This window comes from Candidatus Marithrix sp. Canyon 246, assembly GCF_001723685.1.
In the GTDB taxonomy this organism is placed as follows: Bacteria; Pseudomonadota; Gammaproteobacteria; order Beggiatoales; family Beggiatoaceae; genus Marithrix.
This window is the reverse complement of record NZ_MCBX01000040.1, coordinates 1-54,390: the sequence shown is the minus strand read 5'-3', so window position 1 is coordinate 54,390 and position 54,390 is coordinate 1. Positions and strand designations below refer to the sequence as shown.

Genomic DNA, 54,390 nt, shown 5'->3' with positions numbered 1-54,390 from the left:
TTGCTCTCGCTAGTTTACGTTTAGCCGCTCTTTCATTAGCAGCTTTTGCTCTTGCTACTTTACGTTTAGCAGCCCTTCTTTCATTAGCAGCCTTTGCTCTCGCTAGTTTACGTTTAGCCGCTCTTTCTTGAGCAGCCTTTGCTCTTGCTACTTTACGTTTAGCAGCCTTTCTTTCATTAGCAGCCTTTGCTCTCGCTAGTTTACGTTTAGCCGCTCTTTCATTAGCAGCTTTTGCTCTTGCTACTTTACGTTTAGCAGCCCTTCTTTCATTAGCAGCCTTTGCTCTCGCTAGTTTACGTTTAGCCGCTCTTTCATTAGCAGCTTTTGCTCTTGCTACTTTACGTTTAGCAGCCTTTCTTTCATTAGCAGCCTTTGCTCTCGCTAGTTTACGTTTAGCTGCTCTTTCTTGAACAGCCTTTGCTCTCGCTACTTTACGTTTAGCAGCTCGTTCTTTAGCAGCCTTTGCATTAGCAGTTTTACGTTTAGCAGCTCGTTCTTTAGCAACCTTTGCTTTAGCAACTTTATATCTAGCAGATCTACGTTTAGCCGCTCTTTCTTTATCAGCCTTCAATCGAGCTTCTCTTTCTTTAACCGCTTTTTCTTTAGAAACTTTTAGTCTTGCTAATTTTGCCGCTTCCTTAACTTTTGTAGCTTGATTAGCTTCTGCCACTGTTTGCCGCTGTGCCGCATTTAATTTTTCTTTTAAACCAGTTAAACGCGAAGAATTAGAATTAAACTTTTGTAAAGCCTGTATATAAAACTTAACACGACCAAATTTGTTTTTCCTTAAATTACTATCTGCCCATACATAATATTTATTTTCTATATTATTAAGACCATCTAAAGCTTGATTATTATTTGGTTCTATTTTTAGAACTTTCCTATAACAAGATAAGGCAGTGTTTTTACCACGAGTTAAATAATTCTTATTATAAAGTTGTTGACATTCAGTTAATAAAGTATCAGTTTTATTATTAGTTTTTACTTCTTCAGTTGCTGTTGTTTGAATTGGAATTGGAATAGCTATTGGTGTATTTGCAACAATTGTTTTATCTTCGTCTTCAACTTCTTCAGGAATTTCTAAAATTTCTCTTAATTTACTTTCATTATTTGGAGACATCTCTCCATAATTACTAGCAATTATGGTTAATAAATCATTGAATTGATATTTCAATATATTATTTTTAACCTTGGCTATTTCAAGGATTTGCTGTTGCAAAACAGGATCAGCACTGAGTTGATGCAGTCTTTTTGCAACTTGCATTTTGTCATTACCAGACAAATCTACAACAATATTTTCACGTTCACGCCTTAAATATAAAAGATCTTTTAAAACATCGCGTTGCCCTGAATTAGCTGGTAATAATTTTTCCCAATCTAACAATATATCATCAGCATGATCATAGTTTTGATCTTTTAAAGCCAGTCTAACTTCCTTAGCATACATTGCAGGTAAATTGGCATCAATTGGTAAATCATGTTCAATCCCAACAGTTTTAATTGTATCTCGCGCATCCACCATGCAATGAGTTCTTTCTAATAAAGGCACCCAAGTTTTATATAGACAATCCATATATTTTTGAGTCATAGCGGCTAAACGTTGTTGTTTTTTTTCCTGAATTTGTTGATACTTATGAAATAATTCTGATTTTTTAGGATAGGCTTTTTTTATTTCACCCAATAAAGGCATTGCTTTTTTAAACTTATCTTCTTTAATTTCATTATCAATTTGATGATAATAATGATCCCTTAAACGACGATAAACTTGATCATCTTTTAATATGTTTGTTCTAATTGAATTATGATAAGAATCTAATTTCTTCCATAAAGGAGGATTTTTCAGATAAAAATCAATTAAGGCAACTTTAACACCAGTGCCTGAAATGACTTTTTTAGCAAAATTAATATTAGCATTTTCTAAACTGTGAATTGCTTCTGAATTATGATTTAAAATACCAGTTTGTATTTCTTGAGTATTGAATGAATTTTGATAAAAAAAGCTTATAATAGCAACTAAAGAAGTTATTCCAACAATTGCTGCTGCAATTATGGGTAATTTTGATCTTTTCTTATTAACTGGTTTTTTATTTCTGAGTGCTGTATAAGCCTCATTAATGTCTTGAAATTTTTGTTCTGCATTGGGTTCAGTGCTAGTATCAGGATGATATTTATGAGCTAGCTTATGAAAGGCTTGCTTAATTTCATCTTGATTAGCATTTGACTGAACTCCCAATACTTGATAAAAATATTTATTGGAAGCCATAATATTAATTAAAGTGACGCGCAATTAATGATGTTAAGTTCAACGCGACGATCAAGGATATCCATCATATTATTAGTGCCAATCCCTAGAATATTTGCCTTGTCTCCTTGAGCAATTAGGGTTGATCTTTCTATAACCATTGGAAAATTAACCTTCATCATCAGTTGAATTTTTTTAGCTCGTTGTAAAGATAATTGCTTAGGATTATCTGTTTCTTCTTTACCGGTATGACCAATTATTTGAAAACAACGTTTATTATTTTGAAAATATTTAACAATTTCATGTAACCAAAATGAATATTCTTTCCTTAAATCCTTATCATCAGTAAATACGCTTGTTTGAGGGGTAAATAAAAATTTAAATGTCAATTTTTTAGTTTCGAGAAGGTTCTGAGCTAATAATCGTTGAAAAGCATCAGAAGCCGCTACTTGATGATTTAAATTACGAGCATTTTGATATAGCTCCAAATAAGTGACTTTTAATGGGCTATCTTTTCGTTCAGATGCTAAATAAAATAACAATAAAGACTGTTCATAATCTTTATTTGCAGACAATTTTTCTGCTTCTTCAATTAAACTTTTAGTATCCAAAGACTCATAATATTTTTTATTGGCTAATGTATCAATTAAATTTGCCGCTAAAATTACTAAGCCATCAAAGTGCTTCTCCTTTAAATACATTGGGCTAGTTTGATAATTGTGTGTTATTACCTTTTTTGGTTTTGGTTTTGGTTTCGGTTTTGGTTTTGGTTGTGGTTTTTTCACAACTTCAAGCATAGCATCAGCTTTCTTGTTCAAAGCTTCGGTTTCAATTTTAAGCTTTTCAGCAATTGGCTCTTCTGGCTCTATAATTAAATTCGGTGGTTTAGGAATTTCAGGCGGTTTAGTAATACGAACCGTCTGTTCTTCTGTTGTACATGAACTCAGTATAGTCACTACCAATATTAATTTAGTATAAAACATTTAACTTTTCCTTTAACGACATCTGGTTTGGAAATAAGATTGTTGCCCGGGAGTTAGAGGTTTAACACCCATAGATAATTGTGTCAGAATTTCAGAACAAGAATTAGCTCTTAAATTAGTCGCTTGTTCCACTTTAGCTTTTTCTCTAGCTTCTCTAGCTGCTTTCAATCTAGCCGCTTTTTCTCTAATTGCCCTCAATCTAGCCGCTTTTTCTCTAGCTTCTCTAGCTGCCCTCAATCTAGCTTCTCTAGCCGCTTTTTCTCTAGCAGCTCTTTCTTCCCTATAAGCTTTCAATCTAGCTTCTCTATCCGCCTTCAATATAGCTGCTTGAGCCGCTTTTTCTCTGGCAATTGCATCTTCAGCAGCTTTAAATCTTTCAGTCTTACGTCTAGCAATTTCGGCTGCTTTAGCTTCTTCAATAGCCAATTGATGGTTTTCCTGTGCTGTTTTCAAATTCCTTTTTAACTTAGTCAACCGCCATGAATTAGGATTCACTTTTTGCAAAGCAACTATATAAGATTTAACACGACTAAATTGTTTTCTTCTTAAAGAACTATCAGCCCATAAAAAATATTTATTCTCAATATTTTTTATACCATGTAAAGCTTGAGTGTTATTTGGCTCAATTTGCAAAACATTTTGATAACAAGAGAATGCAGTTTCTCTGCCAGTAGTTAAAGAGTTTTTGTTAAATAAATTTTTACATTCATCCAATAAGTTAGTTATTTGACTAGTCTCATTGATAGATGTATCTTCAGGTTGACTAGGAGTTGGTATTGGTACAATTGGTGTCGGTACAATTGGTATTTGTGCTATTGGTGGAAGTGGAGGTGGTATAACAGGTTCTGGTTTTGGAAGAGTTAAAATTCCCTTTAATTTATTTTCATAATCTGAAGCCAGCGCACCATGATTACTAGCAATTATGGTAACTATTTCATTAAAATTATACTTCAATAAATTCCTTTTAACTTTTGGTATTTCAAATATCTCTTGTTGTACAATTGGATCAACACTCAATTGATGAAGTCGTTTTGCAATTTGCATTTGATCACCACCTGATAAATCAGCAACAATGGTATCACGCTCTTGTCTAACAAATAAAATTTGTTTAAAAGCATCACGTTGTTCAGACTTAGCTGGTAATAACTTTTCCCAATCTAATAACAATTCTTCAGCATGATCATACTTTTTATCTTTTAAAGCCAGTCTAACTTCCTTAGAATACATTCTGGGTAAATTAGAATCAGTAGGCAATTCATGTTCAATTCCTACCAATTCAATTTTATTTCTAGCCGCAGCCATACAATGTGTTCTTTCTAACAAAGGTACCCAAGTTTTATATAGACAATCCATATATTTTTGAGTCAGAGCGGCTAAACGTTGTTGTTTTTTCTCCTGAATTTCTTGATTTTTATGAGATAATTCTGATGCTTTAGGATATTCGTGTTTTAATATACCCAAAAAAGTCAGAGCTTCTTTATATTTATTTTGGCTAACTGCATCATTAATTTTCTGATAATAATAATCTCTTAAACGACGATAAACTGTCTCATCTTTTAATATCGCGCTTCTTATTGAATCATTATAAGAATTTAACTTACTCCAAACATCTGGATTTTTAAGATAAAAATCAATCAATGCTGGCTTGACATCAGTGCCATCAATAATTTTTTTAGCGATCTTAATATCCGCTTGTTCTAAGCTTTGTATGGCATTTGAATCACCTTTTAAAATACCAGTTTGTATGTCTCGATAATTTGAAGAAAATTGATTAAATCCAATAGCCGCAGCTATTGCCAGCAACATCATTCCCATAACAATGGGTAATCTGGAACTTTTCTTATTCGAGTTAGCTTTATTTTTGAGTGCTTTATAAGCCTCATTAATTTGCTGAAATTTTTGTTCTGAATTAGCTTCAGTGCTTACATCAGGATGATATTTATAAGCTAATTTATGATAAGCCTTTTTAATTTCATCTTGGCTAGCATTGGATTTGACACCTAAGATTTTATAATATTTATATAATGACATTGGTTTTTAAAGTTTGTTAATAGGTATAGGTAATGATAAAAAAATATCATTTACTACTTGTTCTTCTGCGTTTAAAATAGCCTTTAATTCTTCTTTAATATTTGCTGGGATTTTAATATTATTATCTTTAGCAGATAATAATACTAATGCTTGATTCAAATGAAATGCTAACAAATTATTTTGAATTTGAGACATTGCCAGTATTTCTTGTTGTAAAATTGGAGCAGTATTTAATTGACTTAATCTTTTTACAATTTTGGTTTTATCATTACCAATTAAATCAACAATAATACTTTTTAATTGCCTATGAAGAATTAAAATGGCTTTCTGTGCATCGCGTTGTTCAGAGACATCAGGTAATAATTTTTGCCAATCTAACAATAATCTTTCAGCTTGATAATAATTTTTCTTAGTTAAAGCATGTCTAATCTCCTCAGCATACATAGCTGGTAAATTAGCATCTATCGGCAAACTATGTTCAATACCAACTTTTTCAATTTCTGTTCTAGCTTCTGCCATACAATGAGTTCTTTCAAGTAAAGGAGCCAAACTTTGATCTAAACATTCAATATATTGTTGAGTCAGAACAGCTAAACGTTGCTGTTTCTTGGTTTGAATTTGCTGATATTTTTCTAATAATTCATCAGAAACAGGATAAATTTTTTTTAAACTGCCTAATAATAACATGGCATTTTGAAATTGATCAAGTTCGATACTATCATCAATTTTTTTATAAAAAAAATTCCTTATCAGCTTATAAACATTAACATCGGTTAAAATGTCAGCCTTAATTGATTCATAATGAAAATCTAAGTAAGTTAAAAATGGATATTTTTGTTTTTCAAGATAAAACTTCACTAATGCCAGTTTAACTCTTTGATCTTTAATAATTTGCTTAGCAGTGTTAATATTAACATTTTCTAAGTTTTTAATCGCTTTTTCATCACCAGCTAAAATAGCAGCTGTGGGTTGATCAACTTGACTTATACTAGCATTTATAATTACTGCTGATAATATCAAAAGTAAAATACCAATAAAAATCAACAGTAATTTATTAGAAAGATTATTATTTTTTAATATCATATTATTAATATATAGCAAGAAACATACAAAAGGATATAAACATGAAAACACGTATAAAACATATAGAAAATGTATGTTTAATGGCGGAATCGGAAAGTGGTCATAGCCTTATAATAGACGGTTCAGCAGAAATTGGTGGGCGTAATTTAGGTGTTCGTCCAATGGAAATGATTTTAATGGGTTTAGGTGGTTGTACCACCATGGATGTTCTAACAATTCTTAGAAAAAAGCGACAAAATATTACAGATTGTGTAATCGAAATTGATAGTCAGCGTCGAGATAGCATCCCTAAAATTTTTAGCAAAATTCATCTGCATTTTATCATCACAGGTGATAATTTAAATGAAAAACATGTACAACAAGCAGTGCAGTTATCGGTTGAAAAATACTGTTCAGTTGCTGAAATGTTAAAACATAGTGTCGAAATTAGCTATGATTATGAAATTAATGCTTGACTTATTTTTTTTAGATTGTTATAATGGGGAGATATTTTATTGGCTATGTAGCTCAGCTGGTTAGAGCGCAGCACTCATAATGCTGAGGTCAGTGGTTCAAGTCCACTCATAGCTACCATTCAAATTTGAAGACCTGACAGGTTTTAAAAACCTGTCAGGTCTTTTGCTTTACATTTCCCTAGTTTTTACATCTAAAAAGTCTCGCAGTTTATCCCCTAAAATATTTACTGACAATACCACCAACAATAAAGTCAAACCCGGTGCCAGTACCATATGTGGAGCAACTAACATATAAGCAGACCCATCACGAATCATACTACCCCATGATGCAGTAGGTGGTTGTACTCCTAAACCTAAAAATGACAAACCGGCTTCAGCTATAACAATACCAGCAATACCAAAGGTAGCTTCAACTATTAAAGGAGCCATTAATAATGGCATAATATGATAGCGTACAATACGCGGCGTTTTAGCACCTAAAGCCACTGCTGCTCGAACATGTTCGCGATTTTTCACTGATAAAGTTTGCGCTCTTGCTAAGCGGGCAAAACCTACCCAACCAACAATAGATAAAGCAAATACCACGTTTTCAACCCCCGGTCCTAAAATACCTGACAAAGCAATGGCTAATAAAATTCCCGGAAATGCTAAAAACACATCCATTATCCGCACAATCACCAAATCCAGATAACCACCTAACCAAGCACTTAAAGTACCAACCAAAGTACCAACAGTAACAGAAACAATAATCACCCAAAAGGCAACAAAAAACGAAGTTTGCGCTCCCATAATCAGCCGATCTAAAATTGGACGACCCAAATCATCATAACCCAACCATTCAACAGCAGAGGGTGACTCTAAAATATTAGGCAATATAATATGATTAGGTGATAAAGGCAACCAAGGCCCCAAGATTGCGCACATTACCCATAATAATAATATGAATGACGGAATAACTATTTGATATTTAAACACTATAACGTACTCGTGGATCTAACCAAGCATATAAAATATCGGTTAAAGTATTAACCAATACATAACTTAAACTAATTAACAAAATACAAGCTTGCACTACCGGATAATCGCGCCGCTGAATAGATTCTATAGTCAACTGCCCAATTCCCGGCCAAGAAAAAATAATCTCAGTAATCACTGCACCACCCAATAAAGTACCTAATTGTAAACCTAGCACCGTAATTATAGGCAATGAAGCATTACGCAGTGCATGGTGTAATATAACTCCTGATTCACCTAAACCCTTAGCGCGAGCAGTGCGAATATAATCCTCATTCAACACTTCTAACAAAGTAGATCTAACCATACGCGCTAAAATTGCCGACAAGGCGGTGCCTAAAGTAATAGCCGGCAAAATAAGTGATAACCAATTTTCTCTACCACTAACTGGCAACCAGCCTAATGTTAAAGAAAACAATAAGATCAACATAGGACCCAACCAAAAATTAGGAATAGACACTCCTAACAAGGAAAATACCATAGCACCATGATCATAAACAGTATCTTTACGCAGTGCTGCGATACTTCCCAAAGGTAAAGCTAATAACACAGCAACCAATAAACCAAAAAAAGCCAATTCTAAGGTTGCTGGAAAACGTTCTAACAACATATCACTAATAGGTTCTCTAGTATATAAAGACTGACCTAAATTACCATGTGCTAAATTAGTAATATATTGCCACCATTGCGTAAATAGTGGCTGATCTAAACCTAAAGAATGCCGTAAAGCCTCTAAATCAGTAGGAGTAGCAGATTCACCTAGCATAGCCTCTACAGGATCACCCGGCACTAAATGAATCAACAAAAATACTAAAGTAATAACGCCAAATACCACCACAAGTGTGCTAATAAGGCGAGAAAAAAAAGTAAATAACATATTAATAATATTAATTATTATAATAATGGAAAAATCAACTTTTGAGCTTTATCCTGAGACATTTCTCCAAGATAACGTGAAACTATATAACCATTATGATTAATTATAACCGTAAAAGGTATAGCACCAGAAGAATTACCAAATTTTTCACTAACGGCAATTGCATCTTCGCCTCCCAATATTGGATAATTAATCTTATGTGTTTTAACAAACTCTAATACTTGTTGACGCGAATTATCAATAGTAATACCAATAAATTGTAAACCGCGATCAGCATATTTAGTTTGTAATTTCATAAACATAGGTATTTCCTTAATACAAGGAGGACACCATGTTGCCCAAAAATTGATAACTAATACCTTACCATCCCATTCAGAAATATCACGACTATTTCCATCTAAATCTAACAGACTAAAATCGAAACGCCGCTCAGGTAAAATATCATCAGGGGCATTATACGCAACAAAACCGCTAATACCAACAATAATAATAATTGTTAGCAAAATAATAGTTCTGATCATAGTTGAATAATTTTTTTCAAATGTTGACGAAATTTCTCAGCTGACATAAAACCAACCACTCGAAACGCCACTTGTTCTTGCCCATTTTGATCAAAAAATAAAATCGCCGGTGGTCCAAAAATACCAAATTTGTTATATAAAGCCTTGTCTTTTATATCATTTGCAGTTACATCAGCTTTTAATAATACAAAATTAACCAACAGTTTTTGCACACCTGAATCACTAAAAGTAAAATCATCCATTTCTTGACAAGAAACACACCATTCAGCCGAAAAATCCAACATTACCAACTTATTTTTAGCAGCGGCTAATTCAGCATTTAAACCATTAACACCCTTTATAGGAATAAAATTATCAGATTTTTTTATCTGAGCATTATTACTGGTAGCACCAATAATCAATAACACACCATAAACTAAAAAAATAATTCCAAAGCCTTTCCATAACTTACTCCAACCAGAAGTTGCTGCATCTAAAGCACCCATATAAACCGCTGACACAATCAACAAACTAGCCCATAATAACATTATGACTTGTTCGGGCAATACCCTATCCAACATCCAAATTGCCACTGCTAACAGTATAACCCCAAAAATGGCTTTGACGCTATCCATCCACGCACCAACCTTTGGCAACCAATGACCTGCTGAAATACCTATAATAATCAATGGAATACCCATACCTAAACTCATAACAAACAGAGCTAAACCACCAAATAAAGCATCATTAGTTTGACTAATATAAAGCAATGCACCTGCTAAAGGTGGGGCAATGCAAGGTCCAACAATCACAGCCGACAAAACCCCCATAATCGCCACACCTATTAAAGTACCACCTTGTTGACTATTACTCCAACTAGTCAATTTAGTTTGTAAACCTTGAGGCAATTGCAATTCATAAAAACCAAACATAGACAAAGATAAAATTACAAACAGCAAGGCAAAACTAACTAATACTAATGGATCTTGAAAAGCCACTTGTAAATTTTCACCCAACAAACCAGTTACAACACCAAGCACAGCATAAGTAACAGCCATAGCCAATACATAAACCAATGACATGACAAAAGCCTTATAAGTAGTTACATCCTTAGCTTGCCCAACAATAATACTCGACAAAATTGGAATCATTGGAAACACACAAGGCGTTAAAGACAACAACAAACCCAAACCAAAAAACACCAATAAGGCATACCAAATATTAGAATTTGTAAGTAACTTAGCTAAACGATCCTGCTCAGACACTTCACCCAAGCTCAAATGAACCAGTTTAGTGATTGGCGGATAACAATAACCAGCAACAGCACAACCTTGATATTCAACTTTTAAATCAAGCTGCTCTAAACCCTGACTCTTAATAGGTACAATAATTTCAAGTTCAGGCTGTTGATAAATTTCTTTATCAAATTTAACAATAGTTGTAGGCAATTTAGCAACACCTAACTGCCCTTTACTCTCTAAAGAAAAATTAAACTTATCCTTATATAAATAATAACCATCAGCAATATGCCATGTAAGAACCAAATAAGAAGGCGAAGCAAACTTAGCTGAAAATATAAAAGCCTCACTAGCTTTAATAAAATGATTTTTTGTATTACTTACATTGACAACACTCACCTTTTCAATAGGTGGATAACACAACCTACCATCAGCACAACCTTGATAATTAACAACTAACTCCAAACGATTTTCAACATCATTAACAGGCAACCTAATCTCTAATAAATTTTCATAAACCTCAACGCGCCCATATTTAGCATCATCCTTAAATTTACCAACTGGAAATTGAATATCACCAAGCACACCACCAATCTCAAGCGCGAATTTGAATTGATCGCGATATAAATAATAACCATCAGCAATTTCCCACCGAACAATTAAGACATTAGAATCATCATCCATATAAGTGGAAAAAACAAAAGCCTGATCAGGCGGAAGAATCTGAGAATTAAATATATTTGATTGCAAAGGAGAAATATTAAGACTATTATCTAACAACAATCTATCCTCATGCTTAATCGCGTAACAAGACAATGTAAAAAACCATGATATTAAAATCAAAAATAACCTGATTTTTATCATATAACCCCCATATAATTTTAAATTAAAAATATTTTATAATATCATGTTTCAACGTTTACTCTTATTATTCATTATAGTTCCAATTTTAGAAATTTATCTATTGATCACAGTTGGTGGTTTTATTGGAGCATTACCAACCATCCTAATAATTATTTCAACAGCAATTATTGGCAGCTACCTACTACGCGCTCAAGGAATAGCAACCATACAAAAAGCCCAATCAAACTTATTACAAGGGCAACTACCAGCATTTGAATTATTAGAAGGGATATTAATATTGACAGGAGGGGTATTACTACTTACGCCGGGATTTTTTACCGATACTATTGGCTTGATATTTCTAATACCGATATTACGTAAATATATAATACTGTGGTGGATAAAGAAAAAAGCTTCAGCAATGACACCACCACGCCCACATCAGTCTTCAACTCTTGAAGGCACATATCGGCGTGAGGATGATTGAAATGTCAACATTAGTTGCAGAACTAAAAACCACACAAGCCCAATTAGCTGAATCACATGCTCGTATTCATCTTCTGACTTATAAGCTTCAAAATGAAAATCAACGCTGGGTTGAAAATATATATCAAGTGATGAAGCCCACTTTGTTACAACTAGCATTTGGGCTACCAGATGAGATCATTGATTTATCTAGTTATGGATTCACTGTACCATCACAATTGTTTTCAGCACTATCTGGTGAAGTCTATGATGTAGTTTCATCTTTTGATAATTTAGAATTTCCTATTCCTGTTACTCGGGGAAAAATCCTACAATGGTCATTTACTTGGGATGGTGCTTTAGCAGGAGAGACACTATTATTGAAAGTAGGTACTTATTGTCGAGTCAATCATTGTCATCTTAATTTATCAATTATGCCTGATGATGAAGAAGATAATGAGTTGATAGAAGCTCAATTATATGGACAATATCTTAAAGACAATACTTATGCTGTTTTCCCATTAAGTAAACCTTTGAAACCGGGATCTTATAGATGTCGGTTGACATCACCAGATACTGATAATAGTGATAATTTACTGGCAGTTTGGTTGAGTATTAATGAGAAAAAAGTAAGTAATTGTTTAACGCTTCCAGATTCAAATCACTATCAAAAATGGTATGAACAGAATCGTTGTAATCAAGATCAACTTGAAACCCAGCGAAGTGAATCAAAATTATGGCAAAATAGTCCTCTTATTTCAGTGGTTATTTCAAGCTTAAATAATGAATTATTTTTAAGCTTGCATGAACAGAGTTACATCAACTGGGAATGTATTATTGTTGAGGATCAAGCCAATTTGGATATTGCTAAGCAATGGTGTGAACAAGATACACGGTTTCATTTGGTGCAAGATTTTGCCGCTGAAGGTGAGTATCTCTGTGTTGTTGATCCTGATGTTCGTTTAGAACCACAGGCATTATTTGAAATAGCTAAGATAATTATAAAAGAACAGCCGGCTGTTATTTATTCTGATGAAATGCTGGTTGATGAAAACCAAGAAATGATTCGTTGTGAATTTAGAGACGATTTTAATTATCATTTCCTTCTTAGCCATCTCTATATTAATCATTTTACAGTATTCAGTAGTGAAATCATTTCTAAAGTAGGTGGTTTTGCAACAGATTTACAATTGCGAGTAGCGGCAATCACACAAGACTTTTATCATATTCCTAAAGCACTTTACCGATGGCGCACTACTGAACAAACTAATTCATTGGCAGCTATTAATCAACATCTACAAACGATTGGTTTGAATGAAACTGAGGCTTGGGCTGAGGAAGGCTTGGCTACTAATTTCTTTAGAGTACGTAGAAAAATAACAGCTACTAAAGTTTCTATTATTATTCCAACCAAGGATAGAGTTGATTTATTAAGAACTTGTATTGATTCTTTCCAAAAAATAACTCATATTCCAGAAGGAGTCGAATTAGAATTTGTGATAGTAGATAATGGTTCTACTTGTCAAAATACTTTAAATTATTTAAATCAATTAGAACAACAAGGCGTTTTAGTAGTTAAAATACCCGGAGCATTCAATTATTCATTATTAAATAATGAAGCAGTGGCAAAAGCTAGTGGCTCAATGTTGTTATTTATGAATAATGATATTGAAATAGTAGAATCAGGATGGCTTGAAGCCATGTTGGAATTGATGGCATGGAATGATGTAGGAGTGGTTGGCAGTAAATTAATTTATCCTAATATCAATATGATTCAACATGCTGGTGTTATTACTGGTTTTCATGATATAGCTGGGCATGATCATCAATATTATCCAGAATATGATGAATTCAATAACTTAAATGCTGGGCATAATAATGCCTTATTAGTTATTCGTGAATCTATGGCGGTTACAGCGGCATGTATGTTAGTACGTCGTTCCGTTTTTGAAAAAGTTACTGGATTTGATGAACAATTAGTTGTTGGATTTGGAGATACTGATTTATGTTTAAAAATTCGCGAACAAGGCTACCGTTGTTTATTTACCCCTTATGCACGTCTGATACATCATGAATCTGCAACTCGTATGCGTCAACAAGGTGATCCCCATCCAGTTGATAGTGCCGTATTTAGGCAAAAATGGCAAGATTTATTGGAACAGGAAAATCCTTTTTATAATAGCAATTTAAATAAACATGGGAAAATGTTTGGATTACGGTTTGTTTAAGCCTTGTTGTTGTAAATATTCCAAAATATATTTAGCTACTAATTGGTTTGATAGCGGTGAATAATGTCCCTTAAATAATTGTCTTATTCCATAATTATTACCATATTTATCAAAGGCATCCATTATGTCAATATAAGGATAATTTTTTTCCTTAAAATGCTGCAAAAGTGGAGTATATATTTTGGTTTTATTGTCACGATAGCGCATAATATCTGCTTCAGATGGGAATAAAATAATTATCGGTAAGGATTTATGTTTGATCGCGCTTTTTCTAAATTCTTCAAAAATTTTTACTGTTACTTGAAAGGCTTCTGATTCTTGGTTGTATTCATCATGTTTTATAATATTATTTTTATTCATCAATTTGTAATGAAAGCTTTTAAAAAGGCGAATTGATGGTAAAAAACTTGAAAAAGAATCAATAAAATGTTGTTTTGATTGAGTTTGAAAATAATGATCATGAACACCTAGTTTTGGCAAAACTAGTTCTGGTTGCGCTATCAGTTGCTTATATTGAGATAATTTTTGTATAGGGTTTTTTATTAAAACTAATTCGTCATTTTTTATGATAAAACGGGGTTTTGCTAGTGAAAGCCCATCCTGTGGCAGATAAAATGGGCGAAATACATTAACATTACGAAAAATATTTTCCGCCATAAAGCCTATGAAAATAATATCTGAATTATAATGTACTCCGTCTTGTTTGTAGCGTAAAAAAGCCTGATCTAATCCAAAAGCACCTACTCCAAAATTAATTACTTCTAAATTAGAATTAGCGCGATTTAATTGTTGTTGCCAAGTTTCTTCATTTTTTACATCGTCACAATGAGTGAATGAATCTCCAAAGGATGAAATACGAATTTGGTTTTTAGCTGCTAATAAGGAATACTCTTTATTGGCTCTGATTCCTTTTGAATTAGCCAAATATCGATCAGAAGCAAAACCATTGGGTTTTATTGTCCATCCCAAAGTAGAACTATAGACAATATAATTGGTTTTTCCGCTTGTCAAATGCTCTAAGCTCTGTTTCTGTTTTTCAGAAACAGCAGTGGTTGATAGGCTACCTACTCCATAGTTATAGTCAGCCATTCTCCCTTCCTTAAAGAACAATATTGTTAAAAAGGATGCTGCTTCAAGGAAAAGATAGGGGATTAAGAGTATTACAAGCCAAAAAATTGCCTTTTTCATTAAAACCATTCAATAACTGTTGGTTTATTTAGTAAATGTAGCAGAACACTTTTTATTATCATCCATTTTTAGAATAACATAACTTTCAGTTTTTTCAGAACTGCAATCTCCGCCCCAATTTACCAAAGTAAAGCCCATATCAGGCACAGCAACTAAAATTGCTTGACTATTTAGTGAATATGTTGCGCTACATAATTGTTTCAAGTCTTCTGTACGATTACTACAAATAAGTTTTAAATCTTCTTTATTATTACCACAAGTAATATCATTAGTAAAGTAAGTAATTACTATTCCATTATCTGGAGCTGGATCAACTATTAATGTTACTGGCTTTAATTCAAACAGTGCAGAGCAGGTTTTTGATGTATCCATTTTTATAGTAATGTTATCACCTGCCTGATCTTTACAATCATCACCCCAAGCTTGAAAAGCATAACCATCATTAGCTACTGCTTGTAATGTAACCACAGTATCTGCTGGATAATCAGTTGGTGTACAGTCATCTGGACAAACTTTTGAATCAGTATTTAGATTATTTGTTATGGTAACTTTACCATTTTCAGAATTAACGGTAAGCTTATTATTGCCAGCAGCCCATTGTTCATAAACTGATAGATCAGATATGGTATATGTAAATGAAACAGTTTGAAGTTGGACACCGTTTTGATTAAGATTATTCGCGTTAAAAAATCCAAAGAACAAACATGAACTGGTATTGATAAATTCTTTATCTCGTTCATGAGCAGCAGTCCTTGAGTCCCCTAAAGCCAGCCATCCTGTTGGTAAAGTTACATGTAATTCGCTTTTATTATTTAAAAATTCTGATAACTGAGGACTGGCAGGTTCTGTAATATTATTACAAGACATTTCACCAAAATCCTTAAACATGACCAATTGGCTAGCTGCTAATGCTTGACCATTGACCCCCATATTCAACTTTTCTACACCGGGGGGGAGATAAATCAAAAGATATGCACTTTCTCCCTTTTGTATTTTCCAAGATATTGGGTTTGTAGAGGTAGCTGCTACATAAGTCAATCTATTGTTCGCTATAGTAATTGGGTTAAAAATATCTGACTGACCATTCCATTTACTCTGTTCGGGTAATTCTACACCAGATTTCCATTCTGCTTGCGCAGAATTCAATAAGATTAAACCAAATATGAAGCTAGTCAGTTGAATTCCACTGAGATTCAAACTATATGAATTTATCATAATTAATACTAAATTTAAAATTGCAAAAAAATAGCCCATCTAAAAAGATGAGCTAAGTCAAACTCGTTATATTAATCAATAATATTTTATCGAGGTGAATTTTGGATAAACTCGCTAGAATTATTTCTTAATGTCATGGTATAAACAATAGCCGGCGCACCAGAGTAAGGACATCCTGTTCTCGCTTTCATATCTAAAGAATACCATCCAGATGCAAATTTCCATGCTGGTAAAAACCATTCTACTTCAGGTGTAATTGCAGTTCCAGCACTTGGTGTTGCTGCTAAATCACCTGATACAGAAGTAGGCGGTTCAACAGTATTTCCAACACCATGTTCCTGATTATCAAATTGACTAATTGTATAGCCCATACTACCTGTTGCATTAAATGGCGGAGTCCAAGGACCTTCGATTTTACCGATTTGACATACATCTGACCTTAAATGTCTGTATTTGGTTGGGAAAGTTACAAATACAATACTTGCTGCACCATCGGCATTCTCGTAAGTAGCTCCATAAGATTTGGCTGCCAAAGCAGTCTCAATATCTAATATATTATCCAAGCCTGCTCCCGGAAAATCACTACCAATATTAGTACCAAATTTAACTTCTACATCATAAAATGGATTTGAGATAACATTCCCTTTATCATCTGCATCTAGAGCAGTCATTCTATAGGAATAACGTTCTCCAAGGAGAACCATAGACACTTCACCACGCAACTGAACACTGCTTGCTTCATCTGTACGAATCATGCAAGTACCAGTAGCACCAGCAGGGCAGTCAGCATTATTAAGAGCTAGTAGTGAATCTGGTACTGCTGCACTACCTAATGGTGTATCAAAGATCTTTGCCAAATCAAACTTACTCATTCCCTGCTGGATGGTTACGGAACCTTTTGGTGTTTTTACTGTATCTTTTACACTGTAAGCACCAATAATTTCAAAGTGACCCATTTCATTATTATCATCAGCAGAAAGTGCTACATCAAACATCATAACATTTGCAGGTGTTCCTTCTATAGAAGCAAATGAATCAGCGTTTGGCAAATTACGTACTGAATCATCAGTAGATTTCACATAGGCTTGACCATTAACATTGACAACCATACCACGCCAAACATCTCGTGGACTTAAATAGAGAATAAAATCCAATACTTCAGTAGAATTAACCTGAGAACGGAAACCAATACGAGCCTTAACTGCATGATCTGGGCTTGTGTTTATCACCCTTATATAACTAGGACCTTGGGGACTTCCCTTTACATTCACTATATAAACTGGGGCCAAAAGCACTTGACCAGTTCCGTCTGCCGCTACTTCAAGCGCACTTGCACTACCACTAAAGGCAACACCAGATGCTAAACTAGCTGCCATTAAAGACGGCAGTAGTTTCTTCTTCAAGGAAAATTTAGTCATAAATTTTCACTCCTTCATTAAAGAATTATTAATTAAAATTACAAATTATATCTAAATGAGTTAATAACTACATTAGAATAATTAGTTTATCAAAGACAAGTCTTAACTGTTATATAAATAATCAAACTGAATATTGTTTCTATCAATCAGAGATTACTATACAACAGATTAAGATATAATTGCAACAGTTGTTGTTTAAAAAACAACACTTGAGCTAATATTATATATCATAATGCTTAGCATATCAAAAAATGAACTAAAATCAAGTCTAAAATAATCTTTTTAAGATATTATAAGCTGGTTTTTCTGGATAAAAAGCCGCCATATCTTGGCTAGCCTGCGTCATTAATGATAAACGACGTTTTTTATTACTAACTAAATTGCTTAAAGCAACATAACATCTATGGTCAGATGTTGTATCTATAACAATACAATTGTTTTGATCACTTGCAAAACTATTAACACCTCCAAATTTCGGAACAATTACCGCTACTCCACACGCCATCGCTTCCATTGCGGTTAAACCCATTGCTTGAAAATTTGAAAAATCAACAAATATATCAACCTTATTAAATAATCGTGCCAATTCTTTTGGTAAACATATACCAAGATTTTTATATTTAAAATCGCGTTTCAAAGCTAGAAATTGTGGGTCATTATCAGCAGCTCCAAATAAAATTATTTCAATTTTATCAGCATAATTCTTTTGAAGTTTACTTAAAACCCGCATCGTTCGTGCTGCGCCACGCCTACTACTAGAAGGACGAATCATTGCGCATATTCGTACTGTTGTAATATTGCTACGTTCTGAACGCGGTATAAATAAGTCAATATTGCAACTTGATCCTATAACAGTACAAGGTTTTTGAATTTGTGTCTCAATTTCAGTCTTATTCCATAAGGTTTTGGTAAAAAGTACCAGATCTGGAATACGTAAATAAGAAATCCAAGCGTCGCGAAATTCCGCATGAATCCGAAAATAATAGGATGCAAAACGACGACGTAACCAACTATGTTGCCAAAATAACCGATAATGAGTTGGTTTGTCAATATAAAAATAAGGTTCAAAATCTTGAATATAATAGCCTATTATAGGTGGATTAGGCTGTTCTGCTAATGGTGCAATCCATTCTACTGAATTATTAGCTGTTGCGATAACCGCATCAAATTCATTGCAAATATCAGGTATTTCAAAATATGCCCCTACATATTTTACTGGTACATCTAAATCGGGATAAGATTTTTCAAATTCTACTTGATGATGTAAAAAGTTTAAAATACAAACATCAATACCCATCCGCAACATAGCTCGCGCTTCATCAAGAACAACATTACCCCCACCACCTATAAGCCAAATTGGTAATACAAAAATTACTCGTTTACCATGCCAATTATACTGTGCTTCAGTGATTAAATTCCAACGTGCTATTGAATGTTTAGCGCGAGTACGTATAGTCTTTAATAAGATACTTTGTTGACATTGTTTTACCCCTGCGTCAATAATGGATTGTCCATGTTTCTTTGCTAAAGCAATTCCCGCTTGTTCTGCTAGTTTTTTACGACGCTCATGTGAATAACTTTTAGATTGAGCATGATAAATATAAGCATCATCTGCAACTACTAATTTCCAATTGGCTTGACGAGCGCGAATACAATAATCATTTTCTTCTCCATAACCTTGTCCAAAATGTTTTTCGTCAAAATAACCTATATCTTCAATTAGTTGACGCTTTATTAATAGACAAAAACCATTTAAGAAAGCTAAACGTGGATATAAACGAGCTGAAAATGTGGCAATTCTTGTTGCCATTTGACTAATAGTTATGTCAGTTGGCAATGGATTTGTTGCCCAATCACCTTTATCTTCAATTTTGGGAATTGATTGCCATGATGCTGTATTACTCAATGGACCAACCATGCCAATATTAGTGTTTGATTCTGCACAGATTATTAAGTTATCTAGCCAATTAGGAGTAACAATAGTGTCACTATTCAAAAGGACAATATATGAAGCTTTTGCAGCTCGCATACCTTGATTGGCTGCTATGGTATAACCCCGTGCGGTCTCATTTCTTAATAAGCTGATGAAATTTTCATTTGCATAGTAGCGTAAATAATCACGAGTTTCTGTATTACTACCATCATCAACTAGAATTAGTTTATAAGGTGATGTGGTATATTTACCAATTGAATTTAAACAAGCCTTGACATCAGTAAGTGCATTATGCACACATATAATAATATTAACTAATTGCATTATTTTTTCTTATAATAAAATAGACTATGTACTAATTCTCACACCTATTCTCCAGCTTGTTTTAGTGCTTTATTCATAATTTTATTACTTATTCTGAAATTTTTTTCTTGTAAAATTTCAATATAAGCTTTGATATTTTTTATTAGCCCCATTTGTTTAGCAATGATTAGAATACCAATCAATCCAATAACTTTAAATCCTGCCAATACAGCACTTTTTCTGGCTTTTTCTTCATCTAATAAAATTATGTTTGCTTCCATTTCTTTTGCTAACACTAATGTTTCTGCTTCACCTACTTCCAATGAAACCATTAAAAAATTAACTTGAGTGTAATCGGAAACTTTCTTTTTTATAATCCATAAGGATTCTCTAACATCTTTTGCTCCCGCTTTTTCTCTACCTTTTTCGACAATTTCATGATATACCGCTTCAGGTATATAAACTTTTTGAAAAATACTGCTAAGCAAGCTTAGTTTGTCTATTTTTGCTAATCCAATAAAAACTGTAGAATCACCGATCACAATCATAATTTTAATTTATTAATTATTTCTTCTGCTATTTCCAATTCTCTATCTATCTCGTCATCATCATAATTTATTATTGGTACATTATTTTGACTGAGGTATTCTATAAAATTCCATTTAGATAAACCTGAAAGTTCTGTTGCCTTTCCTAAAGATAAGATGTTTTTCTTAAAATACATTAATGCTAAAAGTTTTCTTGATTCACTAACAATTTTGTCTTTAGTTAGACCAATACTTGCTAGTGATAAATACAAATCTTCTGATAAATTTATAATTGCAGGAACAGTTTTCATTTGTCACTTTCTCTTAATTGACTCTTATTAAATAAGCCGCAACTTGCCCAGCATTTTTCTGACGAATTATGTGCCATGATTCTGGTAAGTTGGGTTTGGCAAGACTGGTATCGGTTTCTAAATAGATTAGTGCTTGTGGGTTGAGCCATCCATTTTGTTGTAATAATGTACAACAGGAATCTAGTAAATTACTTGCATAAGGTGGATCTAAAAAAACAATATCAAAACTATCAGTTTTTTTCTTCAGGAATTTTATTGCATCATTAGATAGGATTGTGACATTGTCAGCAGCAAAGCTAGTGACTTGTTGTCTTAAACTTTGCACAATATCGCGTTGTTTTTCTATTAATAATACTTGTTTAGCTCCCCGTGATGCTGCTTCTATACCTAATGCTCCAGAGCCGGCAAATAAGTCTAAACAGCGGCTCCCGGGTAAATCCATTGCTAACCAATTAAATAGGGTTTCACGTATTCTATTAGGTGTTGGACGTAGTCCAATTTGATTAGGAACTTTTAATTTACGTCCACGCCATTGCCCAGCAATAATTCTTACTGTTCCCGTCAAGTGATTTTTTTAACTCCTTGATCAGAACCTAATAATAGTACATCCGCAGGGCGAGCTGCAAATAAACCGTTAGTAACAACACCTACAATTTGATTTAGTTCTGCTTCTAATTGAACAGGTTGCATAATCTGTAAATTATGCACATCCAATATGACATTTCCATTATCAGTAGTAAAACCGTCTCGCCAAATTGGATTACCACCCATTTTTACTATTTGACGCGCTACATAACTACGTGCCATCGGAATAACTTCCACTGGCAATGGAAATTTACCCATTACATCTACTAATTTACTGTCATCTGCAATACAAACAAATTTTTTGCTAACAGCGGCTACAATTTTTTCACGAGTAAGGGCACCACCACCACCTTTTATAAGGTGTAAATGTCGATTAGATTCATCAGCACCATCAATATAGACTGAAATTTCATCAACACTATTAAGTTCTAATACTGGAATACCATGAGATTTTAGTCTTTCTGCGGTGGCGTTAGAACTTGCAACTGTGCCTTCGATAGTATGTTTGATACTAGCAAGTGCATCTACAAAGTGATTCGCAGTACTTCCGGTGCCAATACCAATAATTGTATCAGGGACAACATATTCTAAAGCTGCTTTGGCAACTTGTTGTTTTTTTTCATCTGGTGTCAAATTATTCTCCTTTAAGTTTTGTAGCAAAATGGTGGGTTTCGCTGACGCTCTACCCACCCTACATAATATAAATTGTTGCTTAAGTTTTGTAGGGTGGGTAGAGCGTCAGCGAAACCCACCATTTAAATCCTGCTTCAATAATTAAGTTTTGTAGGGTGGGTAGAGCGTCAGCGAAACCCACCATTTAAATCCTGCTTCAATAATTAAGTAATATTATATCCACAATCAACATAAGTTATTTCGCCTGTTATTCCTGACGCTAAGTCAGAACATAAAAATGCAGCGGCATTACCAACTTCTTCAATAGTAACATTACGTCTTAATGGTGCTTTTTCTTTAAAAGAATCTAACATGTTACGAAAGTTGCCAATTCCTGAAGCTGCTAAGGTGCGGATTGGTCCAGCGGAAACTGCATTGACACGAGTTCCTTCTGGTCCTAAGCTGTAAGCTAGATAACGGACATTAGCTTCTAAACTAGCTTTTGCTACTCCCATAACATTGTAGTTTGGCATAGCGCGTTCAGCTCCTAGATAGCTTAAACTTAATAATGCACCATTACGCCCTTTCATCATATCACGCCCAGCTTTAGCTAAAGCTCCAAAACTATATGAACTGATGTCATGAGCAGTTTTAAATCCTTCACGAGTTGCATTTTCTAAATATGCCCCTTCTAATTCTTCGCGAGGCGCAAAAGCTACAGAGTGAATTATAATATCTAAGCCATCCCAAGATTTTTTTAATTCCTCAAAAACTGCTGCTATTTGTTCATCGCTACTGACATCACAAGGCATAGTGATATTAGAATTAAATTCTTTTGCTATTTTGACAACGCGATTTTGAAGTTTCTCATTTTGATAAGTGAAAGCTAATTCTGCACCTTCACGTTGCATAGCTTTTGCTATGCCATAAGCAATTGAACGATTACTTACTAATCCTACAATTAGCGCACGTTTTCCTGCTAAAAATCCCATTTTTTCTCCTTGTTTAAGGCTTGATAGGTTTTAATTTTTTATGTCTATGTGCCTGAATCATGGCAATTATTTCTATCGAATCTGCTGTATCGTCTTCACTTTCTAAACTGATTCTTACTGCATAAGGTAATGATTGTAATAGTTTCGCTGACCATTCTTTTAACCATTTAGTATCATCTTTGAGTTTTTCATCAATATATAAATATTCAAATGAAACACTATAAGCCTCTAAAACTGTGGTGACAGTTGCATATTCTTCTAAACGTTCAGTAGGATCACTGGCAAAGGCTGGTACAATACGAATTTCTAATCCATCTTTTTCTTCACTGGGTAATAATTGCCATGCTGTTAATCCCGGTTTACGCCCCGGCGATACGGTAGATACCCAAGAAATCTGTTCTTCATCACCTTCAAAAAATATATAATCTTTATTTTCTTCCACATCCCTATATAAATGTGGATAAGCACCTTGCAATGCGCGTTCAATTTGCAATAAAACTAATACCTTATCAATACTAGTTTCTAATCTATTAGAAGAACGTGTCCATTCCTTTAATACGAAACTCATACCCATTGACAACATTAACATTACCATTGTTGACAATGTCAGTGCAATTAATAATTCTAATAAAGAAAAACCTTTTGCTTTCGCTTTCACAATTTACTCAGCTTTATCTTGTATAACAAGGCGTACTGTACTAATAACTTTTTCTGTCTCTTTATCATATATCAGTACTGGTTCTAATGCTAATCGCATTGGTTTAGTTTGACGCTCTGGTATTTCTATTGCTTCATCGCTAGTTTCAATTTCTAAATTACTACTATAACGTTCAGGTAATTCAGGATATTCAGGATCTTCCAGCAATTGAGCGGCATTTATGGCTGAACGTAAAAATACTGTTCGTTCAATACCATCTACGCCTTTAAAAGCTAGACGCTTACTTGCACCTAATAAACTAAAAAGATTTCCTAAAACCATACCAACAATAGCCATTGCTATTAGTACTTCTAATAGACTAAATCCTGCCGCTGTCTTCTTCATGATCTAAGATCTCTGACTCAATTTTACCTGTAATTGGACTGACAGTTATTTTAGCTTTATGGTATTTATAAGTTAAAACTATTGCACCGCCACTACTTCCGCCTTCAGGATAAAAGATTATTTCAAATGTTTTTGATTCTTCCTCTTCATCCTCACTCAAGTAATTACCACCCCATTGTATAGTAGCACCACGGCTAGTCCACTTTCCCGGTTCGGATTTGCTAGTTTTAGAACCGGTATTTTCTTTACCTTCGTGAAAACTGGCAACTTTTTGTTTGCCTTCTACAATGGCAGAGCGGCGAGCATAATTTAATACTGCCACCGCTTCACGTACTTGGGCTTTAAGAATGGTTACTTCACTGTTACTTAGACGTGGAACTACTACCGCGACAGCCATACCAATGATGACCATCACTAGAATTAATTCTAATAAACTAAATCCGGCATGATACCGATTAGACATTATTTCCAATTAACAATATCAGCATTTTCTTTGTCACCACCTTCTTGACCATCGGCGCCATAAGAATAAAGATCAAAATCGCGCCCTTCACGACCGGGTTTGCGGTATTGATATTCATTACCCCAAGGATCTTTAGGTAAACCTTTTCTTAAATAAGATCCTTGCCATGTTGAACTGCTAGAAGTATTTGTAACTAAATCTTCTAAGGTAGATGGATATTTAAACATATCTAAACGATATGAATCCAATGCAACTTCAATATTAGAAATTTGCGTTTTAGCGGTATCACGTTGTGCGCCTGCTAATTTACCCCAAAGAGTTGGACCAACAACTGCTGCTAACATGCCAAGAATAACCATGACAATTAGTAGCTCCATCAAGCTAAAACCTTGTTGTGGTTTTAATTTTTGATTATACATATTTTTTCCAATAATTAATGTTAGTGTAGTAGTTTATCATAGTAAACTAAAGACAGTTTTTCAAATTTAGTTTAAAATATTTATCTTCTATTTTATATCATCAGGAAAGTTCTAATGACAACAAATGTAGGTGGAATTGATAAACTAATTCGTATTATACTTGGTTTAGCAATAATTGGTGCAGGTGTTTATTATCAAAGTTGGTGGGGTGCAGTTGGTGCTATACCATTATTAACAGGTTTTATAGGTTATTGCCCTGCTTATCCATTGTTTGGTATTTCAAGTTGTAATAATGACAAAAAAGAATAACTAATTCAAAGACCTGACAGGTTTTAAAAACCTGTCAGGTCTCAAGACTATCTTAAACGTAAAGGTCCTAAAAACCGTGCTTCTTCAGTAATAGTCAACTCAGAATTGTCTTTTGCGGTTAATGTAAAATGAATTGTGGTGGTGCGTTTCTGTACTTTATTTTGTGCAACTGTTAAACGTAGCGGTACAGTACTAATCTCACCAGATTTAGTTTTAATATCAATTTTTTGCACTAAAGCTAAACCTTCAATACCTGTAATAGTTAGATTATAAGCATGATCTTTATTATCTAAATTCATAACTCTTAATGAATAAATATTTTCAATCATACCCGCGTCTGTTTTTAAATATAAACTTTGACGATCACGAATTACATCTAATTCAACTAGTGAGCGGATACTAATACTGTAAATGGTTCCTATAAATAAGGCTATTAAAATACCAGCATATACAAAAAGACGTGGTCTTAAAATACTCGTATTTTTGCCTTTTAATTTATTTTCTGTAGTGTAACGAATTAAGCCTCTGGGATAAGCCATTTTATCCATCACTTCATCACAGGCATCAATACAAGCAGAACAACTAATACATTGGTATTGTAAGCCATCACGAATATCAATTCCCGTTGGGCATACTTGTACACATATTGAACAATCAATACAATCACCTAAACCTTGGTCTTTATAATTATCCTGATTTTTTTTACGTGAACCGCGTGATTCGCCGCGTTTTTCATCGTAAGCAATAATCATTGTATTGTTATCAAACATCGCGCTTTGAAAACGCGCATAAGGGCACATATAAGTACAAACCTGTTCACGCAATCTTCCAGCGAAAGCATAAGTGGCTAAACTATAAAATAATACCCAGAAAGTTTCCCAACCGCTAAGTTGCCAATTCAAAATTGAATCAGTTAATTCATGAATTGGGCTGAAATAACCAACAAAAGTATAACCAGTAAATAAAGCAAATATTATCCATAATGCATGTTTAGTTGTTTTAATCCGAAATTTTCTAAAAGACTTTGGTTCATTATCCAGTTTAATTTGTTTTGGTCTATCACCTTCAATTAAACGTTCCATCCATAAAAACGCATCTGTCCAAATTGTTTGGGGGCAAGCAAAGCCACACCATAATCTACCTGCTAAAGCTGTAAAGAAAAACAGAATCATAGCAGCTAAAATCAATAAAAAAGTCAGATAGATAAAATCTTGAGGCCAAAAAGTCATGCCAAAAATATAAAATTTACGAGCTGGTAGATCAAATAATACAGCTTGGTGTCCATTCCATTGCAACCAAGGAATACCATAATACATACCTAATAATATTAAGCCGCTTAAAACTTTAAGTCGGCTAAAATAACCTAATATTATACGTGGATAAATTTTTTTACGCTTAGCATAAAGACCTTGTTGAACTTCTTCAAGTGGTATTTTTGTAGTATTTTTTTTCATAATAAAAAATGCCCCCTAAACCAGACTGACAAGGGGTTTAGAGGGCGTTAGAGAATGGAAGTTATTATTTATTCAATGAGAAGCTATAAATATAGCTAGCTAATAAATGAATTTTATCTTCACCTAAAAATTCACCATGAGCTGGCATAATATTTTGACGACCCTTGGTAATAGTTTCAGTAATAGTAGCTTTTGAACTACCATAAAGCCAAATATCATCAGTTAAATTAGGCGCACCTAACATTTGATTACCTTTACCATCCGTGCCATGACAAGCAAAACAAACTTTGTTAAAAGCTTCTTTTCCTTTGACAGCAGCGGCTTCTTCATGTTTTTTGCCGCTTAAGCTTAAAACATATTCCACTACATTATCTATATCAGCATCACTATTAAGATTATTGGTCTCAGCATCAGGCATATTACCTTTACGACCATGTGTAATACTAGTTTTTATAGCTTCTGGAGTACCACCCCATAGCCAATCATTATCGCGTAAATTAGGATAACCGGGTACACCACCGGCATCTGAACCATGACAGACAGTACAATAAGTCATAAATAGACTTTTACCTAATCGAACTGCATCTGGCCTTTTCGCTAATTCAGCAATTGGTTCTTTAGCATATTTCGCATAAATAAGTCCATAGCGGTTATCAGCATCTTCCATTTCTTGTTCATACTGCTTAAGTTCAGTCCAACCTAAAAGACCAGCATAAGAACCTAAGCCCGGATAAAGTATTAAATAGATACTAGCAATTACTAAGGTGATATAAAACATGTTTAACCACCAACGAGGCAAGGGGTTATTATATTCAGCAAGATCTTCATCCCAAACATGCCCCATAGTTTTCACTTCTTTATCATCAGATTTAGAAGAAGAATCACTTCCTAACCAAATTATCAAAGCAAAACAGCCTAAAATACCACCTACAGTTGGAATGATAATAAACCATTCCCAAAATTGACTTGTAAAAATGCTATTTTCAAACATTATTGTTGTTTCTCCTTAACTATTTTTTCAACCGAATCATCGTCATCTATTGGTAGGTGAGCGGCATCATCAAACTCAGATTTACGTTTGCGACTAAACGCCCACACTACAACACCAAAAAAGATAACCATGACGATAATAGTCCAAATGGACTGAATCAGTGCCATGATATCCACCATTTACCTCACATTTTTGATTGTTTTACCTAAGCCTTGTAGATAAGCAATGATAGCCTCTATCTCAGTTTTACCTTCTACGGCTTTAGCAGCATTAGCAATTTCTTGATCAGTGTAAGGATGATCAAACCAATCTTTCAAAGTTTGCATTTTATATTGAACTTCCTTACCATCAATAAAATTCTTTGCAAGAGAAGGATAACCGGGCATTACTGATTCCGGTACTACATCGCGTGGATTGATTAAATGAGCATAATGCCATTCATCACTATAACGTCCACCTACACGATGTAAATCTGGACCAGTGCGTTTAGATCCCCATTGGAATGGACGATCATAAACAAATTCTCCTGCAACAGAATAATGTCCATATCTCTCTGTTTCTGCTCTAAAAGGACGAATCATTTGGGAATGACAAACCATACAAGATTCACGAACATAAATATCGCGCCCTGCTAATTGTAATGCCGGATATGGTTTTAAACCTTCTACTGGTTCTGTCATTGATTTCATAAAAAATAGCGGTACAATTTGTACTAAACCACCAACACTAACTACAAGTGTAGTTAGAATAATCATTAAACCAATATTAGTTTCAACTTTTTTATGTGCGTCAGCCATTATTCAAATATCTCCTTAATGCGCCACCAAGGCTGGGGTTGGAATCGTATCATTAACTTCGAATGTTTTTGGACTTCTAACTGTTTTGAAAACATTATAAGCCATTACCAACATACCAAATAAGAAGAACGTACCACCTAACCAACGAGTTAAATAATAAGGGTGCATAGCTTGTACTGATTCAACAAAACTATAAGTTAAAGTTCCATCAGGATTGACAGCACGCCACATTAAACCTTGCATAATTCCTGATACCCACATTGCAGTAATATAAAGAACCACACCAATTGTAGCAGTCCAAAAATGTAGTTCAACCAGTTTTAAACTATATAATTCACGTCCAAATAAACGCGGTATTAAATAATACATACTACCCATAGAAATCATTGCCACCCAACCAAGAGCACCAGAATGAACATGTCCAATAGTCCAATCAGTATAATGTGATAAGGCATTAACAGTTTTTATTGCCATCATCGGGCCTTCAAAAGTTGACATACCATAGAAAGAAACTGCTACGATCAAGAAACGTAAAATAGGATCACTACGTAATTTTTCCCATGCTCCTGATAAGGTCATAATTCCATTAATCATACCACCCCAAGAAGGTGCTAATAGAATCAAAGACATAGCCATACCTAAAGTTTGAGTCCAATCAGGTAAAGCTGTATAGTGTAGATGATGGGGACCAGCCCAAATATAAGTGAAAATCAATGCCCAAAAATGAACAATTGATAAACGATAAGAATATACGGGTCGTTGTACTTGTTTAGGTATAAAATAATACATCATACCTAAAAATCCAGCAGTTAAGAAAAATCCAACCGCATTATGGCCATACCACCATTGTACCATTGCATCTTGAACTCCAGCATAAGCTGAGTAAGATTTCCACATGGAAACTGGTACTGCTAAATTATTAAATATATGTAATAAAGCAATTGTTATGATAAAAGAACCATAAAACCAATTAGCAACATAAATATGTGGAACTTTACGCTTAACAATGGTGCCAAAAAATACTATTGCATAAGAAATCCAAACGACTGCTAGCAGTATATCTATAGGCCATTCTAATTCAGCATATTCTTTAGTGGTAGTATAACCTAATGGTAAAGTAATCGCGGCTAGAACAATAACTAATTGCCAACCCCAAAATGTAAAAGCGGCTAATTTATCAGAAATTAACCGCACATGACAGGTACGTTGTACTACATAATAAGAAGTAGCAAATAAAGCTGAACCACCAAAGGCGAAAATTACAGCATTAGTATGTAATGGTCTTAAACGACTAAAAGTAAAATAAGGTACATCTAAAACATTATTAAGCCAAGGCCAAGTTAGTTCAGCGGCAATATATACGCCTACCGTCATACCAACTACACCCCAAACAATCGTCATTATGGCAAATTGCCTAATGACTTTATAATTATAGGTATCTTGGTTTTCTGCCATATTTTTTCCTATTTAAGATAAAAAAACATACCAAAATACAGGATACAAGCTTTATCTGCAACTATTATTTCTGGTTTTTAATTTTCAAATCATTACCATAAATATAAATTATATTAATATAGAATAATATAATTATCTATTCTAATATCAGAATATTAGAATAGATAATTATATTGGATAAAAGTCCAACTATTTTAATCAGTTATTAGGATAATAATATTATGTATATTGCTAAATTAATAAGGCAAGCTAAAAAGCCTGTCTTGCTATTCTTTATATTTATGGGCTTAGGGAGTACGGCTTCCTTCGCTTATGAAAATAATGGTCTTACCAAAAAAGCCTTAAAACCTTTTAAACATCTTAGTAAAGAAAGTGCTACTTGTGCATCTTGTCACCGTAATGAACATAGAAGTATTTATCAACAATGGGGACGTTCTAAACATTTTGGTGCCAATGTAGGTTGTTATGAATGCCATAAGGCTGATGCTTCTGATCCTGATGCTATTCGTCATAAAGGCTTTCAGATTGCTGTCATAGTTTCACCTAAAGATTGCGCTCAATGTCATAGCACAGAAGTTGAACAATTTTCTAAAAGTCATCATGCTAAAGCCGCAGAAATCCTCGGTTCACTTGATAATGTATTAGCAGAAGTTGTTGAAGGTGCTATGGTTTTTCATGGTCAATCACCTGTTGCTGTTAATGGTTGTTGGCAATGTCACGGTTCTAAAGTAAAAGTATTACCAAATGGTGATCTTGATCCAACTACTTGGCCTAATACTGGTATTGGTCGTATAAATCCAGATGGTTCTAAAGGGGCTTGCACAGCTTGTCATCAACGTCATGAGTTTTCTATGAAACAGGCTCGTCGTCCAGAAAGTTGTGGTAAATGTCATTTAGGTCCTGATCATCCACAAAAAGAAATTTATGAAGAATCTAAGCATGGTATTAATTTCTATGCCAATGTTGATAGAATGAATCTTGAATCAGCCAAATGGGTAGCCGGTGAAGATTATGACGCTGCACCTACTTGTGCTACTTGCCATATGTCTGCAACTATTGAACTACCTATTACCCATGATGTTGGTGATCGTATTAGTTGGACTTTACGCCCAGCAATTTCACAAAAAATTGATGCTAAAGCCATTAAAATGGGTAAAGAAGTTAAACCTTGGTTATCACGACGTAATGACATGAAAACTGTTTGTAGTTCTTGCCATAGCTCAAAAATGATTGAAAATTTCTATGAGCAATTTGATTCTTTAGTAAACTTGTATAATAATAAATTTGCAAAACCCGGTGCTAGTATAATGGCTGCACTGAAAGAAGAAAAGATGATAACAAAAGTTCCTTTTGATGAAGCTATAGAATGGACATGGTTTTTCTTATGGCATCATGAAGGAAGACGTGCGCGTCATGGTGCAGCTATGCAAGCTCCTGATTATGTCCAATGGCATGGTATGTATGAAGTAGCTCATCGTTTCTATATTGAAATGGTTCCTGAAATTAAAGAAATTATTGAAAAAGCCGAGAAAAAAGGCAATCATAAAGGAGCTGAAAGAGTTCGTAAATTACTTGATGAAATTCTGAATCGAGATGAACATAAATGGTTCCTTGGTAAAATGGATAAGAAAACTGCCGCTAAACGTAAAGCAGCGCGAACAAACTTCAATAAACGTTATATTCAGGAATAGTAAGTAAATGAAAAATTCCTATTTGGGAATTTTGCTACTGTTAGGATGGCTGTGCTTTAATAGCACAGTCGTTCATGCAATTGAACCTGAGTTAGTCACTTCAGACACAGCAAATTCTGATTGTTTAGATTGTCATGGAGTTGAAGGTTTTTCTACTCCTAAAGGCAAATTTGGTGAAAGCCCTAAACGCTCATTGCATGTTAAACCTGAAGTATTTGCTCATAGCGTACATGCTAAACAAGCTTGTACAGATTGCCATACAGATATTAAGCAAATTCCCCATAAAACTGAACAAGATCGTTCTGTTGATTGCGTAAGTTGTCATAAAGAGCAATCTATAGATAAGGCAATGCAAAATGCCGATCATTATTTGGGATCAATTCATGCTCAGCCACGAAAAAATGATCCAAGTAAGCCGAATGCTAGTTGCTCGGATTGTCATGGTAAACATAACATATTTCCAGTCAAAGATACTGAAGCTCAAACTTATCGTCTAAATACACCAGAAACTTGTGGTCGTTGTCACGAGAAGCAATTAAAGGATTATACTCAATCAATCCACGGTGCAAAGGTAAAACGAGAAGGTAATCTTGATGCCGCTGTTTGTAGTGATTGTCATACTGCTCATGATATTAATTCACCTAAAGACAGCAAAACTAAATTAACAATTACTAAAAATTGTGGTAGTTGCCATGACAAAGAATATGAAAGCTATCGTCATACATATCACGGTCAAGTTGCTACTCTAGGTTATACTCATACAGCTAAGTGTTTTGATTGCCATAGACATCATAATACTCAAGCAGTTGATAATGCTAAATCTAAGATTCACATAAATAATCGACTAGAAACTTGTCAAGAGTGTCATGAAAATGCTACTAAGGGTTACTTAACCTTCCAACCGCATGGAAATGCTCATGATTTTGAAAAATATCCAGAAATATGGATTACTTCAAAGTTTATGATTTTCTTAGTGATATGGGTATTTACATTTTTCTGGATTCATAGTGCCTTTTGGTTCTATAGAGAATATAAAGAGCGTAAAACTGGTAAAGCGAAAATACGTTTAGACGAAAAAGGTGATCCAGCAAAACGTCAATATATTAGACGATTTACATGGCCTTGGCGTTTAGCACATTTAATTCTAGCTATCGCAGTTATGGTATTAGTATTAACTGGAACCGCAGTATTATATGCAGATAGTTTCTGGGCACCAACAGTAATAAGCTTACTTGGTGGAGCTAAAATATCAGCAATAATCCATCGTGTAGCAGCCACTACTTTTGGCATCATATTCTTTGGACATATTATCGTTGTTTTATACTATCTATTAGTTACTAAACGTCATAGCTTTAAATGGTTTGGACCAACATCGCTATTACCTCGTTGGCAAGATATGTATGATCTTTTGGCTATGTCTAAATGGTTTGTTGGCAAAGGACCAAGACCAGTATTTGATCATTGGAGTTACTGGGAAAAATTCGATTATTGGGCACCTTTCTGGGGTATGTTTATTATCGGAGTATCAGGATTAATGATGTGGTTCCCTGCATTCTTTGGAAGCTTCTTACCCGGTTGGGTATTTAATGTAGCGACCATTGTTCATGGTGAAGAGGCATTTTTAGCTGGTATATTCTTGTTTACTGTTCATTACTTTAATAGTCATTTCAGACCGGACAAATTCCCTCAAGATACCATTATGTTTACTGGTAGTATGACATTAGAGGAATTTAAAGAAGAAAGAACACTGGAATATGAACGACTAGTTAAAGAAGGTAAACTGGAAGAATACATAGTTGGCGCACCTTCTCCAAGAATGGCACGCTATTCTAAAGTACTCGGCTTTGTTCTGATCATTGCTGGATTGATCTTACTATTTTTAGTATTAGCAGGATTTTTACAAGGTTTTTAATTCGTGAATAAAGACCTGACAGGTTTTAAAAACCTGTCAGGTCTAATAATGTCTCTAAAGCAGATTTTACTGTCTGTTCACGAATTTCAGTTCTATTTCCTTGAAAATAATAACGTTTAGCAAAAACTTGTTTCGGAAAAGCATAAGCAATGTAAACAGTACCTACTGGTTTATCAGGGCTTCCCCCTGTGGGTCCAGCAATACCTGTTACTGCCACTCCTACCTGAGCATGACTATTATTTAATGCTCCTATAACCATTTCTAATGCAATTTCTTCACTTACTGCACCATATTTCATTAAAGTTTCAGCTTTAACATTTAATAATTCTTGTTTTGAAGCATTAGAATAAGTAACAAATCCGCGTTCAAACCAAGCAGAACTGCCAGCAATTGCTGTAACAGCCTCTGCTATCCAACCGCCTGTACATGATTCTGCTGTTACTAAATAATAATTATTTTTTAGTAATGCTTCGCCTAATTTTGTAGTCTTCATTAAAATTATTAATCGTTCTTGTTTGGTAATTTGCGGTGTTTATTTTTCCTGTGTTGTTGTCGATTTGGTTTAGGATTATCATGCTTTTTTTGAGATTGAAAAAATTACCTTGTTCCAGTTTTTTGTGCTTCGGGTTTTAAACGTAGATCGTTTGGTTCAAAGTAGATTTCTGCTTGGTTTGCCATTGTTAGGTTGGCATGAGTAAACAGTAGGATTAAAAGTGTTAAAAATCCTCAAGCTCATTCAAATGGGCATCAAACTTCCCATCAGCTTCAACACAAAACTTCTAAATTCACATTTAATGTTTAAGATCTAATTAAATTTTCAATTTATAATATATTTTAATTAATTAATCATGTCAACTAGATTTTTGAATAACTAATTACCACATCATCAAATAAAGATGATTTTTTGATAGTATCTGTAGGGTCGGTGATAACCGACCAACGGCGTTGACTGGATATGAAATCACGGAAATGGTCGGTTATCACCGACCCTACAAGGCTTGGTTCTCCATTAGATATTAAAGGTATAAATCTTAGTATTACTACTGATGAGATCATTGATATTGTCAGAGAAAGTAGAGTAATGCTTCGCCTAATTTTGTAGCTTTATTGATCATCAATCAAATTTTTTATTTTATCTACTATTTGTTTCAAAACTTCGGACTTCAATTGACCAACTCGCCTTCTAATCAAAGTAGAATGTGCCGTGAAAAGTTTGCCTGGACGTAGTTTTGAGTTTGACAAATCAGAAAACGGAAAGGGTATGAGGACAACACTGCCTACTGTAAATGTGACCATGCTTCGTCTTCCTCTGGTTTGTTCCAATTTTTCCCTAATGCTTTTTCACTCAAAAGCGCATTTTCAAGAGCTTGTTTTCGTAAAATTTCTGATTCTTCAACTAGCACTTTTTCACGTAAAGTGACATAAACCGAAATCGAGCACTGAGGTTCATACACCTGCTTTGGTATCTCATTAACCCATTCCAACTGATTACCTTTTAATCTGGCTTCAAAAGTCTGTAACATAATATGTGTACCTCAAAATTCCAAATTCCATGAACGAATGTCATTATTCCAATAATAGCATATAATATATTATTTAAACTAGTAATTAATAATGAAACCAAAACTCAGAAAAACCGCTTTTACCAAAGGTTTTAAGCAATCAATAAACGCTCTAACTAAGCAAATCAAAAAAAATTATTCCGAAGATGATATTCCTTGGGTCATCGGATATAGCGGCGGTAAAGATTCAACCGCTACTTTACAATTAATTTGGAATGTTCTTTCTGAGCCTAGGAATAAATTCCAAGGCTCATAGCTGAAGTCTGCTAAAGCAGATAAGATTAGTCACCTTTAGGTTTCGAGGCAAATGTTTTTGAAAAAAACATTTGCCTCGAATTTAGCTTTGAGCCTTGGAATTTATTCCTAGGCTTTTGAAGAATTAGAAGAAATTCGCCGTCTTTGGGTGATGAAGAAAACGTTCAATTTGAATTAATTAGATAATTATTGCATGTAGAACTTTAAGACGTGAAGCTGCAATTGCAGAATCAAAAGGCAAAGACAAATCTTCAAATACTAAAACTGATAATAGTTTACCATTATTTTGTTAATTCATATATAATTAGTTTTGATACTAAAGTCTTAGATGCTTCTCATTAATTGTCCGCACAATTAATATCTATCCAGTTAGTTTAATAATGAAACCAAAACTCAAAAAAATTTATTACATCCATGTGTCAATGATAATAAATAGGTTGTTTGTTAAGTTGCGGTGAGGAGAGCGTATTAAAATATAAACATCCTTGTTACCCCCTTCTGGGCTATAATTTATAATTAACTATCACAAAAAATCCCTTGCTCTAATACTACTAATGTAGTAACATACCTACATTAGTTATATAAACGAGCTTGGGTATGAATATTACAACTATTTCTAGCAGAGAATTTAATCAAGATGTAAGCCGTGCTAAGCGGATTGCCTTTAATGGTCCAGTTTTTATTACTGATCGAGGTCGTCCAGCACATGTATTATTAACTGTTGAAACCTATCAGGAAATTACTGGCAACAAACAAAGTATTGTTGACTTACTCGCCATGCCAGAGCTTGCAGAAATTGATTTTGATCCACCACATTTAACTAAATCACTTTATCGACCAGCAGAGCTATCATAATGTATTTACTTGACACCAATGTAATTTCTGAATTAAGAAAAGTCAAGTCAGCTAAGGCGAATAAAAATGTTGAAGCATGGGCGAATAGTGTCGATGTAAGTAACTTGTTTTTATCAGTGATTACTGTTTTAGAGCTAGAAACAGGTGTACTTTTAATTGAACGAAAAGATACTGTACAAGGTGCAATACTTCGTTCATGGCTCAATGCACATGTATTGCCAGCATTTTCTGGTCGTATTCTGGTTGTGGATACTGCTGTGGCACAATGTTGTGCCAAACTTCATGTTCCAGATCCTCAATCTGATCGAGATGCTATTATAGCAGCTACCGCTATAGTTCACGGAATGACAGTGGTTACTAGAAATGTTAGCGATTTTGAAGCTAGCGGTGTTAAAATATTGAATCCGTTCTAGAAGACATGGGCAACCATAAAAGATTGCCCCTACTTTTGTCATCCCGAACGAAGCGCACACCCTTATACACAATTAGCTTAATAATGAAACCAAAACTCAGAAAAACCGCTTTTACCAAAGGTTTTAAGCAATCAATAAACGCTCTAACTAAGCAAATCAAAAAAATTTATTCAGAAGATGATATTCCTTGGGTTATCGGATATAGCGGCGGTAAAGATTCAACCGCTACTTTACAATTAATTTGGAATGCTATTTCTGAGTTACCGCCTGAAAAACGTTTTAAGGAAATTTATGTCATTAGTACAGATACTTTAGTTGAAAATCCTATAGTATCAAAATGGGTAGAATACTCCTTAGAAGCTATGATAGAAGCAGCTAAACAGCAAGATTTGCCCATTCTGCCTCATCGTTTAACCCCAAAAGTGCAAGATAGATTTTGGGTTAATTTAATTGGACGTGGCTATCCAGCACCACGACCAAAATTTCGTTGGTGTACCAGTCGTCTCAAAATTCATCCCTCTAATAATTTTATCAATAAGATGATACGCCAAAATGGCGAAGTTATCTTAGTGCTTGGAACTCGTAAAGCCGAAAGTTCAGCTCGTTCCGCTAATATGACTAAATATGAAAAAACTAGCACAAGGGAACATTTGGTAAAAAATGCCAGTTTACCCAATAGCTCAATTTATACCCCTATTGCCAATTGGAGTAACGATGATGTTTGGATGTATATCAATCAAGTTGAAAATCCTTGGAATTATAGTAATAAATTACTACTCAGCATGTATCAAGGCGCAACCGCTGACGGTGAATGTCCTTTAGTAGTTGACACTACTACACCTAGTTGTGGAGATAGTCGATTTGGTTGTTACGTATGTACAATGGTCGAACAAGATAAATCCATGCTGGCTATGATTCAAAATGACGAGGAAAAGGAATGGATGTTGCCGCTAATGGATTTTCGTAATAATTGGTTAGATATTAAAGAAGATCGTAAAAATCGTGATTTTCGTCGTATGAATGGTCAACTAAAAGTCTTTAATGATCGCTTAGTACATGGTCCATATAAACAAAGTTATCGTGAAAAAATGTTAGATGCTTTATTAAAAGCACAAATACAAGTACAAAAAACTGCACCAGCAAATATTAAAAATATAGAACTGATTACTTTTGAAGAATTAGAAGAAATTCGCCGTCTTTGGGTGATGGAAAAACATGAAATTGAAGATAATCTGCCTAAAATCTATGAAAAGGTAACAGGCAAGATTTACCCCACTAAGCAACTGGATGACAGTCAAGTTTTTCAAGCTGATGATGTCAAATTATTAAAATCTATTTGTCAACAACAAGGTGATGAAGAAAACGTTCAATTTGAATTAATTAGAGAATTATTGGATGTAGAACAACGATATAGAACAATGGCACGTCGCGCTGGCTTATATGATGCTTTAAATAAAGCACTAGAACGTCATGCCTTTTCTAATGAAGAAGAAGCTGAAGCTTTTGCTTTAAGACGTGAAACTGCAATTGCAGAATCAAAAGGCAAAGACAAATCTTCAAATACTAAAACTGATAATAGTTTACCATTATTTTCTTAATTCATATATAATTATATACATGTTTAAACCTCTTGCATTTTATATAGGCTTGCGCTATACACGCGCTAAGCGTCGTAACCATTTTATTTCTTTTATATCATCAAGTTCCATGCTAGGTATAGCATTAGGAGTTACCGCGCTGATCACAGTATTATCGGTAATGAATGGATTTGAAAAAGAATTGCGTCATCGCATGTTAGGCATGTCTTCACATGTTGTAGTTAATACCTCTCATAATTCTTGGTCAAATTGGCAAGATTTAGCTGAAGATTTAAGAAACAAACCTAGAGTTACTGGTGTTGCACCATTTATACAGGGTCAAGCTATGGTCACACATAACAAAACTGTTAAAGGCAGCTTTTTACAAGGAATTGATCCTGAACTCGAACCTCAAGTATCTCAAGTAAAAGACAAAATAGTAGCTGGTAGTTTTGATAAACTAGAATCAGGTAAATTTAATTTAATATTAGGTTCAGAATTAGCCCGATCTTTAGGTGTATGGGTAGGAGATCGAATTACTTTAGTGGTTCCTCACGCTTCAGTTACCCCAATTGGTGTATTGCCTAGAATGAAACGCTTTACTATTACAGGTGTATTTACCGTGGGTATGCATGAATTTGATAGCGGCTTAGTATTATTACATTTTCATGATGTAGCAAAATTATTAAGAATGCCAGTAGGTAGTGTCAATGGTTTGAATATTAAATTAGATGATATGTTTATAGCTAGAACTTTTAGTCGCGAATTAAAACAAACATTACCCATAGGTTATAGTAGTTACGATTGGACTTATCGCCATAAGAATTTTTTTGAAGCGATTAAAATGGAAAAAACCGTAATGTTTGTAATATTAACATTGATAGTTGCGGTAGCCGCTTTTAATATTGTTTCCACATTAGTAATGGTAGTAACTGATAAGCAAGCAGATATTGCAATCTTACAAACATTAGGCGCAACTCCTCGTACTATTATGAATATTTTTATCGTGCAAGGAGCCTTAATTGGTATCTTTGGAACCTTATTAGGATTAGCAGGAGGAGTAAGTTTAGCCCTGAATATTGAAACAATAATACCAGCAATTGAACAATTTTTTGGAGTTCAATTTTTATCATCAGACATATATTATATAAGTGAATTACCCTCAGATTTACGATGGTTAGACGTTTATAAAATTGGAGCTTTATCCTTATTAATCAGTTTGCTAGCTACTATTTACCCAGCCTTACGCGCATCAAAAACTCAACCAGCAGAAGCATTACGTTATGAATAAAGAAACAGTATTAAATTGTAGCAATGTCTCTAAAAGTTTTACTGAAGGTGGGCTTGCAGTAGATGTATTACAGAATATAAATCTAAATATAAAACCTGCTGAACAAATCGCTATTATTGGTAGTTCTGGTTCAGGTAAAAGTACCTTATTACATTTATTAGGCGGATTAGATAATCCAACCAAAGGCGAAGTTTGGGTTGCTGGTAAACAAATCAACAAACTAAATCCTGCAAAACGTGCAATCTTACGCAATCAAAATTTAGGATTTGTATATCAATTTCACCATTTACTACAAGAATTTACTGCCATAGAAAATGTTGCTATGCCATTATTAATAAAAGGTGATTCATCAAAAGAGGCAAAAGAAAAGGCAGTAGATATTCTAACTAAAGTAGGCTTAGAGAAACGTTTAGAACATAAACCCGGTGAAATGTCAGGAGGAGAACGGCAACGAGCTGCTGTAGCACGAGCATTAGTTACTAATCCAAAATGCTTATTAGCTGATGAACCAACAGGTAATTTAGATCAACGTACCGCTGATAAAGTTTATGAACTGATGTTAGATTTAAATCAAACAATAGGAACCAGCTTAATCTTAGTTACTCATGCACCAGATTTAGCCCAACGTATGGATAGAATATTACGTTTAGTTGATGGAAAATTAGTAGAAGAATAAAAAAAAGGGGGGGGTAGGGGAGGAATATATTGATGGTAGCGAGAGAGGGATTTGAACCCCCGACCTTCGGGTTATGAGCCCGACGAGCTGCCAGACTGCTCCATCTCGCATCAAAGTATTCCGCATACTATACAGACTTTAAATTTTATTTGCAAGCATTTTTATCTCAAACATTTAAATCCTCATATAAATAATATTTATATTCACTTTGAAGGAATAGAAAAATCAACTTCAGGCGGCTCAATAATTAAACTTTGATCTGCATTCCAGATAATTTCCACTAGTTTTGCATCAATTAAAGTTTCACGAGGCTGCTGTTTAAATACATACTGGATACTAGAAATATTGGCAAAAGCACAGAAACTTAAATTATTTTCTAATTTACAAGTCACTAATTGATTAGCCTTAAAAATATCGCGATATTTAAATCCCAATTTAGCGTTTCCGGGAACTTGTATATTTGTATCTAAAATACGAATACGATTAACTTTACCGGTTAATTTATTTGGAAATACTACCAACATTAACTTGTTAAAACGATACAATTCAAAATAACCCGGTTTTGATTTAATATCATAACCATGCAATGCTTGCCTTAAACTTTGTTCATTACAATCACTATTAGGATTTAATAAACCAACACTTTGTGGAGTAATTATTAAAGCTGGTATAGTGCTATTAGTTATACGTAATCTTGAACTTTCAGCTTGTTTAGAAAAGAAAAAAATTACACCATCCCAATAACTAAGCATTTGTTGATCATTTAAAATAACAAAATCACGTCGCTTAGATAACCAACTGGCTTGTTGACAATTTATGCTAACAACTGGAACCTCTTCAGTAGTAACACCTAAACGTTGTGGTTTTACCCCATAACCAATCAAAAAATAGGCTTCAGAATTTTGACTGGTTAGTTGTTGATTAAACTTTGAACATGTCTGAGTTTTATTAGCGTGGTGTAAGATTGCCTGTTGTTCAGATGTAAACTCAAATTTTCTACCAATCCAATTTTTAATTTCAGTATCTGGAATTGCTGGATAAGCAATAATTTGATAGCTACTAATTTGCCAGACACCATTAATACTCTGTTGAGCATAGACATTTGTTGTATATAACAAATATAAAAATATACTTATTGTTCTCATAATTAAAAAATGACAAATACTTGTTTATTAATAACTTGAAATTTTAATTGCCCTAGATGTTTTAAATATAAAGATATAATCTGAGGCTTTTGATTTTTAGCAGAATAATACACATGTGGAATATAAATTATTGGCTCAGAAGATAAATTAGCTGATTTACATAAACCAATTGTTGGTGAACCAAAATTATGAACTTTAAAGATCATATCTTTTTTATCTACTAGATGTAAATCTGCCCAAATCTTTATAGATTTCTGATTAGGCACTGGCTTATAACGGATATTAGGAATATATAAATCCATATTTGCAGTTAATATCGCCGGCTCACAAATTTTACTAACATTGCTTTTAATTTTAATTCTAAACTTTCGTTTACCTGAAAATCTAAAACTTGCTTGTTGACCAACTTTACCTGTAACTATAATTAATAATGTATTGCTATCCTCATATTTTACAGCTACCTTCATATTAGAATCATAACTATAACTCAATTTACCTATTTTAGGATTAATCTGAGTGGGTGGAATATAAATAGCTATAGCTGAAGTATTTGGTGGAATAATAATAACATTATCATTACCATTTAATTTAAATAATGGTAAGTTTAAATTTTTAGTTCTAAAACGCCATACTAGATTTTCTAGCTGTGTTTCATGTATATACTGTACTTCAACGCGATACCATGTATTCCATTCTAAACGTTGCAAAGGAAATAGTGCATATTGTAAAGCGGTTAGCCTTTTATTAGGATCAGTTTCCTTGTTCAATAATCTAGTATTAACTATTTCTATGTTATCAGAATCCCTATAAAGCTTAAATGACTTAATTTTTACATTGTCAAAATTGAGTGGATTAAATTGCAAAGAAACTGGAAATCCAGAAACAGACAGATCAGGTAATGGATCTGGTGATTCTTCAAAAAAAGCAGGTGCTACATTCTTATCATTATTTGTAGGCCAAACTACAATTTTCTTATTACTGCTTAATGCTAATAATTTTTCTCTATCAAATTCAGCAACTGGAATATGGGTATTTGGATTACAAATAGTAGAATAATACGGAGTTTCATTAGAAATATTTTTTCTTTTACAAAGACGATGAAATCCTGCATTACCCATATTATATACATAAGCACTATGTTTAGATTTTAAATCTTTCGCAATACCAATTCCAACTTCTGTTTTGGTAAAATCTAAAAAAGCCAAACGATGATAAATTGCGGACATTAGGCCATCAATAGACCTAATACCAGATCTGTTACCAGAAGAAACATTTTCTGATATTAATACACTACGATAACCAGTGAAACCAGTTCGATCTTGAGGTGTAATCCCAGTAAATTTAGCTGTTTCTACAGATTCATAATGACCTGTAAGTATATTATCTGCTAAATAATTAGCATGATTCAAAGCTGCGGCTTCAAGCCGCGGATTGTTTCTAAATGTACTCATACCAGCTTGTTGTCGAATTTGATTAAGGTATGAATAAGCTTGTGCTAAATCATTAGGATCAAAAACCCCCGCTTTCACAACTGGCATTATTAATACCAATAATAATGTGAAAAAAGCTTTCATTTTTATGTTTTATGATATTTGCATTATTAAAAATACCAAGCTAATGTAAACTGTACAAAATCATCGTTACGGAAACCATAAGTTAAATCATTAATATCTATATTGGAATATATATAAGATTCTAAACTTAACTTCCAATTATCACCAAGACGACGACTTGCTTCAAGCAAATACATACTGCTATTATTATCAAGATCAACAATGGTTCCGGCTAATAACTCAGTACTTTGTTCATCGTTTAATGCTAAACGCATCCCTAACATAAGATCATTAGCAAATGGTGTCATTGCATGATCTTGACGATCATCAAATAAATATTCTGTTATGATTCCAAGATCAGCATTAGAATCATATATTCCAACAAAAGTATATTCTAAACCACCTGTAAAGGCAGTATAACTACCAGCAGATTCATTACGAGAAATGAGTTCTAATTTCCATAAGCTTGAATCTTGTGTAAGTTGTAAATCTAATCCTGTTTGTTGAATTTGTTCATAAAAAGGTATGAACACTCCTTTTTCCATTAGTAAACGTGGTGTACGGTTAGTACCATCAAAATGAGATATACCTATATCCCAATTTCCAATAGTTTTTTCAAAACGTATTGCCCAATCTACATGATACTCTTCAGCACTGGATTCATAACGAGCTTGATCAACATCAATAGGAATGCCGGCATTAAGTAAACGCCCTTGACTACCCGGAAAAGTTCTTTCACGAAAGTAAGGTAAGATAAAAAAATCTAGGGTTCCCCAATCACGAATTAATGCTAAATTAATCATCGGTTGCCCTAATTTTTCTTCACCATCCAGATGTTCTACTAAATCAGTCTGATTAATAACATCAACTAAATGTTGTGATTCAGTAACACCCCAAAATACTTTACGAATACCAGCCCGTAATTCCCATGTTTCTGCTGCTTTTATCCAAGACAATTCCCTAATATCAAAATGACTACGTTTTGAATCATGTTGATCAATTCTAGCAAAACCTATAAAATCAAAAGTTTGCTTACCATCATCCCATTGATGATGATATTCAGGCTTAGCTGATAAAGATAAATTAAAGCCATCATATTGATCAACCGATAATGGTGACTCTGGAAAATATCGTACTTCAGTTTCAAGATAACCTGATAACTCACCAGCTTGAGTTTGTACTGATATAATAAAGGCTATAAAAATATAATAAAATCTAAACATATTCTAACTAATTTTTAGCAATCTCTTGTGCATCCACAGCAGCTAAAGCACTTAAATTAACAATACCACGAGTTGTAACAACGCGATTTAAAATGTGACAAGATTTACGCATACCTAATAAAATAGGTCCTACAACAGTACCATCACTTAACTCTTTAAGAGCATTAAAAGTAATATTAGCTGCATCTACATTAGGCATCACTAATAAATTAGCACTACCATTTAAATGTGATTTCGGATATAATCGCTGACGAATTTCTTCATTTAAAGCGGCATCAGTGCGCATTTCACCATCGCATTCTATTTCTGGCATTTTTTCATGGATAAGAGCTAAAGCTTCACGTAATTTAATACTTGAAGGATTATCAATATTACCAAAATTAGAATGGGATACTAAAGCAACTTTTGGCGTAATACCAAAACGTCTGACTTCATTAGCCGCTAACTGTGTAATTTCAGCTAACTGTTGAGCAGTCGGGTCATAATTAACATTACTATCTACAACAAAATAAGTTCCTTTATCTAAAATTAACAATTCCATAGAAGCAGGACTTGATACTTTATCACAGAGTCCTATAATATCCAACAGATGTTTTAAGTGTTGTTTAAAAGTTCCTACAGGACCAGCGATTAAGGCATCTGCTTTACCACGTTTTAATAATAATGAAGCTAAAATAGTACTGTTATTGCGTACTAATACTTCTGCTTGGGCTGGCCAAATACCACGTCTGCCCATAATTTCATGATATTCTTCAGCTAAATCACTTGCCGGTGATTGGGGATCAATCAGCTCAAAATCTATATCAGGGCGAATATGCAAACCTAATTCTTCTATATGTGTTTTTACCACATTGGGTCTGCCAACTATAATTGGTTTGACACAAGCCTCATCTATTAATACTTGTGCCGCTCTTAAGACACGCTTATCTTCTCCTTCAGAATAAATAATACGCTGTGGATTTTCCTTAGCACGATTAAATACTGTTTTCATCACATTTACAGAGCGAAACATATATTGTGCTAATGAATCTTGATAAGTATCAAAATTCTTTAATGGACGTGTTGCAACACCAGTTTCCATTGCCGCTTTTGCAACCGCTGGAGGAATTACTGTAATTAAACGAGGGTCAAATGGTTTAGGTATAATATATTCTGGACCAAAATGAAAACTTTCTCCTTTATAAGCTTGATCTAAAACTTCTGAAGCGTCAGCAGTATTTAAATTTGACTTACTAGTTTGCACTAAATCAGCAATAGCACGTACACAAGCTAAACGCATTTCTGCATTAATTTTTGTTGCGCCTACGTCTAAAGCCCCTCTAAACAGAAATGGAAAACATAAGACATTATTAACTTGATTAGGATAATCAGAACGACCAGTGGCAATAATAGCCTTTGGACGTACTTTACGCGCTTCTTCAGGCATGATCTCAGGTACTGGATTTGCCAAAGCTAAAATTAAAGGATCTTCAACCATTTTGGCTAGCATTTCTGGTTTCAGTAAGCCAGCAACTGATACACCTAAAAAAATATCAGCACCTTCAAGAGCATCATCTAAGCTACGTAAATCAGTGTCAATAGCATAAACTTGTTTAGAAACGTCCATTTTTTCTGGACGACCCTTATATAATACACCTTTAGAATCAGTGACGATAATATTATTTTTATTAATACCTAAATTAATCAATAATTCTAAACAAGCCATTGCAGCCGCACCAGCACCAGATGTAACTAATTTGACTTTAGATAAGTCTTTATTAAGCAGACGTACACCATTAAGTATAGCAGCACTAACACAAATTGCTGTACCATGTTGATCATCATGAAATACCGGAATATTTAAACGTTCTTTTAATTTTTGTTCAACAAAAAAACATTCCGGTGATTTAATATCCTCAAGATTAATACCCCCAAAAGTTGGCTCTAAACTAGCAATAATATCTACTAATTTTTCAGGGTCTTTTTCATTAATTTCTATATCAAAAACATCAATTCCAGCAAATTTTTTAAATAAAACCGCCTTACCTTCCATCACAGGCTTAGAAGCTAAAGCACCAATGGCACCTAAACCTAATACCGCAGTACCATTACTAATCACAGCAACCAAATTACTACGTGCAGTTAGACTAGCGGCTGCTTGAGGATCTTTAACAATTTCCTCACAAGCGGCTGCAACTCCCGGAGAATAAGCTAAGGCTAAATCATGCTGATTATCAAGTGGTTTAGTTGCTTGTATGGCTAATTTACCCGGCTGTGGCACACGATGATAGTGAAGAGCCTGTTGTTTTAAATCATCATCCATTATTTATTACTTGTTTTATGATAAAATTAATATTGTAACATTAACAAAAGGTATGAAAATATGAATTATATAAAACCACTTGTAATCTTAGGATTATTCTTATCTTCACAGATTAGCTTTGCGGCTGATGATTGTTCTTATAAAGTTATTAAAGTTAAAAGTCCAGATACACTAACAATTCGTACAGGTCCCGGTAGAAACTCTCAAAAAGTAGGTGGTATTCCTGCCACTGCAAATGATGTGAAAATCATTGGAGATGCCAAACAAATTAGAAATTCTAAATGGGCACCTATTAAATATAATAATATTTATGGTTGGGTTAATAGAGGCTATCTAAAAAAAGACTGTCCAGTTATAACTAAAAATAAACTTTACCATGTTGTCAAATCAGGTGAAGGCTTATATGGTATTGCAAGAAAATACCATTATTCAGTTCAACAAATTGCAAAATGGAATAATTTAGCTGCAAATGATGGAATTTCTGTTGGACAACGTTTATGGATTTCTCCACCTACTCTATCTAGTCGCGGCGGCAGTTGTTCTGATTATAAGGTAGTTAATGTTAAAGCGAATGATTTCCTTTCAGCGCGTTCAGGAGCTGGAGTGAAAAATAAACTTTTATTTGGATTACCTGCAAATGCAAATAAAATTAAAATCACAGGCAATGAAAAAAGGCTTGGCAGATCTAAATGGGTGCCAATTAAATATTTAAAAATGGAAGCTTGGGTGAATCGCCGTTTTCTTAAAGAAGATTGTTAAATTAAACCTGACAGGTTTTCAAAACCTGTCAGGTTTCTTGTACCTTAAATCGCAGCAGTTTGTGGATGTTTACGTAATGCAGGAGTCAAAAGCTTATTAAGGGCATTTAAATACGCTTTAGCTGACGCTATAACAATATCAGTATCTGCACCCTGTCCATTTACTACATATCCATTTTGATCTAAGCGCACACTCACATCACCTTGAGCATCACTACCATCAGTAATGTTATTTACTGAATAAAGTAATAAGTTACAATCACTTTTCACCAAAGTTTCAATGGCTTTAAATGTAGCATCTACTGGACCACTTCCCTCAGAAGCAACTGTTTTTTCTACACCTTTTACATTTAAAGTAATATGTGCATGAGGTTTTTCACCTATTTCTGAACATACCTTAAGTGCCACTAATTTAATCTGTTCTGATTCAGTAGCTAAAGTATCAGTAACTAAAGCTTGTAAATCTTCATCATAAATTTCATGTTTTTTATCTGCTAAATCTTTAAACCGACGAAAAGCCCTATTGAGTTCCTCTTCTGAATTTAACTCAATACCTAAACCCTCAAGATGAGTACGGAAAGCATTACGCCCAGAATGTTTACCTAAAACCATCTTATTCGCGCCCCAACCAACATCTTCAGCTCGCATAATTTCATAAGTTTCACGATGTTTAAGCACACCATCTTGATGAATACCAGATTCATGAGCAAAAGCATTGGCACCAACAATCGCCTTATTAGGCTGTACAGGAAAACCAGTTATATTAGATACTAAACGCGAACAATTAAGAATTTCAGTAGTATTCAAATCAGTCTCGCAATCAAAAGCATCTTTTCTAGTACCTACTCCCATTACTATTTCTTCTAAAGCAGCATTACCAGCTCTCTCTCCTAAGCCATTGATAGTACACTCCACTTGACGCGCACCATTCATAACCGCCGATAAGGAATTAGCTACAGCCAAACCTAAATCATTATGGCAATGCACCGAAAAAATCGCTTTATCTGAATTAGGAATACGTTCACGTAACTTATAAATCAATTGCCCAAAATGATTTGGTAAAGTATAACCTACAGTATCAGGAATATTAATAGTATTTGCACCAGCATCAATAGCCGCTTCAATTATACGACACAAGAAATCTATATCTGAACGTCCAGCATCTTCAGCAGAAAATTCTACATTATCAGTATATTGTCTGGCACGTTTTACTGCTTTAACCGCTTGCTCTACTACTTGCTGTGGTGACATTCTTAATTTATGTTCCATATGAATCGCTGAAGTAGCAATAAAAGTATGGATTCTCGAAGAATTTGCACCTTTAAGAGCCTCAGCAGCGCGATCAATATCTTTATCTAAAGCACGTGCTAAGCCACAAACAGTACTCTCTTTAATAGTATTAGCAACAGCTTGTACAGCCTCAAAATCACCTTGACTAGCAACTGGAAAACCAGCTTCAATGACATCAACGCCTAATTTTTCTAATGCCTTAGCAATACGAATTTTTTCGTCTTTAGTCATAGACGCGCCCGGGCTTTGTTCCCCATCACGCAAAGTAGTATCAAAAATAATTAATTTATCAGTCATGATAAAATTCCATAGAAATGTAAAAAAAATATAGATAGATTTTAAAAAAAATGCAACATAAAAATGTTCTAAGCTATACAATGGTCATTTATAAAAATATATATTTTATATGAGGATAAAATGGGTTTATTTGACATGTTTAGTGGTGATAGTCAAGAAATGACACCTCACTTCGCCTTCGCTACTTCGTTGATTTATATGATTAGTGCTGATGGCAAAATTAAAAATGAAGAAGTTGGACAATTACTTGCAGTTTTGGGTGGTGAAGAAAGTGATGGTGCCATTGGTGTTGGTGCCAATAATGGTAAATTGTTAGAACGTGCAATAAAATACAGACAAAAAAATGATGTAGAGAAATTTTTATCTGAAGCCGTTCCAATATTAACTGATGCACAAAAAATGTGTATATTGACTAATATTCTTGATTCATTATTATCAGATGGTCACGTTGCACAAGAAGAACGAGAATTATTTGGTGAATTATTAGAAGCCTTTGAGATTTCAGAAGAACGTTTTAAACCTTTCTTTGATGTTCTAACCCTTAAAAATGATCGCTCTGTTTTTACTAAAACTAATCATCCTAGCAATAAAGCTGGTTATACTGTGAAATTGAAACTTTAATTTAGCTGAAATGGTGGGTTTCGCTTCACTCTGAAATGGTGGGTTTCGTTTCACTCTACCCACCCTACATTAAAAGAAATGAACTATCATACAAATTCAGATTTCTTAATAGCTGTAGGGTGGGTAGAGTGAAGCGAAACCCACCATTTCAGGTTTCTTAGACTTTTAATGATTCAGATAAATGTGGTTGAATACTTTGTAATATTCCCTTGAAAACTTTGGGGCTACCTGCTACAATATTACCAGTTTTTAGATAATTTTGCCCACCGCTAAAATCACTAACTAAACCACCAGCCTCTTGGATTAATAAAACTCCAGCCGCAAAATCCCATTTTTGCAAACCAATTTCCCAAAATCCATCTAAACGCCCTGCTGCAACATAGGCTAAATCTAAAGCCGCTGAACCAGCGCGACGTATATCTGATACTTGTGGGTGTAAAGCTTTAAATGTATTCATATAACATTCAAAATGATGTGGTATTTTAAATGGGAAACCTGTACCTAATAAAGCACCTTGCAAACCACTTAAACCACTTACTCGCATTCTACGATCATTTAATAAAGCACCTTTACCACGTATTCCAGTATATAATTCATCACGTAATGGATCATAAATTACAGCTTGTTCTAAACGTTTTTTATATTTCAAAGCAATAGATACTGAAAAATATGGATGCCCATGTAAAAAGTTTGTAGTTCCATCTAAAGGATCAATTATCCATTGATAATCACTATCAGCTTCATAGTTTCCACTTTCTTCTGCAATAATTGCATCATCTGGATAGGCTTTACGTAAAACCTCAATAATTTCAGCTTCAGCTTGCCTATCAACTTCACTGACAAAATCATTTTTACCTTTAATATCAACTTTTACATCTTTACGTTGTTCTAAATAACGAATAATTACAGCACCAGCACGACGAGCAGCGCGAATTGGAATATTAATATTATGATTCATTAAGTATATCTCTAAAAAAATAGAGATATTATATAACAAGATTTTGCAAATCACCTGTTAAAAATCCATCAATATTTGCCGCTGCAATATTTAATAATCTTTGTCGCGCTGTTTTAGTTGCCCATGCTATATGTGGAGTTATAATGCAATTATCTAATTTAAACAATGGATTATCAGCATTAGGCGGCTCAAAATTTAATACATCTAAAGCCGCACCAGCAATTTGTTTAGTTTCTAAAGCCTTTATTAAAGCAGCTTCATCAACTAAGCCACCTCGACTAGTATTAATTAGAAAAGCAGAAGTTTTCATTAAAGCTAAGCTTTGAACGTTGATTAATTGTTGGGTTTCTAAAGTCTGTGGGCAATGCAAACTTATAACATCACTTTGTTTAAATAAAGTCTCTAAATCTACATGTTTTACATTAGGCGTTGGTTTTGGGTTACGCTGATAAGCTAAAACTGACATTCCAAATGCAGCCGCTAATTTTGCAACAGCGGCTCCAATCGCGCCTAATCCAACTATTCCCATAGTCAAATTTTCTATATCAATAAGCGACTTATCCCAATAACAAAAATCTGCTTGATTACTCCAACGCCCAAATTTTACAGCTTCTGAATGTAAACCAACATGCTTAGTTAATTCTAATAACAAAGCAAATACCATTTGTGCTACTGAATTAGTACCATAACTTGGTACATTAGTAACAACAATATCTCGTGCTTTAGCCGCCTCAATATCAACTACATTATAACCAGTTGCCAAGACACCTATATATTTTAACTTAGCTAATTGACTAATTTCCTTGCTAGTTAATATGGTTTTATTGGTTAATACTATTTCAGCATTAGCAGCGCGTTGCACAACTTGGTTTGGAAGAGTGCGATCATAAATTTCACAATTTCCTAATTTATTTAAAACATCCCAGCTTAAATCGCCGGGGTTGAGAGTGTAAGCGTCTAAAATTACGATATTCATGTTTAACGATGAAAACTAGTTGCACCACAATTTGGACAAACAGGGATAAAATCAGGCTTTTGAAAATGTAAAGCATGATTACAATTATCACAATATAAAACACCTAAAGCTGTTATTTCACCACTATTCCATTGTGTAGCTTGACGAGCGCGTTCTTGAAGATTATTTAATTCCTGCTGTGTTTGATCAACCATAATACTAAACATTTCTAGCAAACGATTTTCAATTAACTCTATATCGAAATTGATCCAATCAACTAAAGCCTTTTCAGTATCAACAATAAATGCAGCGGCATCTTGCAAGTCTCGTCTTAAATAATAACCAATACGCTCAGCCTCAACATGACTCAATTCATTCAACTTAATTGCTGTTTCAATTGCTGCATCAATATGCTGTTGTAAACTATTGTGATTAGCTGATTTTTTAGCATCTTCAATCCGTGCCATCATAGTTTGATAGGCTGGTACTAGTTTTTTCTTCGTATTATCATTCATAATAACTACCTTTTTGTTGTGTCCCATCAGGATAAATAATCAAAAAATTATCATTATTTTTTCTAATCTCAATCTCAGGATTACTAGGTTTATCTCCTTGAATAACCTGATAATCTAAACGACCTTGCAAAATATCATCTGCGTCTGCAACTTCTAATAACACAGACATATTGGCAGGCGCAGGATATAGAGTCTGTTCACGCTTTTGTCCAAGTTCATCTTCAAATATCAAAGCAACAAGATTGTCTTTATTAATCAAACCAATAGAATTTTCTTGATCTATCACTTTTGAAACCAAATCTGGTCTGCCACTATACCACATTTTTTCTGTGGCTGGTACTTGAATATTACCCGCTTCAGTAATACGTACAGTAGGAAGATTCAAATTTGATAAAGCTGTTTCTAATGCCGCTGGAGCTTGTACTGCTGGTTGTGCTAAGATTTCTATGTTTGTTGAAGTCTGAAAATATACAGTTTGACCAATAGAAAGTTGTAAATTTGCTGATTTAGATGTAGCTTGTACTTGAAGTGGATTCACTGCATAGCGAATCCCTTCTATATCAAGATAGACATAACCTGTATCATGTTGTTTGATGGTTAATTTTGATGCAACAAATTCAGGAATACGATTGATAGCTGCTAATATACCCTTGCCATTTACCACAGGATCAGCTGATAAATCTATATTGGAATCAATCTTTGGTAAAGTATTTGTTAGATCAACACCAGTTGGAATATTTTCTATTGTAGTAAAACGTACTCCAATACCTAAATTAATATTTTTGGGGATTTCTACACCATCAGCAATTATAACATTAGTTAATTGGCTTTTTGGTTCAACAACCAAATGTTGTAATACAGCCGGAGAATCTTTATCCCCTTGAATTTTACCAGCAAGTCTGCCACCAGCAATACTGGTATTTTTAGCTAAAATAACATTTTTAATTACAGTGGCAGAACCAGTTACTCTAATTTTCCCTTCTAATCTGCCACCATTCACCGAGGCTCCACGCAATTCTACATCAATTAAAGTAATATCTGATGGTAATATTACATTTTGTTCTAAAATTACATTACTTAATTGTGCCGATTTTTGCACTTCTACGTGATTTAAAATAGCAGGAGAATCCTTATCACCCTCAATCTTAGCTGCAACTTTACCACCTTCTATACGAGTATCAGCATCTAAAGATACATCTTTAATTATGCCAGCATTTTTAATCGTGCCGCTAATAATAACATTGCTTACTTCTGCTGATTCTAACACTTCGACATTATTTAATACAACCGGTGAATCTTTATCACCTTCAACTTTACCCACAACCTTACCATCATCAATTATGATATCTGGTTTTTTTGGAGGCGGAGGAGGTGTAACTATATTCCATTCATAACTAGCCGGGGTTAAATCAACATTACCAGCCTTATCAATAGCTCGTACTTCAAATTTATGTAAGCCATAATTTAAATTATAATAATCAATTGATTGATTACATATATCAAAATTAGCTAAATCAAGTTTACATTCATAGCTGAATGCCTCATCAGCCGAAAACTCAAAATGAGCATCTTTTTTATTGTTTGATGTTGGAGGTTTGGAATTAATAGTCGTATTAGGCGGTGTTTTATCAATATTATAAATTTCACCTTCAGTAAAACTAGCTTTAAGCGGCAGATTACCATTACTAATAGTACCATTATCAATTAAATTTAATTGCAAATTGCCATCACCAGTACCAGTATTTACTGTAACAGTATAAATATCATTACTACCAATCAGCTTGATGATAGAAGCATTATTCACTGTCGCATTGAGAATAAAATCCATCACATCAACGCCGATAACAGCTTCATCGAATCTTACCCTAAAATCAAGCTGATTTAAATTAGTAAGATTAGAAGTTACTCGCTCAATGGCAACAACACTAGAGCAAATCGCGCCACCAGATTTAGCACCAGATAAAATAGCTGCCCCTTTACATTCCTCATAAGCATATTCCAAAATATGCCAAGCATCATTTTTAAGCTCTACTTTAAGCCAACCATAATGCTCTCCATGTTTAAAACCTAAATATTGCGCACCCTGATTCCACCATAATGTCGCTTCACCATCATGAGTCAGAAGCCCACACAATAATTCCTTAGACTCAAATTTAGCATTTGGACCAATTTCTGTTGAGATTAAACCGGGTTGACAAGACATATCATCAGCCGCCATCAACTGAAATTCAGACGAACCAATAGCTTTAGCCATCTTCATCTGCCAAATGCCACCCTTAAAATCTAATAACACTCTTAAATCTACGCGCAATGTAAGCTCTGACTTTGTATCTACTGGCTCCCAATAGATACTAGCCTGCGCATTAATAGTTAGTAAACATAATAAAAATAATGTTTTAAAGGTCATAATACTTCTCGTTCCCACGCTCCAGCGCACTCTCTTATACATAACTTTTTAAGTTTATGATTTAATTATTTAATAAGAATATAATCGTAGGGTGGGTAGAGCGATAGCGAAACCCACCAAATAGTTGTTGTTATAACAATGGCTGTCTCTTATACACATCT

The 54,390-nt window shown here is 34.0% G+C and carries 52 protein-coding genes and 2 tRNA genes; 16 read left to right on the top strand and 38 right to left on the bottom strand.

The genetic code is table 11. The features are described from left to right. From BHU68_RS17790 to BHU68_RS14755, 4 genes are all read right to left on the bottom strand, one after another. Nucleotides 1–2,263: DnaJ domain-containing protein (locus tag BHU68_RS17790; RefSeq protein WP_216115538.1), on the bottom strand; the 2,263-nt coding region annotated here is incomplete at its 3' end. Between the two features lie 8 nt (nucleotides 2,264–2,271). Beyond that, nucleotides 2,272–3,225 carry a hypothetical protein gene (locus BHU68_RS14765; RefSeq protein WP_069471423.1) on the bottom strand — a complete coding sequence of 318 codons (954 nt, stop codon included), beginning with the start codon at nucleotides 3,223–3,225 and terminating at the stop codon, nucleotides 2,272–2,274. Between the two features lie 12 nt (nucleotides 3,226–3,237). Then, nucleotides 3,238–5,256: a DnaJ domain-containing protein gene (locus tag BHU68_RS17950; protein ID WP_069471422.1), complete on the bottom strand. Its 2,019-nt coding sequence runs from the start codon at nucleotides 5,254–5,256 to the stop codon at nucleotides 3,238–3,240. 6 nt (nucleotides 5,257–5,262) lie between these two features. Next, entirely contained in the window at nucleotides 5,263–6,339 is a 1,077-nt protein-coding gene (locus tag BHU68_RS14755; RefSeq protein ID WP_069471421.1) for a hypothetical protein, read from the bottom strand. A 41-nt stretch (nucleotides 6,340–6,380) separates the two neighbouring features. On the opposite strand from BHU68_RS14755, the gene BHU68_RS14750 reads away from it, so the two are divergent. Together BHU68_RS14750 and BHU68_RS14745 are read left to right on the top strand one after the other, a co-directional pair. Continuing rightward, the gene (locus BHU68_RS14750; RefSeq protein ID WP_069471420.1) at nucleotides 6,381–6,794 is read left to right on the top strand and encodes an OsmC family protein; all 414 of its coding nucleotides are present in this window, start codon (nucleotides 6,381–6,383) and stop codon (nucleotides 6,792–6,794) included. Between the two features lie 41 nt (nucleotides 6,795–6,835). Then, nucleotides 6,836–6,912 (top strand) — tRNA-Met (locus tag BHU68_RS14745). A gap of 50 nt (nucleotides 6,913–6,962) precedes the next feature. On the opposite strand, the gene BHU68_RS14740 is transcribed toward BHU68_RS14745, so the two are convergent. Genes BHU68_RS14740 through dsbD form a run of 4 tightly spaced genes read right to left on the bottom strand, consistent with a single transcriptional unit; the run spans nucleotide 6,963 to nucleotide 11,287 of the window. Next, a complete protein-coding gene (locus tag BHU68_RS14740) occupies nucleotides 6,963–7,769 on the bottom strand; it encodes an ABC transporter permease (protein WP_253180942.1) in 807 nt (268 codons plus the stop codon). Continuing rightward, a complete protein-coding gene (nikB, locus tag BHU68_RS14735; RefSeq protein ID WP_069471419.1) occupies nucleotides 7,762–8,685 on the bottom strand; it encodes a nickel ABC transporter permease in 924 nt (307 codons plus the stop codon). The genes BHU68_RS14740 and nikB overlap by 8 nt, the downstream gene beginning before the upstream one ends. A gap of 17 nt (nucleotides 8,686–8,702) precedes the next feature. Continuing rightward, on the bottom strand, nucleotides 8,703–9,206 hold the full coding sequence (locus BHU68_RS14730) for a TlpA family protein disulfide reductase (protein ID WP_069471418.1): 504 nt from the start codon (nucleotides 9,204–9,206) through the stop codon (nucleotides 8,703–8,705). After that, complete coding sequence (gene dsbD / locus BHU68_RS14725; protein WP_083234092.1) at nucleotides 9,203–11,287, bottom strand: protein-disulfide reductase DsbD; 2,085 nt, start codon at nucleotides 11,285–11,287, stop codon at nucleotides 9,203–9,205. The genes BHU68_RS14730 and dsbD overlap by 4 nt, the downstream gene beginning before the upstream one ends. A gap of 43 nt (nucleotides 11,288–11,330) precedes the next feature. On the opposite strand from dsbD, the gene BHU68_RS14720 reads away from it, so the two are divergent. Both BHU68_RS14720 and BHU68_RS14715 read left to right on the top strand, forming a co-directional pair. Next, complete coding sequence (locus BHU68_RS14720; protein WP_069471416.1) at nucleotides 11,331–11,753, top strand: FxsA family protein; 423 nt, start codon at nucleotides 11,331–11,333, stop codon at nucleotides 11,751–11,753. Between the two features lies 1 nt (nucleotide 11,754). After that, entirely contained in the window at nucleotides 11,755–13,959 is a 2,205-nt protein-coding gene (locus tag BHU68_RS14715) for a glycosyltransferase family 2 protein (RefSeq protein WP_069471415.1), read from the top strand. Here the strand turns inward: BHU68_RS14715 and BHU68_RS14710 are convergent. The 13 genes from BHU68_RS14710 to gspG all read right to left on the bottom strand — a co-directional run bounded on the left by BHU68_RS14710 (nucleotide 13,945) and on the right by gspG (nucleotide 24,967). Continuing rightward, nucleotides 13,945–15,048, bottom strand: coding sequence for an SGNH/GDSL hydrolase family protein (locus tag BHU68_RS14710; protein ID WP_069471414.1), 1,104 nt, complete (start codon nucleotides 15,046–15,048; stop codon nucleotides 13,945–13,947). The genes BHU68_RS14715 and BHU68_RS14710 overlap by 15 nt on opposite strands. A 123-nt stretch (nucleotides 15,049–15,171) precedes the next feature. Next, the gene (locus BHU68_RS14705; protein WP_141698840.1) at nucleotides 15,172–16,362 is read right to left on the bottom strand and encodes an InlB B-repeat-containing protein; all 1,191 of its coding nucleotides are present in this window, start codon (nucleotides 16,360–16,362) and stop codon (nucleotides 15,172–15,174) included. Between the two features lie 86 nt (nucleotides 16,363–16,448). Further along, on the bottom strand, nucleotides 16,449–17,780 hold the full coding sequence (locus BHU68_RS14700) for a hypothetical protein (RefSeq protein WP_069471412.1): 1,332 nt from the start codon (nucleotides 17,778–17,780) through the stop codon (nucleotides 16,449–16,451). Between the two features lie 268 nt (nucleotides 17,781–18,048). Further along, a complete protein-coding gene (locus tag BHU68_RS14695; RefSeq protein WP_069471411.1) occupies nucleotides 18,049–20,037 on the bottom strand; it encodes a glycosyltransferase in 1,989 nt (662 codons plus the stop codon). A gap of 44 nt (nucleotides 20,038–20,081) precedes the next feature. Next, entirely contained in the window at nucleotides 20,082–20,558 is a 477-nt protein-coding gene (locus BHU68_RS14690) for a DUF3368 domain-containing protein (RefSeq protein WP_171899640.1), read from the bottom strand. Between the two features lie 2 nt (nucleotides 20,559–20,560). Beyond that, nucleotides 20,561–20,854 carry a UPF0175 family protein gene (locus BHU68_RS14685; RefSeq protein ID WP_069471409.1) on the bottom strand — a complete coding sequence of 98 codons (294 nt, stop codon included), beginning with the start codon at nucleotides 20,852–20,854 and terminating at the stop codon, nucleotides 20,561–20,563. A 13-nt stretch (nucleotides 20,855–20,867) separates the two neighbouring features. Beyond that, nucleotides 20,868–21,419: a 16S rRNA (guanine(966)-N(2))-methyltransferase RsmD gene (rsmD, locus tag BHU68_RS14680; protein WP_069471408.1), complete on the bottom strand. Its 552-nt coding sequence runs from the start codon at nucleotides 21,417–21,419 to the stop codon at nucleotides 20,868–20,870. After that, nucleotides 21,416–22,072 carry a ribose-5-phosphate isomerase RpiA gene (gene rpiA / locus BHU68_RS14675; RefSeq protein WP_069471407.1) on the bottom strand — a complete coding sequence of 219 codons (657 nt, stop codon included), beginning with the start codon at nucleotides 22,070–22,072 and terminating at the stop codon, nucleotides 21,416–21,418. Before rpiA ends, rsmD begins: the two co-directional genes overlap by 4 nt. 203 nt (nucleotides 22,073–22,275) lie before the next feature. After that, nucleotides 22,276–23,043: an enoyl-ACP reductase FabI gene (locus BHU68_RS14670; protein WP_069471406.1), complete on the bottom strand. Its 768-nt coding sequence runs from the start codon at nucleotides 23,041–23,043 to the stop codon at nucleotides 22,276–22,278. 13 nt (nucleotides 23,044–23,056) lie between these two features. After that, nucleotides 23,057–23,701 carry a prepilin-type N-terminal cleavage/methylation domain-containing protein gene (locus tag BHU68_RS14665; protein WP_069471405.1) on the bottom strand — a complete coding sequence of 215 codons (645 nt, stop codon included), beginning with the start codon at nucleotides 23,699–23,701 and terminating at the stop codon, nucleotides 23,057–23,059. Nucleotides 23,702–23,704: 3 nt separating this feature from the next. Next, nucleotides 23,705–24,085, bottom strand: a complete 381-nt coding sequence (locus tag BHU68_RS14660; protein ID WP_069471404.1) for a type IV pilus modification PilV family protein — start codon at nucleotides 24,083–24,085, stop codon at nucleotides 23,705–23,707. Then, nucleotides 24,060–24,548 (bottom strand): prepilin-type N-terminal cleavage/methylation domain-containing protein, encoded by a 489-nt coding sequence (locus BHU68_RS14655; protein ID WP_069471403.1) that lies wholly within the window; start codon nucleotides 24,546–24,548, stop codon nucleotides 24,060–24,062. Before BHU68_RS14655 ends, BHU68_RS14660 begins: the two co-directional genes overlap by 26 nt. Further along, on the bottom strand, nucleotides 24,548–24,967 hold the full coding sequence (gspG, locus tag BHU68_RS14650; protein ID WP_069471402.1) for a type II secretion system major pseudopilin GspG: 420 nt from the start codon (nucleotides 24,965–24,967) through the stop codon (nucleotides 24,548–24,550). The genes BHU68_RS14655 and gspG overlap by 1 nt, the downstream gene beginning before the upstream one ends. A 114-nt stretch (nucleotides 24,968–25,081) precedes the next feature. Here gspG and BHU68_RS14645 point away from each other — a divergent pair, with 114 nt between their 5' ends. Further along, on the top strand, nucleotides 25,082–25,276 hold the full coding sequence (locus BHU68_RS14645; RefSeq protein ID WP_069471401.1) for a YgaP family membrane protein: 195 nt from the start codon (nucleotides 25,082–25,084) through the stop codon (nucleotides 25,274–25,276). A gap of 47 nt (nucleotides 25,277–25,323) precedes the next feature. Here BHU68_RS14645 and ccoG read toward each other — a convergent pair whose 3' ends face one another. The 5 genes from ccoG to ccoN form a co-directional block, all read right to left on the bottom strand. Further along, nucleotides 25,324–26,730 carry a cytochrome c oxidase accessory protein CcoG gene (gene ccoG / locus BHU68_RS14640; protein WP_069471400.1) on the bottom strand — a complete coding sequence of 469 codons (1,407 nt, stop codon included), beginning with the start codon at nucleotides 26,728–26,730 and terminating at the stop codon, nucleotides 25,324–25,326. 64 nt (nucleotides 26,731–26,794) lie between these two features. Beyond that, nucleotides 26,795–27,721: a cytochrome-c oxidase, cbb3-type subunit III gene (gene ccoP / locus BHU68_RS14635; protein WP_069471399.1), complete on the bottom strand. Its 927-nt coding sequence runs from the start codon at nucleotides 27,719–27,721 to the stop codon at nucleotides 26,795–26,797. Next, nucleotides 27,721–27,888 (bottom strand): cbb3-type cytochrome oxidase subunit 3, encoded by a 168-nt coding sequence (locus BHU68_RS14630; protein WP_253180914.1) that lies wholly within the window; start codon nucleotides 27,886–27,888, stop codon nucleotides 27,721–27,723. The genes ccoP and BHU68_RS14630 overlap by 1 nt, the downstream gene beginning before the upstream one ends. A gap of 12 nt (nucleotides 27,889–27,900) precedes the next feature. Further along, a complete protein-coding gene (gene ccoO / locus BHU68_RS14625; protein ID WP_069471397.1) occupies nucleotides 27,901–28,518 on the bottom strand; it encodes a cytochrome-c oxidase, cbb3-type subunit II in 618 nt (205 codons plus the stop codon). 15 nt (nucleotides 28,519–28,533) lie between these two features. After that, nucleotides 28,534–29,973, bottom strand: coding sequence for a cytochrome-c oxidase, cbb3-type subunit I (ccoN, locus tag BHU68_RS14620; RefSeq protein WP_069471396.1), 1,440 nt, complete (start codon nucleotides 29,971–29,973; stop codon nucleotides 28,534–28,536). Nucleotides 29,974–30,194: 221 nt separating this feature from the next. Here ccoN and BHU68_RS14615 point away from each other — a divergent pair, with 221 nt between their 5' ends. Further along, complete coding sequence (locus BHU68_RS14615; RefSeq protein ID WP_216092570.1) at nucleotides 30,195–31,664, top strand: multiheme c-type cytochrome; 1,470 nt, start codon at nucleotides 30,195–30,197, stop codon at nucleotides 31,662–31,664. A gap of 7 nt (nucleotides 31,665–31,671) precedes the next feature. Beyond that, the gene (locus BHU68_RS14610; RefSeq protein ID WP_069471395.1) at nucleotides 31,672–33,576 is read left to right on the top strand and encodes a cytochrome b/b6 domain-containing protein; all 1,905 of its coding nucleotides are present in this window, start codon (nucleotides 31,672–31,674) and stop codon (nucleotides 33,574–33,576) included. A 25-nt stretch (nucleotides 33,577–33,601) separates the two neighbouring features. On the opposite strand, the gene BHU68_RS14605 is transcribed toward BHU68_RS14610, so the two are convergent. Continuing rightward, on the bottom strand, nucleotides 33,602–34,069 hold the full coding sequence (locus BHU68_RS14605) for a CinA family protein (protein ID WP_069471394.1): 468 nt from the start codon (nucleotides 34,067–34,069) through the stop codon (nucleotides 33,602–33,604). A gap of 462 nt (nucleotides 34,070–34,531) precedes the next feature. Here BHU68_RS14605 and BHU68_RS17425 point away from each other — a divergent pair, with 462 nt between their 5' ends. Further along, complete coding sequence (locus tag BHU68_RS17425; protein WP_171899469.1) at nucleotides 34,532–34,678, top strand: hypothetical protein; 147 nt, start codon at nucleotides 34,532–34,534, stop codon at nucleotides 34,676–34,678. Nucleotides 34,679–34,853: 175 nt separating this feature from the next. On the opposite strand, the gene BHU68_RS14595 is transcribed toward BHU68_RS17425, so the two are convergent. After that, on the bottom strand, nucleotides 34,854–35,099 hold the full coding sequence (locus BHU68_RS14595; RefSeq protein WP_069471392.1) for a hypothetical protein: 246 nt from the start codon (nucleotides 35,097–35,099) through the stop codon (nucleotides 34,854–34,856). Nucleotides 35,100–35,190: 91 nt separating this feature from the next. Here BHU68_RS14595 and BHU68_RS14590 point away from each other — a divergent pair, with 91 nt between their 5' ends. The 6 genes from BHU68_RS14590 (at nucleotide 35,191) to lolD (ending at nucleotide 40,205) form a co-directional block, all read left to right on the top strand. Beyond that, nucleotides 35,191–35,394 (top strand): hypothetical protein, encoded by a 204-nt coding sequence (locus BHU68_RS14590; RefSeq protein WP_069471391.1) that lies wholly within the window; start codon nucleotides 35,191–35,193, stop codon nucleotides 35,392–35,394. Between the two features lie 596 nt (nucleotides 35,395–35,990). After that, on the top strand, nucleotides 35,991–36,248 hold the full coding sequence (locus BHU68_RS14585) for a type II toxin-antitoxin system Phd/YefM family antitoxin (protein ID WP_069471390.1): 258 nt from the start codon (nucleotides 35,991–35,993) through the stop codon (nucleotides 36,246–36,248). After that, complete coding sequence (locus BHU68_RS14580) at nucleotides 36,248–36,661, top strand: type II toxin-antitoxin system VapC family toxin (protein ID WP_069471389.1); 414 nt, start codon at nucleotides 36,248–36,250, stop codon at nucleotides 36,659–36,661. The genes BHU68_RS14585 and BHU68_RS14580 overlap by 1 nt, the downstream gene beginning before the upstream one ends. An 83-nt stretch (nucleotides 36,662–36,744) precedes the next feature. Further along, nucleotides 36,745–38,259, top strand: a complete 1,515-nt coding sequence (gene dndC / locus BHU68_RS14575) for a DNA phosphorothioation system sulfurtransferase DndC (RefSeq protein WP_069471388.1) — start codon at nucleotides 36,745–36,747, stop codon at nucleotides 38,257–38,259. Nucleotides 38,260–38,278: 19 nt separating this feature from the next. Next, nucleotides 38,279–39,529 carry a lipoprotein-releasing ABC transporter permease subunit gene (locus BHU68_RS14570; protein ID WP_069471387.1) on the top strand — a complete coding sequence of 417 codons (1,251 nt, stop codon included), beginning with the start codon at nucleotides 38,279–38,281 and terminating at the stop codon, nucleotides 39,527–39,529. Beyond that, entirely contained in the window at nucleotides 39,522–40,205 is a 684-nt protein-coding gene (gene lolD, locus BHU68_RS14565; protein WP_069471386.1) for a lipoprotein-releasing ABC transporter ATP-binding protein LolD, read from the top strand. The genes BHU68_RS14570 and lolD overlap by 8 nt, the downstream gene beginning before the upstream one ends. Before the next feature lie 33 nt (nucleotides 40,206–40,238). On the opposite strand, the gene BHU68_RS14560 is transcribed toward lolD, so the two are convergent. From BHU68_RS14560 to BHU68_RS14540, 5 genes are all read right to left on the bottom strand, one after another. Then, nucleotides 40,239–40,315: transfer RNA gene (locus BHU68_RS14560), tRNA-Met, on the bottom strand. Nucleotides 40,316–40,408: 93 nt separating this feature from the next. After that, on the bottom strand, nucleotides 40,409–41,350 hold the full coding sequence (locus tag BHU68_RS14555) for a hypothetical protein (protein ID WP_069471385.1): 942 nt from the start codon (nucleotides 41,348–41,350) through the stop codon (nucleotides 40,409–40,411). 2 nt (nucleotides 41,351–41,352) lie between these two features. Beyond that, nucleotides 41,353–42,924 (bottom strand): CAP domain-containing protein, encoded by a 1,572-nt coding sequence (locus tag BHU68_RS14550; protein WP_069471384.1) that lies wholly within the window; start codon nucleotides 42,922–42,924, stop codon nucleotides 41,353–41,355. A 26-nt stretch (nucleotides 42,925–42,950) separates the two neighbouring features. Beyond that, nucleotides 42,951–44,126: a hypothetical protein gene (locus tag BHU68_RS14545; RefSeq protein ID WP_069471383.1), complete on the bottom strand. Its 1,176-nt coding sequence runs from the start codon at nucleotides 44,124–44,126 to the stop codon at nucleotides 42,951–42,953. Between the two features lie 7 nt (nucleotides 44,127–44,133). Continuing rightward, nucleotides 44,134–46,428: an NADP-dependent malic enzyme gene (locus BHU68_RS14540; protein ID WP_069471382.1), complete on the bottom strand. Its 2,295-nt coding sequence runs from the start codon at nucleotides 46,426–46,428 to the stop codon at nucleotides 44,134–44,136. Nucleotides 46,429–46,488: 60 nt separating this feature from the next. Here BHU68_RS14540 and BHU68_RS14535 point away from each other — a divergent pair, with 60 nt between their 5' ends. Beyond that, on the top strand, nucleotides 46,489–47,187 hold the full coding sequence (locus BHU68_RS14535; RefSeq protein ID WP_069471381.1) for a LysM peptidoglycan-binding domain-containing protein: 699 nt from the start codon (nucleotides 46,489–46,491) through the stop codon (nucleotides 47,185–47,187). Nucleotides 47,188–47,231: 44 nt separating this feature from the next. On the opposite strand, the gene BHU68_RS14530 is transcribed toward BHU68_RS14535, so the two are convergent. Next, nucleotides 47,232–48,773, bottom strand: a complete 1,542-nt coding sequence (locus tag BHU68_RS14530) for a 2-isopropylmalate synthase (protein WP_069471380.1) — start codon at nucleotides 48,771–48,773, stop codon at nucleotides 47,232–47,234. 120 nt (nucleotides 48,774–48,893) lie between these two features. On the opposite strand from BHU68_RS14530, the gene BHU68_RS14525 reads away from it, so the two are divergent. Continuing rightward, a complete protein-coding gene (locus BHU68_RS14525; protein WP_069471379.1) occupies nucleotides 48,894–49,394 on the top strand; it encodes a tellurite resistance TerB family protein in 501 nt (166 codons plus the stop codon). A gap of 157 nt (nucleotides 49,395–49,551) precedes the next feature. On the opposite strand, the gene suhB is transcribed toward BHU68_RS14525, so the two are convergent. The 4 genes from suhB to BHU68_RS14505 are packed head-to-tail and all read right to left on the bottom strand — an operon-like array spanning nucleotide 49,552 to nucleotide 54,229. Further along, nucleotides 49,552–50,352: an inositol-1-monophosphatase gene (gene suhB, locus BHU68_RS14520; RefSeq protein ID WP_069471425.1), complete on the bottom strand. Its 801-nt coding sequence runs from the start codon at nucleotides 50,350–50,352 to the stop codon at nucleotides 49,552–49,554. Between the two features lie 28 nt (nucleotides 50,353–50,380). After that, a complete protein-coding gene (locus tag BHU68_RS14515) occupies nucleotides 50,381–51,328 on the bottom strand; it encodes a D-2-hydroxyacid dehydrogenase (RefSeq protein ID WP_069471378.1) in 948 nt (315 codons plus the stop codon). A gap of 2 nt (nucleotides 51,329–51,330) precedes the next feature. Next, nucleotides 51,331–51,822, bottom strand: a complete 492-nt coding sequence (locus BHU68_RS14510) for a zinc ribbon-containing protein (protein ID WP_069471377.1) — start codon at nucleotides 51,820–51,822, stop codon at nucleotides 51,331–51,333. Then, nucleotides 51,815–54,229, bottom strand: coding sequence for a hypothetical protein (locus tag BHU68_RS14505; protein WP_069471376.1), 2,415 nt, complete (start codon nucleotides 54,227–54,229; stop codon nucleotides 51,815–51,817). Before BHU68_RS14505 ends, BHU68_RS14510 begins: the two co-directional genes overlap by 8 nt. Between the last annotated feature and the right edge of the window lie 161 nt (nucleotides 54,230–54,390).

What these genes read in the sequence shown, in the direction of transcription:
- suhB (WP_069471425.1), bottom strand. Translation starts at nt 50,352, where the DNA reads ATGAATCATAATATTAATATTCCAATTCGCGCTGCTCGTCGTGCTGGT.
- lolD (WP_069471386.1), top strand. Translation starts at nt 39,522, where the DNA reads ATGAATAAAGAAACAGTATTAAATTGTAGCAATGTCTCTAAAAGTTTT.
- BHU68_RS14540 (WP_069471382.1), bottom strand. Translation starts at nt 46,428, where the DNA reads ATGGATGATGATTTAAAACAACAGGCTCTTCACTATCATCGTGTGCCA.
- BHU68_RS14645 (WP_069471401.1), top strand. Translation starts at nt 25,082, where the DNA reads ATGACAACAAATGTAGGTGGAATTGATAAACTAATTCGTATTATACTT.
- BHU68_RS14525 (WP_069471379.1), top strand. Translation starts at nt 48,894, where the DNA reads ATGGGTTTATTTGACATGTTTAGTGGTGATAGTCAAGAAATGACACCT.
- BHU68_RS14505 (WP_069471376.1), bottom strand. Translation starts at nt 54,229, where the DNA reads ATGACCTTTAAAACATTATTTTTATTATGTTTACTAACTATTAATGCG.
- BHU68_RS14555 (WP_069471385.1), bottom strand. Translation starts at nt 41,350, where the DNA reads ATGAGAACAATAAGTATATTTTTATATTTGTTATATACAACAAATGTC.
- dndC (WP_069471388.1), top strand. Translation starts at nt 36,745, where the DNA reads ATGAAACCAAAACTCAGAAAAACCGCTTTTACCAAAGGTTTTAAGCAA.
- BHU68_RS14545 (WP_069471383.1), bottom strand. Translation starts at nt 44,126, where the DNA reads ATGTTTAGATTTTATTATATTTTTATAGCCTTTATTATATCAGTACAA.
- ccoP (WP_069471399.1), bottom strand. Translation starts at nt 27,721, where the DNA reads ATGTTTGAAAATAGCATTTTTACAAGTCAATTTTGGGAATGGTTTATT.
- BHU68_RS14590 (WP_069471391.1), top strand. Translation starts at nt 35,191, where the DNA reads ATGAAACCAAAACTCAGAAAAACCGCTTTTACCAAAGGTTTTAAGCAA.
- BHU68_RS14595 (WP_069471392.1), bottom strand. Translation starts at nt 35,099, where the DNA reads ATGTTACAGACTTTTGAAGCCAGATTAAAAGGTAATCAGTTGGAATGG.
- BHU68_RS14530 (WP_069471380.1), bottom strand. Translation starts at nt 48,773, where the DNA reads ATGACTGATAAATTAATTATTTTTGATACTACTTTGCGTGATGGGGAA.
- dsbD (WP_083234092.1), bottom strand. Translation starts at nt 11,287, where the DNA reads ATGATAAAAATCAGGTTATTTTTGATTTTAATATCATGGTTTTTTACA.
- BHU68_RS14580 (WP_069471389.1), top strand. Translation starts at nt 36,248, where the DNA reads ATGTATTTACTTGACACCAATGTAATTTCTGAATTAAGAAAAGTCAAG.
- BHU68_RS14710 (WP_069471414.1), bottom strand. Translation starts at nt 15,048, where the DNA reads ATGGCTGACTATAACTATGGAGTAGGTAGCCTATCAACCACTGCTGTT.
- BHU68_RS17425 (WP_171899469.1), top strand. Translation starts at nt 34,532, where the DNA reads ATGAAATCACGGAAATGGTCGGTTATCACCGACCCTACAAGGCTTGGT.
- BHU68_RS14610 (WP_069471395.1), top strand. Translation starts at nt 31,672, where the DNA reads ATGAAAAATTCCTATTTGGGAATTTTGCTACTGTTAGGATGGCTGTGC.
- BHU68_RS14705 (WP_141698840.1), bottom strand. Translation starts at nt 16,362, where the DNA reads ATGATAAATTCATATAGTTTGAATCTCAGTGGAATTCAACTGACTAGC.
- BHU68_RS14730 (WP_069471418.1), bottom strand. Translation starts at nt 9,206, where the DNA reads ATGATCAGAACTATTATTTTGCTAACAATTATTATTATTGTTGGTATT.
- BHU68_RS14715 (WP_069471415.1), top strand. Translation starts at nt 11,755, where the DNA reads ATGTCAACATTAGTTGCAGAACTAAAAACCACACAAGCCCAATTAGCT.
- BHU68_RS14630 (WP_253180914.1), bottom strand. Translation starts at nt 27,888, where the DNA reads ATGGCACTGATTCAGTCCATTTGGACTATTATCGTCATGGTTATCTTT.
- BHU68_RS14700 (WP_069471412.1), bottom strand. Translation starts at nt 17,780, where the DNA reads ATGACTAAATTTTCCTTGAAGAAGAAACTACTGCCGTCTTTAATGGCA.
- gspG (WP_069471402.1), bottom strand. Translation starts at nt 24,967, where the DNA reads ATGTATAATCAAAAATTAAAACCACAACAAGGTTTTAGCTTGATGGAG.
- nikB (WP_069471419.1), bottom strand. Translation starts at nt 8,685, where the DNA reads ATGTTATTTACTTTTTTTTCTCGCCTTATTAGCACACTTGTGGTGGTA.
- BHU68_RS14685 (WP_069471409.1), bottom strand. Translation starts at nt 20,854, where the DNA reads ATGAAAACTGTTCCTGCAATTATAAATTTATCAGAAGATTTGTATTTA.
- BHU68_RS14570 (WP_069471387.1), top strand. Translation starts at nt 38,279, where the DNA reads ATGTTTAAACCTCTTGCATTTTATATAGGCTTGCGCTATACACGCGCT.
- BHU68_RS17950 (WP_069471422.1), bottom strand. Translation starts at nt 5,256, where the DNA reads ATGTCATTATATAAATATTATAAAATCTTAGGTGTCAAATCCAATGCT.
- BHU68_RS14660 (WP_069471404.1), bottom strand. Translation starts at nt 24,085, where the DNA reads ATGAAGAAGACAGCGGCAGGATTTAGTCTATTAGAAGTACTAATAGCA.
- BHU68_RS14765 (WP_069471423.1), bottom strand. Translation starts at nt 3,225, where the DNA reads ATGTTTTATACTAAATTAATATTGGTAGTGACTATACTGAGTTCATGT.
- ccoG (WP_069471400.1), bottom strand. Translation starts at nt 26,730, where the DNA reads ATGAAAAAAAATACTACAAAAATACCACTTGAAGAAGTTCAACAAGGT.
- BHU68_RS14695 (WP_069471411.1), bottom strand. Translation starts at nt 20,037, where the DNA reads ATGCAATTAGTTAATATTATTATATGTGTGCATAATGCACTTACTGAT.
- BHU68_RS14535 (WP_069471381.1), top strand. Translation starts at nt 46,489, where the DNA reads ATGAATTATATAAAACCACTTGTAATCTTAGGATTATTCTTATCTTCA.
- ccoO (WP_069471397.1), bottom strand. Translation starts at nt 28,518, where the DNA reads ATGGCTGACGCACATAAAAAAGTTGAAACTAATATTGGTTTAATGATT.
- BHU68_RS14605 (WP_069471394.1), bottom strand. Translation starts at nt 34,069, where the DNA reads ATGAAGACTACAAAATTAGGCGAAGCATTACTAAAAAATAATTATTAT.
- BHU68_RS14615 (WP_216092570.1), top strand. Translation starts at nt 30,195, where the DNA reads ATGTATATTGCTAAATTAATAAGGCAAGCTAAAAAGCCTGTCTTGCTA.
- ccoN (WP_069471396.1), bottom strand. Translation starts at nt 29,973, where the DNA reads ATGGCAGAAAACCAAGATACCTATAATTATAAAGTCATTAGGCAATTT.
- BHU68_RS14670 (WP_069471406.1), bottom strand. Translation starts at nt 23,043, where the DNA reads ATGGGATTTTTAGCAGGAAAACGTGCGCTAATTGTAGGATTAGTAAGT.
- BHU68_RS14755 (WP_069471421.1), bottom strand. Translation starts at nt 6,339, where the DNA reads ATGATATTAAAAAATAATAATCTTTCTAATAAATTACTGTTGATTTTT.
- BHU68_RS14720 (WP_069471416.1), top strand. Translation starts at nt 11,331, where the DNA reads ATGTTTCAACGTTTACTCTTATTATTCATTATAGTTCCAATTTTAGAA.
- BHU68_RS14510 (WP_069471377.1), bottom strand. Translation starts at nt 51,822, where the DNA reads ATGAATGATAATACGAAGAAAAAACTAGTACCAGCCTATCAAACTATG.
- BHU68_RS14750 (WP_069471420.1), top strand. Translation starts at nt 6,381, where the DNA reads ATGAAAACACGTATAAAACATATAGAAAATGTATGTTTAATGGCGGAA.
- BHU68_RS14655 (WP_069471403.1), bottom strand. Translation starts at nt 24,548, where the DNA reads ATGTCTAATCGGTATCATGCCGGATTTAGTTTATTAGAATTAATTCTA.
- BHU68_RS14550 (WP_069471384.1), bottom strand. Translation starts at nt 42,924, where the DNA reads ATGAAAGCTTTTTTCACATTATTATTGGTATTAATAATGCCAGTTGTG.
- BHU68_RS14585 (WP_069471390.1), top strand. Translation starts at nt 35,991, where the DNA reads ATGAATATTACAACTATTTCTAGCAGAGAATTTAATCAAGATGTAAGC.
- BHU68_RS14515 (WP_069471378.1), bottom strand. Translation starts at nt 51,328, where the DNA reads ATGAATATCGTAATTTTAGACGCTTACACTCTCAACCCCGGCGATTTA.